The 56,514-nt window shown below is 64.1% G+C and carries 53 protein-coding genes, 5 tRNA genes and 1 riboswitch (1 of these 59 only partly in view); of the genes, 34 read left to right on the top strand and 24 right to left on the bottom strand.

The annotated features are described in order from the left end of the window. The 8 genes from kduI to IB235_RS01410 all read left to right on the top strand — a co-directional run. Positions 1-657, top strand: partial view of a 5-dehydro-4-deoxy-D-glucuronate isomerase gene (gene kduI, locus IB235_RS01445; RefSeq protein ID WP_192335005.1) — the 3' portion only. The gene continues 168 nt to the left of window position 1, outside the view; 657 of the gene's 825 nt are visible here — the last part of the coding sequence; its start codon lies beyond the left edge, outside the window; it ends in the stop codon at positions 655-657. After that, on the top strand, positions 654-1,394 hold the full coding sequence (gene kduD / locus IB235_RS01440) for a 2-dehydro-3-deoxy-D-gluconate 5-dehydrogenase KduD (RefSeq protein ID WP_192335003.1): 741 nt from the start codon (positions 654-656) through the stop codon (positions 1,392-1,394). Before kduI ends, kduD begins: the two co-directional genes overlap by 4 nt. A 112-nt stretch (positions 1,395-1,506) precedes the next feature. After that, complete coding sequence (gene kdgD / locus IB235_RS01435) at positions 1,507-2,424, top strand: 5-dehydro-4-deoxyglucarate dehydratase (protein WP_192335001.1); 918 nt, start codon at positions 1,507-1,509, stop codon at positions 2,422-2,424. Beyond that, the gene (locus IB235_RS01430) at positions 2,424-3,560 is read left to right on the top strand and encodes a mandelate racemase/muconate lactonizing enzyme family protein (RefSeq protein ID WP_192334999.1); all 1,137 of its coding nucleotides are present in this window, start codon (positions 2,424-2,426) and stop codon (positions 3,558-3,560) included. The genes kdgD and IB235_RS01430 overlap by 1 nt, the downstream gene beginning before the upstream one ends. Beyond that, positions 3,557-4,417, top strand: coding sequence for an amidohydrolase family protein (locus IB235_RS01425; RefSeq protein ID WP_225612014.1), 861 nt, complete (start codon positions 3,557-3,559; stop codon positions 4,415-4,417). The genes IB235_RS01430 and IB235_RS01425 overlap by 4 nt, the downstream gene beginning before the upstream one ends. A gap of 70 nt (positions 4,418-4,487) precedes the next feature. After that, positions 4,488-5,474, top strand: coding sequence for a TRAP transporter substrate-binding protein (locus tag IB235_RS01420; protein ID WP_192334997.1), 987 nt, complete (start codon positions 4,488-4,490; stop codon positions 5,472-5,474). A gap of 67 nt (positions 5,475-5,541) precedes the next feature. Beyond that, a complete protein-coding gene (locus IB235_RS01415) occupies positions 5,542-6,075 on the top strand; it encodes a TRAP transporter small permease (protein ID WP_211594930.1) in 534 nt (177 codons plus the stop codon). Position 6,076: 1 nt separating this feature from the next. Beyond that, entirely contained in the window at positions 6,077-7,357 is a 1,281-nt protein-coding gene (locus tag IB235_RS01410) for a TRAP transporter large permease (protein WP_155037835.1), read from the top strand. A gap of 42 nt (positions 7,358-7,399) precedes the next feature. Here the strand turns inward: IB235_RS01410 and IB235_RS01405 are convergent, their stop codons facing one another. Next, positions 7,400-8,308: an AraC family transcriptional regulator gene (locus IB235_RS01405; RefSeq protein WP_192334995.1), complete on the bottom strand. Its 909-nt coding sequence runs from the start codon at positions 8,306-8,308 to the stop codon at positions 7,400-7,402. Between the two features lie 215 nt (positions 8,309-8,523). On the opposite strand from IB235_RS01405, the gene IB235_RS01400 reads away from it, so the two are divergent. The 21 genes from IB235_RS01400 to IB235_RS01300 all read left to right on the top strand — a co-directional run bounded on the left by IB235_RS01400 (position 8,524) and on the right by IB235_RS01300 (position 30,455). Continuing rightward, positions 8,524-9,405 (top strand): carbohydrate ABC transporter permease, encoded by an 882-nt coding sequence (locus IB235_RS01400; RefSeq protein WP_192334993.1) that lies wholly within the window; start codon positions 8,524-8,526, stop codon positions 9,403-9,405. A 3-nt stretch (positions 9,406-9,408) separates the two neighbouring features. Further along, positions 9,409-10,308, top strand: coding sequence for a carbohydrate ABC transporter permease (locus tag IB235_RS01395; protein WP_225612013.1), 900 nt, complete (start codon positions 9,409-9,411; stop codon positions 10,306-10,308). After that, on the top strand, positions 10,308-11,417 hold the full coding sequence (locus tag IB235_RS01390) for an ABC transporter ATP-binding protein (RefSeq protein WP_192334991.1): 1,110 nt from the start codon (positions 10,308-10,310) through the stop codon (positions 11,415-11,417). Before IB235_RS01395 ends, IB235_RS01390 begins: the two co-directional genes overlap by 1 nt. 28 nt (positions 11,418-11,445) lie before the next feature. Further along, positions 11,446-12,711 (top strand): ABC transporter substrate-binding protein, encoded by a 1,266-nt coding sequence (locus IB235_RS01385; protein ID WP_192334988.1) that lies wholly within the window; start codon positions 11,446-11,448, stop codon positions 12,709-12,711. Positions 12,712-12,765: 54 nt separating this feature from the next. Continuing rightward, positions 12,766-14,298 carry a glycoside hydrolase family 28 protein gene (locus IB235_RS01380; protein ID WP_225612012.1) on the top strand — a complete coding sequence of 511 codons (1,533 nt, stop codon included), beginning with the start codon at positions 12,766-12,768 and terminating at the stop codon, positions 14,296-14,298. Positions 14,299-14,306: 8 nt separating this feature from the next. Continuing rightward, on the top strand, positions 14,307-15,413 hold the full coding sequence (locus IB235_RS01375) for a glycoside hydrolase family 105 protein (protein WP_192334982.1): 1,107 nt from the start codon (positions 14,307-14,309) through the stop codon (positions 15,411-15,413). A 151-nt stretch (positions 15,414-15,564) separates the two neighbouring features. Further along, positions 15,565-16,713, top strand: coding sequence for a mandelate racemase family protein (locus tag IB235_RS01370; RefSeq protein WP_192334980.1), 1,149 nt, complete (start codon positions 15,565-15,567; stop codon positions 16,711-16,713). A gap of 10 nt (positions 16,714-16,723) precedes the next feature. Then, a complete protein-coding gene (locus IB235_RS01365; RefSeq protein WP_192334977.1) occupies positions 16,724-17,350 on the top strand; it encodes an SGNH/GDSL hydrolase family protein in 627 nt (208 codons plus the stop codon). Between the two features lie 80 nt (positions 17,351-17,430). Next, positions 17,431-19,026, top strand: a complete 1,596-nt coding sequence (locus IB235_RS01360; RefSeq protein WP_192334974.1) for an ABC transporter substrate-binding protein — start codon at positions 17,431-17,433, stop codon at positions 19,024-19,026. Between the two features lie 9 nt (positions 19,027-19,035). Then, entirely contained in the window at positions 19,036-20,124 is a 1,089-nt protein-coding gene (locus tag IB235_RS01355; RefSeq protein ID WP_192334971.1) for a dienelactone hydrolase family protein, read from the top strand. A gap of 31 nt (positions 20,125-20,155) precedes the next feature. Then, positions 20,156-20,896 (top strand): FadR/GntR family transcriptional regulator, encoded by a 741-nt coding sequence (locus IB235_RS01350; RefSeq protein ID WP_192334968.1) that lies wholly within the window; start codon positions 20,156-20,158, stop codon positions 20,894-20,896. Between the two features lie 60 nt (positions 20,897-20,956). After that, positions 20,957-21,271 carry a cupin domain-containing protein gene (locus IB235_RS01345; protein ID WP_192334966.1) on the top strand — a complete coding sequence of 105 codons (315 nt, stop codon included), beginning with the start codon at positions 20,957-20,959 and terminating at the stop codon, positions 21,269-21,271. 90 nt (positions 21,272-21,361) lie between these two features. Next, on the top strand, positions 21,362-22,384 hold the full coding sequence (locus tag IB235_RS01340; protein WP_155037822.1) for an ABC transporter permease: 1,023 nt from the start codon (positions 21,362-21,364) through the stop codon (positions 22,382-22,384). Further along, positions 22,381-23,280, top strand: a complete 900-nt coding sequence (locus IB235_RS01335; RefSeq protein ID WP_211594924.1) for an ABC transporter permease — start codon at positions 22,381-22,383, stop codon at positions 23,278-23,280. Before IB235_RS01340 ends, IB235_RS01335 begins: the two co-directional genes overlap by 4 nt. Before the next feature lie 4 nt (positions 23,281-23,284). Then, positions 23,285-24,124, top strand: coding sequence for an ABC transporter ATP-binding protein (locus IB235_RS01330; protein WP_192334963.1), 840 nt, complete (start codon positions 23,285-23,287; stop codon positions 24,122-24,124). Continuing rightward, positions 24,121-24,882, top strand: a complete 762-nt coding sequence (locus IB235_RS01325; protein WP_155037820.1) for an ABC transporter ATP-binding protein — start codon at positions 24,121-24,123, stop codon at positions 24,880-24,882. Before IB235_RS01330 ends, IB235_RS01325 begins: the two co-directional genes overlap by 4 nt. A 304-nt stretch (positions 24,883-25,186) precedes the next feature. Further along, the gene (locus IB235_RS01320; protein ID WP_155037819.1) at positions 25,187-26,791 is read left to right on the top strand and encodes an ABC transporter substrate-binding protein; all 1,605 of its coding nucleotides are present in this window, start codon (positions 25,187-25,189) and stop codon (positions 26,789-26,791) included. Positions 26,792-26,865: 74 nt separating this feature from the next. Continuing rightward, positions 26,866-27,873, top strand: a complete 1,008-nt coding sequence (locus IB235_RS01315; protein ID WP_192334960.1) for an ABC transporter permease subunit — start codon at positions 26,866-26,868, stop codon at positions 27,871-27,873. Next, positions 27,870-28,772: an ABC transporter permease subunit gene (locus tag IB235_RS01310; protein ID WP_192334957.1), complete on the top strand. Its 903-nt coding sequence runs from the start codon at positions 27,870-27,872 to the stop codon at positions 28,770-28,772. Before IB235_RS01315 ends, IB235_RS01310 begins: the two co-directional genes overlap by 4 nt. A 4-nt stretch (positions 28,773-28,776) precedes the next feature. Beyond that, positions 28,777-29,616, top strand: coding sequence for an ABC transporter ATP-binding protein (locus IB235_RS01305; protein WP_155037816.1), 840 nt, complete (start codon positions 28,777-28,779; stop codon positions 29,614-29,616). Next, positions 29,613-30,455: an ATP-binding cassette domain-containing protein gene (locus IB235_RS01300; RefSeq protein WP_155037815.1), complete on the top strand. Its 843-nt coding sequence runs from the start codon at positions 29,613-29,615 to the stop codon at positions 30,453-30,455. The genes IB235_RS01305 and IB235_RS01300 overlap by 4 nt, the downstream gene beginning before the upstream one ends. 31 nt (positions 30,456-30,486) lie before the next feature. On the opposite strand, the gene IB235_RS01295 is transcribed toward IB235_RS01300, so the two are convergent. Beyond that, positions 30,487-31,524, bottom strand: a complete 1,038-nt coding sequence (locus IB235_RS01295) for a lysine-2,3-aminomutase-like protein (protein WP_192335895.1) — start codon at positions 31,522-31,524, stop codon at positions 30,487-30,489. Between the two features lie 127 nt (positions 31,525-31,651). On the opposite strand from IB235_RS01295, the gene IB235_RS01290 reads away from it, so the two are divergent. Beyond that, a complete protein-coding gene (locus tag IB235_RS01290; RefSeq protein WP_192334954.1) occupies positions 31,652-32,419 on the top strand; it encodes an SDR family oxidoreductase in 768 nt (255 codons plus the stop codon). 60 nt (positions 32,420-32,479) lie between these two features. Here IB235_RS01290 and IB235_RS01285 read toward each other — a convergent pair. From IB235_RS01285 to IB235_RS01225, 13 genes are all read right to left on the bottom strand, one after another. Further along, a tRNA-Phe gene (locus IB235_RS01285) sits at positions 32,480-32,555 on the bottom strand. A 92-nt stretch (positions 32,556-32,647) separates the two neighbouring features. Next, entirely contained in the window at positions 32,648-32,797 is a 150-nt protein-coding gene (locus IB235_RS01280; protein ID WP_155037794.1) for a DNA gyrase inhibitor YacG, read from the bottom strand. Beyond that, positions 32,797-33,855 carry a ribonuclease E/G gene (locus tag IB235_RS01275; protein WP_192334951.1) on the bottom strand — a complete coding sequence of 353 codons (1,059 nt, stop codon included), beginning with the start codon at positions 33,853-33,855 and terminating at the stop codon, positions 32,797-32,799. The genes IB235_RS01280 and IB235_RS01275 overlap by 1 nt, the downstream gene beginning before the upstream one ends. Then, positions 33,852-34,484, bottom strand: a complete 633-nt coding sequence (locus IB235_RS01270; RefSeq protein WP_192334948.1) for a nucleoside triphosphate pyrophosphatase — start codon at positions 34,482-34,484, stop codon at positions 33,852-33,854. Before IB235_RS01270 ends, IB235_RS01275 begins: the two co-directional genes overlap by 4 nt. Before the next feature lie 57 nt (positions 34,485-34,541). Next, complete coding sequence (infA, locus tag IB235_RS01265) at positions 34,542-34,760, bottom strand: translation initiation factor IF-1 (RefSeq protein ID WP_010397442.1); 219 nt, start codon at positions 34,758-34,760, stop codon at positions 34,542-34,544. 141 nt (positions 34,761-34,901) lie between these two features. Further along, the gene (locus tag IB235_RS01260) at positions 34,902-35,999 is read right to left on the bottom strand and encodes a FliM/FliN family flagellar motor switch protein (RefSeq protein WP_225612011.1); all 1,098 of its coding nucleotides are present in this window, start codon (positions 35,997-35,999) and stop codon (positions 34,902-34,904) included. Between the two features lie 85 nt (positions 36,000-36,084). Further along, on the bottom strand, positions 36,085-38,745 hold the full coding sequence (locus IB235_RS01255) for an ATP-binding protein (RefSeq protein ID WP_192334942.1): 2,661 nt from the start codon (positions 38,743-38,745) through the stop codon (positions 36,085-36,087). Beyond that, positions 38,735-38,986: a hypothetical protein gene (locus IB235_RS01250; RefSeq protein WP_155037789.1), complete on the bottom strand. Its 252-nt coding sequence runs from the start codon at positions 38,984-38,986 to the stop codon at positions 38,735-38,737. Before IB235_RS01250 ends, IB235_RS01255 begins: the two co-directional genes overlap by 11 nt. Next, positions 38,983-40,290 carry a helix-turn-helix transcriptional regulator gene (locus tag IB235_RS01245; RefSeq protein WP_192334939.1) on the bottom strand — a complete coding sequence of 436 codons (1,308 nt, stop codon included), beginning with the start codon at positions 40,288-40,290 and terminating at the stop codon, positions 38,983-38,985. The genes IB235_RS01250 and IB235_RS01245 overlap by 4 nt, the downstream gene beginning before the upstream one ends. A gap of 3 nt (positions 40,291-40,293) precedes the next feature. Then, entirely contained in the window at positions 40,294-40,956 is a 663-nt protein-coding gene (locus IB235_RS01240) for a response regulator transcription factor (RefSeq protein WP_192334936.1), read from the bottom strand. After that, complete coding sequence (locus IB235_RS01235; RefSeq protein ID WP_192334934.1) at positions 40,953-42,326, bottom strand: LapD/MoxY N-terminal periplasmic domain-containing protein; 1,374 nt, start codon at positions 42,324-42,326, stop codon at positions 40,953-40,955. The genes IB235_RS01240 and IB235_RS01235 overlap by 4 nt, the downstream gene beginning before the upstream one ends. An 89-nt stretch (positions 42,327-42,415) precedes the next feature. Beyond that, positions 42,416-45,541: an efflux RND transporter permease subunit gene (locus IB235_RS01230; RefSeq protein ID WP_192334931.1), complete on the bottom strand. Its 3,126-nt coding sequence runs from the start codon at positions 45,539-45,541 to the stop codon at positions 42,416-42,418. A gap of 32 nt (positions 45,542-45,573) precedes the next feature. Beyond that, entirely contained in the window at positions 45,574-46,812 is a 1,239-nt protein-coding gene (locus IB235_RS01225) for an efflux RND transporter periplasmic adaptor subunit (protein ID WP_192334928.1), read from the bottom strand. 57 nt (positions 46,813-46,869) lie between these two features. On the opposite strand from IB235_RS01225, the gene IB235_RS01220 reads away from it, so the two are divergent. Both IB235_RS01220 and IB235_RS01215 read left to right on the top strand, forming a co-directional pair. Next, the gene (locus IB235_RS01220) at positions 46,870-47,106 is read left to right on the top strand and encodes a hypothetical protein (protein ID WP_192334925.1); all 237 of its coding nucleotides are present in this window, start codon (positions 46,870-46,872) and stop codon (positions 47,104-47,106) included. Further along, positions 47,097-47,170 (top strand) — tRNA-Gly (locus IB235_RS01215). Before IB235_RS01220 ends, IB235_RS01215 begins: the two co-directional genes overlap by 10 nt. 79 nt (positions 47,171-47,249) lie before the next feature. Here the strand turns inward: IB235_RS01215 and IB235_RS01210 are convergent. Continuing rightward, positions 47,250-47,672: a DUF1489 family protein gene (locus IB235_RS01210; protein ID WP_192334923.1), complete on the bottom strand. Its 423-nt coding sequence runs from the start codon at positions 47,670-47,672 to the stop codon at positions 47,250-47,252. 103 nt (positions 47,673-47,775) lie between these two features. Here IB235_RS01210 and IB235_RS01205 point away from each other — a divergent pair, with 103 nt between their 5' ends. Beyond that, positions 47,776-48,990 (top strand): multidrug effflux MFS transporter, encoded by a 1,215-nt coding sequence (locus tag IB235_RS01205; protein ID WP_192334919.1) that lies wholly within the window; start codon positions 47,776-47,778, stop codon positions 48,988-48,990. 55 nt (positions 48,991-49,045) lie between these two features. Here IB235_RS01205 and IB235_RS01200 read toward each other — a convergent pair. The 6 genes from IB235_RS01200 to IB235_RS01175 all read right to left on the bottom strand — a co-directional run bounded on the left by IB235_RS01200 (position 49,046) and on the right by IB235_RS01175 (position 52,760). Next, positions 49,046-49,120: transfer RNA gene (locus tag IB235_RS01200), tRNA-Glu, on the bottom strand. Between the two features lie 60 nt (positions 49,121-49,180). Beyond that, positions 49,181-49,255 (bottom strand) — tRNA-Glu (locus IB235_RS01195). 213 nt (positions 49,256-49,468) lie between these two features. Beyond that, positions 49,469-49,543 (bottom strand) — tRNA-Glu (locus tag IB235_RS01190). A gap of 122 nt (positions 49,544-49,665) precedes the next feature. After that, entirely contained in the window at positions 49,666-51,411 is a 1,746-nt protein-coding gene (gene recJ, locus IB235_RS01185) for a single-stranded-DNA-specific exonuclease RecJ (RefSeq protein WP_192334916.1), read from the bottom strand. A gap of 50 nt (positions 51,412-51,461) precedes the next feature. After that, the gene (gene glpX / locus IB235_RS01180) at positions 51,462-52,427 is read right to left on the bottom strand and encodes a class II fructose-bisphosphatase (RefSeq protein ID WP_155037779.1); all 966 of its coding nucleotides are present in this window, start codon (positions 52,425-52,427) and stop codon (positions 51,462-51,464) included. Between the two features lie 81 nt (positions 52,428-52,508). Then, positions 52,509-52,760, bottom strand: coding sequence for a BolA family transcriptional regulator (locus IB235_RS01175; RefSeq protein WP_155037778.1), 252 nt, complete (start codon positions 52,758-52,760; stop codon positions 52,509-52,511). Between the two features lie 69 nt (positions 52,761-52,829). On the opposite strand from IB235_RS01175, the gene IB235_RS01170 reads away from it, so the two are divergent. Next, positions 52,830-53,456, top strand: coding sequence for a J domain-containing protein (locus IB235_RS01170; RefSeq protein WP_155037777.1), 627 nt, complete (start codon positions 52,830-52,832; stop codon positions 53,454-53,456). A gap of 173 nt (positions 53,457-53,629) precedes the next feature. On the opposite strand, the gene metK is transcribed toward IB235_RS01170, so the two are convergent. Further along, complete coding sequence (metK, locus tag IB235_RS01165; RefSeq protein WP_155037776.1) at positions 53,630-54,796, bottom strand: methionine adenosyltransferase; 1,167 nt, start codon at positions 54,794-54,796, stop codon at positions 53,630-53,632. 5 nt (positions 54,797-54,801) lie between these two features. Then, positions 54,802-54,850, bottom strand: a riboswitch (SAM-SAH riboswitch). 15 nt (positions 54,851-54,865) lie between these two features. Further along, positions 54,866-56,356 (bottom strand): apolipoprotein N-acyltransferase, encoded by a 1,491-nt coding sequence (gene lnt / locus IB235_RS01160; RefSeq protein WP_225612010.1) that lies wholly within the window; start codon positions 56,354-56,356, stop codon positions 54,866-54,868. Between the last annotated feature and the right edge of the window lie 158 nt (positions 56,357-56,514).

Genomic DNA, 56,514 nt, shown 5'->3' with positions numbered 1-56,514 from the left:
GGCGGCAGCCTTGTGCTGGATGTCGTCGCCGAGACCAAAACCCCAAGTTTCCTTGATCGCCGCGAGATGGGCATCGTCAATGTCGGCGATACCGGGACGGTTCAGGCGGGTGGCGAAAGCTGGACGCTTGAGCGTGGCGACGTGCTGTATCTGGGCATGGGTGCAGGCGCTGTGACCTTTGGTGGTCAGGGGCGCTTCTACATCACCTCTTGCCCGGCGCATCACACCTACCCGAACAAGCTGGTCCGCCTGTCGGACAGCAAGGAAGTCAAACTGGGCGCGGCCGAGACCTCGAACAAGCGCACCATCAACCAGTTCATCCACCCGCTGGTCATGGAAAGCTGCCAGCTGATCCTTGGCTATACCACGCTTGAGGACGGCTCGGTTTGGAACACCATCCCCAGCCACATCCATGACCGCCGCATGGAGGCCTATCTGTATTTCGGCATGGAGCCGCAATCACGCGTCCTGCACCTGATGGGCGAGCCGCAGGAGACCCGCCACCTGTTCATCGGCAACGAAGAGGGCGCGATCTCTCCGCCGTGGTCGATCCATTCGGGCGCGGGCATCGGCTCCTATACGTTCATCTGGGCGATGGCGGGCGATAACGTCGATTATACCGATATGGACTTCATTCAGCCGGGGGATTTGCGTTGAGCCCGTTTTCGCTGGAAGGTCGCAAGGCGCTGGTCACCGGTGCCAATACCGGGCTGGGGCAGGCGATCGCCTTGGGCCTGGCGCAAGCCGGGGCCGAGGTGGTCTGCGCCGCGCGCCGTGATGTCGATGAAACCCTGTCGCTGATCTCGGCGGCAGGCGGCAAGGGCCACGGCCTGATGCTGGATTTCGCCGATCCGATGGCGGCCAAGGACACGTTTGCCGGGCAGGGCTATGACATCCTGATCAACAACGCAGGTATCATCCGCCGCGCCGACGCCGTCGAGTTCAGCGAGGCCGATTGGGACGACGTGATCGACGTCAACCTGAAGGCGGTGTTCTTTACCTGTCAGGCATTTGCCAAGGAGTTGGTCGGGCAGGGCAAGCCCGGCAGCATCGTCAACATCGCCTCGCTGCTGAGCTTTCAGGGTGGCATTCGCGTGCCGTCCTATACCGCCAGCAAGCATGGCGTGGCGGGGCTGACCAAGCTGATGGCGAATGAATGGGCGGCCAAGGGCGTCAACGTCAACGCCATCGCGCCGGGCTATATCGAGACCAACAACACCGAGGCCTTGCGCAACGATCCTGACCGCAATCGCGCGATTCTGGACCGTATCCCGGCTGGGCGCTGGGGTAATCCCGAGGATATCGCCGGCACGGCGGTGTTCCTGTGCTCCAAGGCGGCGGCCTATGTGCATGGCGCGGTGCTGAACGTCGATGGCGGTTGGCTGGCCCGCTAAGGGCCAGTAGGCGCGCTGCGCAACTTATCACACAAGTTATATGATAAGTTGTTGACAGCGCGCCGCCGCATGGCGTATCCGAAGTCGAACCCATAACCCTGAGGACATCACCATGACGCCCGAACAGCTTAAGGTCGCTCTTGGCTCCGGCCTGCTTTCCTTCCCGGTCACCCATTTCGACGCCGAAGGCAATTTCGCGGGCGACAGCTATCGCGCCCATGTCGAATGGCTGGCGGGTTACGACGCCCCCGTGCTGTTCGCAGTCGGCGGCACCGGCGAGTTCTTCTCGCTTGCTCCGCGCGAGATCCCCGAGATCGTCGCCGCTGCCAAGGAAGTTGCTGGCAAGACTGCCATCGTTTCGGGCTGCGGCTACGGCACTGAAATGGCTGTCGAAATCGCGCAATCGGTCGAGAAAGTCGGCGCTGACGGCATCCTGCTGCTGCCGCATTACCTGATCGACGCGCCGCAAGAGGGCCTGTACGCCCACGTCAAGAAAATCTGCGACTCGGTCGATTTCGGCGTCATGGTCTATAACCGCGACAACGCCGTTCTGACCGCCGACACGCTGGCCCGCCTGTGCGACGCCTGCCCGAATCTGGTCGGCTTCAAGGACGGCACCGGCGATATCGGTCTGGTCCGCCAGATCACCGCGAAAATGGGCGACCGTCTGACCTATCTGGGCGGCATGCCGACGGCGGAACTGTTCGCGGAAGCCTATCTGGGCGCTGGCTTCACCACCTACTCCTCGGCGGTGTTCAACTTTGTTCCCGGTCTGGCGAATGAGTTCTACAGCGCGCTGCGCGCCGGTGATCGTGCGACTTGCGAGCGTATCCTGAACGACTTCTTCTATCCGTTCATGGCGATCCGCAACCGCGCCAAGGGCTATGCCGTTTCGGCCATCAAGGCGGGCGTCCGTCTGCAGGGCTTCAACGCGGGTCCGGTGCGTTCGCCGCTGAAAGACCTCGATGCGGCGGAAATGGACATGATGGCCGCTCTGATCGAGCCCTATCAGCGCAAGAAAGCCGCCTGATGAAAATTGCCGCCATTCGCACGCACCTTCTGGAACATCGTCTGGAAGTGCCCTTCGAGAGTGCTTCGATGCGGTTCGACCGCCGGGCGCATGTTCTGGTCGAGGTTGAGTGTGATGACGGCACGGTGGGCTGGGGCGAATGCCTTGGCCCCGCGCGGCCCAATGCCGCGGTGGTCGCCTCCTACGCGCCCTGGCTGATCGGTCAGGACCCGCGGGCCACCGAGCGGCATTGGGCGACGCTTTACAACGCGCTGCGCGATCAAGGGCAGCGCGGACTGACCATCACGGCGCTGTCGGGGATCGACATGGCGCTGTGGGACATCAAGGGCAAAAGCCTTGGCGTCTCGGTCTCGACCCTGCTGGGCGGGCGCTGGCGCGAATCCGTGCGCGCCTATGCCACCGGCAGCTTCAAGCGTGACGGCGTGGACCGGGTTTCGGACAATGCGTCCGAGATGGCGCAGCGCCGGGCCGAAGGCTTCCACGCCTGCAAGATCAAGATCGGCTTCGATCCCGCCGAGGATATGCGGGTCATCCGCGCCGTGCGTGAGGCGATCGGCCCCGACATGCGGCTGATGATCGACGCGAACCACGGCTATACGGTCGCCGAGGCGATCAAGGTCGGTCGCGCCGCCGCCGAATATGACATCGACTGGTTCGAGGAACCGGTCGTTCCCGAACAGCTTTCCTCCTATGCCGAGGTCCGCGCCGGTCAACCGATCCCGGTCGCCGGGGGCGAGACGTGGCACACGCGCTGGGGCATGAACGCAGCCCTTCAGGCGCGCGCCGTCGACATCCTCCAGCCCGACATGGCCGGTTGCGGCGGGTTGTCCGAGGCAACAAAGATCGCGGCCATCGCCAGCCTGCATGGCGTGCGCATCGTGCCGCATGTCTGGGGCACGGGCGTCCATATCGCCGCCGCCCTGCAATTCATGGCCGCGCAGACCCCCGACCCTGTGCGCGTGAACCCGGTCGAGCCGATCATGGAGTTCGACCGCACCCATAACCCCTTCCGTCAGGCGGTGCTGAACACCCCGATCGAGGCCGTGAATGGGGTGGTCGCCATCCCGAACGGGCCGGGGCTGGGGATCGAGGTCAACCGCGACGCTTTGACCGAATTCAGGATGCAAGACGCATGATCCTTCGTAAACTGACTGGTGATGCTCCGGCCGTTCCCTTTCCCAAGGGAGCGGTCGATTCACAAATGCACATGTATCTGCCGGGTTATCCGGCGCTGCCCGGTGGTCCGGGCTTGCCGCGTGATCCGCTGCCCGATGCGGATGCCTATCGACAGTTGATGGGCTGGATGGGGATCGACCGCGTCATCATCACCCAAGGCAATGCCCATCAGCGCGACAATGGCAATCTGGTCGCCTGTCTGGCCGAGATGGGCGACTGCGCCCGCGGCGTCGCGGTGATCGATGAGGCGACTTCGGACGCCGAAATCACGCGGCTGTCGGATGCGGGCGTGGTCGGTGCGCGGATCATGAATCTGCCCGGCGGTGCGTTGAATCTGGACCATCTTGAGGCCGTGGATGCCCGCGCCCATGCGGCGGGCTGGATGGTTGCGGTGCAGTTCGACGGTTCGGACATCCTGACGCATCTGCCGCGGCTGATGGCCTTGAAATCACGCTGGGTCTTCGACCATCACGGCAAGTTCTTTCGCGGTGCCGTCCCCGACAGCCCGGAAATCGACGCCGTGCTGCAGTTGATCGACCGCGGCAATTGCTGGTTCAAATTCGCTGGCGTCTATGAAAGCAGCAAGGAGGCCTGGCCCTATCGCGATATCGAGGGGCTCTCGCGCCGCATTGCTGCCCATGCGCCCGAGCGCATCGTCTGGGGCACGAACTGGCCACATAACGGTATCACCCGCACCGAAGACTACCCGAATGAGGTCGAATTGGCCCAACTGGTGCTGGACTGGCTGCCCGAGGGCGCGCGCGATGCTGTCCTTGTGGGCAACCCGCAAGAACTCTATGGCCTAAAGCCTGTCTGATGGGTTATTGAACCTTGTCATAGGCCTTGGCCCAATAAAGACTGACAACTACCGAATCTGGGAGGATTCCATGAAACTTACGCACATGCTGCTGGTCTGCGGCACGATTCTGGCTGGCACCACCGGCGCGGCTCTGGCCGCGGATTGCGAAATCACCCTGCGCTCGTCCGACACCCATCCCGACGGCTATCCGACGGTCGAGGGCGTCAAGGCGATGGCCGCCGAGGTCAAGGAAAAGACCGGTGGTCGCGTCTGCATCGAAGTCTTCCCCTCGTCCCAGCTGGGTGAGGAAAAGGACACGATCGAGCAGACCCAGTTCGGCGTGATCGACATGGTTCGTGCCAGCTTCGGTTCGTTCAACGACATCGTGCCGGTGACGCAGACGGTTTCGCTGCCTTACCTGTACCGCTCGGAAGATCACCTGCATCAGGTGCTGGACGGTCCGATCGGCGAGGAGATCGCCAAGGATTTCGAGGCGCATGATCTGGTCGCGCTGGCCTATTACGATGGCGGCGCGCGCAGCTTCTACAACTCGCAAAAGCCGATCAAGACGGTTGAAGACCTGAAGGGGATGAAGTTCCGCGTCATGCAGAACGACGTCTTTGTCGACATGATGTCGGCGCTGGGCGCGAATGCGACGCCGATGCCTTACGGCGAGGTTTACTCCTCGATCCAGACCGGGGTTATCGACGGGGCCGAGAACAACTTCCCCAGCTATGACAGCTCGGGCCATTCCGAGGTCGCGAAGTTCTTCACCCTTGACCAGCACCTGATGGTGCCGGAACTGGTCGCGATGTCCAAGGCCAGCTGGGAAAAGCTGAGCCCCGAGGATCAGGCCGTGCTGCGCGAGGCGGCCAAGAACTCGGCCACCGTGCAGCGCAAGCTGTGGGCCGATCAGGAAAAGGCCAGCGAGGACAAGGTCGTGGCCAGCGGTGCCGAAGTGACGCGCGACGTCGACAAGACCGCCTTCATCGAGGCCATGGCCCCGGTCTATGAGAAATACGTGACCACGGATCAGGCCAAGGATCTGGTCAAGCGCATTCAGGAAACCAAGTGACTTGGGGCAGCCCGCGGCGAACATGCCGCGGGCGCCTTTCGATCCACTCCGTCACATGGGGGAAATAATGGGACAGGGAATTGCCGCGTTGTCCCGGCTGAATGCCGTTCTGGCCCGCGCCAGCCTATGGCTCGCGGGCTTTGGGCTAAGCGCGATGACGGTCATCGTCTTTGCGCAGGTCTTCATGCGCTATGTCATGAATGACAGCCTGCTTTGGGTCGAACCGACCGCCATCCTGCTGATGAGCTGGTTCATCTTCCTTGGCTCGGCCGTTGGCGTGCATGAGAATTTTCACATGGGCTTCGACGTGCTGATGCACTTCCTGCCAGAGAAATTCGGCACCTGGCTGCGGCTGATGTCGGATCTGGCGGTGCTGATCTTTGGGTTGGGCATGGCGATCTATGGCTGGCAGCTGATGGCCAAGACCTGGGGCGCGACGCTGCCGGTGATCCGTCTGCCCGGCGGCATGAGCTATATGCCGCTGTTTGTCGGCGGACTGCTGATCACGCTTTTCGTGCTGGAACACATCCTGAACCGGCTGACCGGCAAGACGCTCGAGACCGAGCCGGATGCCGAAGATGTTTTGATGACCGAGGCGTGAGATGGAGTATCTGATCCTTTTCGGTGTTTTCACCGTTCTCATGCTGATCGGCACACCGATCGCCTTCTGTCTGGGCATCTCCAGCCTTGCGACGGTCGGCTATCTGGGCCTGCCGGCGCTGGTGGTCTTCCAGCGGGTTTCGGCGGGGATTTCGGTCTTTACGCTGATGGCCATTCCCTTCTTCATCTTCGCGGGTGACCTGATGGTCAGGGGCGGCATCGCCGCCAAGATCGTGGCCTTTGCCGGATCGCTGATCGGGCATGTCCGTGGCGGTTTGGGGCAGGTGAATATCGCGGCCTCGACGCTGTTTGGCGGCATTTCCGGTTCGGCTGTGGCCGAGGCGGCGGCTGTCGGCGGCATCATGATCCCGCAGATGAAGGCGCGCGGTTACGGCGCGGATTACGCGGTCAACGTGACCTCGATGGCGGCGCTGATCGCGCTGCTGCTGCCGCCCAGCCACAACATGATCATCTATTCGATCTCGGGTGGCGGTAAGATCTCGATCGCGGACCTGTTCACCGCAGGGATCATCCCCGGTCTGCTGCTGGCCGTGGCCTTGTCGATCACCGCCTATCTGGTGGCCCGCAAGCGCGGCTATCCGACCGAGGCTTTCCCCGGCTTTGCCCGCGTCTTCCGCTTCCTGCTGGAATCGCTGCCGGGCATGCTGCTGATCGCGATCATCTTTGGCGGCGTGCGTTCGGGTGTGTTCACGGCCACGGAAAGCTCGTGCATCGCGGTGATCTATGCGCTGCTGGTCACGGCCTTTGTCTATCGTAGCCTGAGCTGGACGGATTTCGTCCATGCGACACAGCAGGCGGTGCGCACCACGGCGATGGTCCTGCTGATCATCGGCATGGCGGGGGCTTTCGGCTGGCTGATGGCCTATCTGCACGTGGCGCAGATCTCGCTGCAATGGATGCAGTCGGTGTCGAACAACCCGTTCGTGATCCTGCTGATGATCAACATCGTGCTGCTGGTTCTGGGCACGTTCATGGACATGTCGCCCTTGATCATCATCACTACGCCGATCTTCCTGCCGGTGGTTTCGGCCTTTGGCGTCGATCCGGTGCATTTCGGGGTGATCATGATCCTGAACCTTGGCATCGGTCTGAACACGCCGCCACTGGGCCCGGTGCAATTCGTCGCTGCCGCCGTCGCCCGCATCAGCATCTGGGAGGCGATGCGCAGCGTCTGGCCCTTCTATGCCGCGGGTCTGGTGGTGCTGATGATGGTCACCTACATCCCGGCGCTGTCGCTGTGGCTGCCATCGGTGTTCAAGTAATCCGGAATGGCCCGCCACTGGCGGGCCTTTTCATTGCACGGTTCATTCCTGCGCCAGTTTCTCTGCCTGCTCGGGCTCATCCAGCCGCATGAAGCCGCCATGGCGGCTTTTCTCGATCCGACGCATATGTTCGCGGGGCGACAGGCCGAGGGTGCGCTTGAACATGCGCGAGAAGTAATAGGGATCCGCATAGCCCAACTCGGCTGCCGTGGCCGAGACGTTCAGCCCCGATTCCAGATGGTGCATGGCCAGTTCCATCCGCCGGTATTCCTGATATTTGCGCGGCGTGCGCCCGACCCGGCGCTGAAACTCGCGCAGGAAATAGTCGCGGTTATAAGGGGCCGAATCGACGGCCCGCGTCGCCACATCCGGATCGATCGGATTGGCCGAGATCATGGTGGCAGCCTTCATCACCGCCAGATCCAGCGCATGCGCGCCCTCGGGCAGATAGGTGGCGCTGTCGCGCCAGCCGATGAAGGCATCCTCGATAAAGGCGATCAGCAGCACCATGAACAGGTGATGCTGGCCCAAGGTCACCGATTCCGGCGGCGCGCTTTGGCGGTAATGGCGCACCATCGGCTCCAGCAGCGGCCAGCGGGTCAGGCGCAGATGCGGACGCAGGTCCATCTGGCCGATCAGATCATGCAGCCCATAGATGTTCAGGGTGAAATGCTGGGCCACGCCGCGATAGGTTTCCGGCCCCTCGTTATGGCCGCGGAAACGCTGGCCGCGGCGGATCAGCATGGCCTCACCCGGTGCGATGACGCGCGGTTCGTCGTCGATCAGGTAATGCCCGCGTCCTTCAAGGCAGAAGACCAGATCGTCCACCGGGTTCACCTTGTCGATGGCCCAGGTCGTCGAATGCTCCATGCGGATGGCGGCACGGGTCAGGGTCAGGGTCAGCGCAGAAGGGGGAATGGCGGCCAAAATGCCACCTTCGATTTCGTCCATCTTTTTTCCCTCCTTTGTCAATTCAACCTGCACCTTGATTCCGGTTATTTCATTCTCAGACAAGCAGTCGCTTACCGAATTCTGACAGGGAGGAGATCGGAAGCCGGCATCGGGACGTCATGCGTTCCGCCACGCGCCGGCCCGGTCTGGAGGTTTCACTTGCACGAATCCGCATCTTGCTCAGGCGCGCCGCCGCGTCCCGAAAGGGGCTGCGCATGAAACGCCAACGCTTTCTGGGACTGGCCTATCTGGCGCCCTATATCCTTGGGCTTCTGGTCTTCACGATGATCCCGTTCATCGCGTCCTTCTATCTCAGTTTTACCAAATACGACCTGATGAGCGAGCCGCGCTGGACGGGTCTGGCGAATTACCAAAAGCTGTTCACCCGCGACCGCACCTTCGAGAAATCACTGTGGGTGACGCTGACCTATGTGTTCCTGACGGTGCCGCTGAAGCTGGCCTTCGCGCTCTTCATCGCGGCGATCCTGAACTACAAGCTGCGCTTCATCAATTTCTTCCGCACCGCGTTCTACGTCCCCTCGATCCTTGGCGGCTCGATCGCGATTGCGGTCTTGTGGCGCTACATGTTCGCATCCGAAGGGCTGGTGAACATGGCGCTGGATCTGGTCGGGATCGGCCCGGTCGATTGGTTCGGAGACCCGACAAACGCGCTGTTCACCATCACGCTGCTGCGCTGCTGGCAGTTCGGCTCGGCCATGGTGATCTTCCTCGCGGCGCTGCAATCCATCGACAAGTCGCTGTATGAGGCGGCGGCCATCGACGGGGCCAGCAAGACGCGGGTGTTCTTCTCGATCACGCTGCCACTGCTGACGCCGGTGATCTTCTTCAACCTGATCATGCAGATGGTGCAGGCGTTCCAGGAGTTCAACGGCCCCTACATCATCACGCAGGGTGGCCCGCTGAAATCGACCTATCTGCTGCCGCTCTACATCTACGACGAGGCCTTCAAGAAGTTCAACATGGGCTATGCCTCGGCCATCGCTTGGGTGCTGTTTGGCATCATCATGGTCCTGACCGTGGTTGCCTTCTGGTCGTCGAAGAAATGGGTCTATTACGCCGGCGATAAAAGGAGCTGATCCATGGACACCAATGCCATGCTGGACATGGACGCCTTCAACGATGCGCAGGCCGCAAAACGCGCCCGGCTTCGCCTGATCTCAAGCGTGATCCGCTATGTGCTGCTTTTCGCGGTCGGGCTACTGATGCTTTACCCGCTGATCTGGCTGATCGGTGCAAGCTTCAAGACCAATTCCGAGATCTTCTCGGGCGCGGGCTTCATTCCGCAGAACCCGACGCTGGACGGCTATATCAAGGGCTGGCAAACCTCGACGCCCTATACGTTCGGGCGCTTCTTCTGGAACTCGTTCCTGATCATCCTGCCCAAGACCATCGGCACGGCGATCAGCTGCACGCTGGCGGCCTATGCCTTTGCCCGCTTCGATTTCCCGCTGAAGAAGCTGCTGTTCACCACCGTCATCGCGACGCTGCTGCTGCCGAATGTGGTCACGCGCATCCCGCAATACATCCTGTTCCGCGATCTGGGCTGGCTGGACAGTTTCCTGCCTCTTTGGGTGCCGTCGGCACTGGCGGGGGATGCGTTCTTTGTCTTCATGCTGGTGCAGTTCCTGCGCTCTCTACCCTCGGACATGGAGGAAGCGGCACGGGTGGACGGCGCCAACAGCCTGCAAACGCTGGTCTATATCGTCGTCCCGATGCTGGCCCCGGCGCTGATCTCGGTCTGCCTGTTCCAGTTCATGTGGACCATGAACGATTTCCTTGGGCCGCTGATCTACCTGTCCTCGGTGGACAAGTACCCGGTCAGCCTGGCGCTGAAACTTTCAATCGACACAACCGAAGCCTTCGAATGGAACCGCATCCTTGCGATGTCGGTCCTGACCATCGCGCCCGCGCTGATCATCTTCTTTGCCGCGCAGCGCTACTTCATCGAAGGCATTTCCTCTGGGGGGGTAAAAGGCTGATGGCACGTGTTCAGCTGCGCAATCTGGAAAAGGTCTATGGCGGCTCGGTCAAGGCCGTCCACGGCATCAACCTTGATATCGAAGATGGCGAGTTCATGGTTTTTGTCGGCCCCTCGGGCTGTGCGAAATCCACGACCTTGCGGATGGTCGCCGGCCTTGAGGACATTACCGGCGGTGAGATCATCATCGGCGGCCAGCGGGTGAACGACCTGCCGCCCGGCAAGCGTTCGATTGCCATGGTGTTCCAGAACTACGCGCTTTACCCGCATATGAAGGTGCGCGGGAACCTGGCCTTTGGCCTGAAGATCGCGGGGAAATCGAAGCCCGAGATCGAGGTGGCGATCAACGATGTCGCCCGCATCCTTGAAATCGAGCCGCTGCTGGACCGGCTGCCGAAGCAGCTGTCGGGCGGTCAGGCGCAGCGTGTCGCCTTGGGGCGTGCGCTGATCAAGAAGCCGGGCGTGTTTCTGTTCGATGAGCCGCTTTCGAACCTGGATGCGAAACTGCGCGCATCCATGCGGGTCCGGATCACCGATCTGCATCGGCGGTTGAAGGCCGAGGGGCTGTCCTCGACCGTCATTTACGTGACCCACGACCAGACCGAGGCGATGACCATGGGCGACCGGATCTGCGTCATGCAGGCGGGCCGGATCATGCAGGTCGCGACCCCCAAGGAGCTGTATAACCACCCGGCGAACCTGTTCGTCGCGGGCTTCATCGGCAGCCCCGAGATGAACCTGATCGAAGGTCATCTGCAATCGGGGCAATTCGTGATCGGCAACCAGCGGCTTTCGCTGGGGGATGAGGTGTTGTCGCGGCTGGCCTCGCAGCCCAAGGACGCCGTGCTGGGCGTGCGCCCGCAGCATCTGGCGCTGGACCCCTCGGGCTTGCAGGCGCGGCTGACCAATGCGGAATTCATGGGCCACGAGGTCTATCTGCATGCCGATCTGGAGGGGCAGAAGATCATCGCCGTGGTCGGCACCGCCGAATACGAGCAGCTGGGCCGCGCCGAAACCATCGGTCTGAAGCCCGCGGCCGAGCATCTTCACGTTTTTGATAAGGCCGATGGCAGCAATGTCTCGCTGCAGGGTCACAGGTTGGCCGCCTGAATTCCAAGGCCGCAGAGGAGGGAAAACAATGAAACTGAAACGCTTTGCCGGGGTGCTGACCGGCACCGCGCTGGCCACGATGACGATCGCGCAGACCGCCTCGGCGGCGGAACTGCGCATGTCCTGGTGGGGGGGCGACAGCCGCCATGTCGCCACGCAAAAGGCGCTGGAAGCCTGCGGCGCGAAACATGGCCACACCATCAAGGGTGAATTCACCGGCTTTGACGGCTATCTGGAAAAGCTGACCACCCAGATGGCCGGCGGGACCGAGGCCGATATCGTGCAGGTGAACTGGCCGTGGTTGCCGCTGTTCTCGCGCGATGGCACCGGCTTTGCCGATCTGCGCAAGCTGCCTGCAGTGGACCTGAGCCAGTGGAGCGAGACCGACCTGAATTCGGGTTCGACCAATGGCGTGCTGCAGGGCATTTCGGTTTCGACCACGGGCCGCACCTTCTTCTTCAACCAGACCACCTTCGAAAAGGCCGGGGTCCCGGTTCCGACCAACTGGGCCGAGCTTGAAGCCGCGACCAAGACGCTCAAGGAAAAGCTGGGCGACGACTATTACACCTTCAACGCGGTGAAAGAGACGGCGCAGCTGCTGGTCACGCTGGCCGTGACCCAGAAGACCGGCAAGGATCTGGTCGATCCGGCCACCAACCGCGTCGCCTGGACCCCCGAGGAACTGGCAGGCGGTATCAACTTCCTTGGCCATCTGGTCGAGATCGGCGCGATCCGTTCGCAAAAGGCCGAGGCCTCGGACGGCAACGTCAACCTGTTCGAGAAACCGGCATGGGCCGAGGGCAAGATCGCCGGTTCCTATGAGTGGGATTCGACCTATTCGAAATATGCCGACCCGCTGAAGGATGGGCAGGTGCTGAAACCGGTGCCGATGCTGCATATCGAAGGCTCGGTGACGGATGGCGTCTATCGCAAGCCTTCGATGCTGCTGTCGGTGTCCAAGAACTCGAAGAACCCCGAGGCGGCGGCGCAGATCCTGAACTGCCTGCTGAACGAGCCCGAGGGGATCGACGCGCTGGGCACGTCGCGCGGGTTGCCCTCGTCCAAGGTCGCGGCCGAGCGTCTGGCCGGGCAGGGCGAACCCGAGGTCCGCGCCGCCAATGAAATCGTCGTGGCGGCGGCGGGTCCGATGATCTCGCCCTTCAACGAACATCCCGAGATCCGCAGCAACTTCATCGATTCGCTTGAGGAGTTTGCCTACGGCCAGATCTCGGCCGAGGACGCGGCCCAGCAGATCATCGACGGCACGAACGACGTTCTGGCCGAGTTCGACTGACGCATCCGCCCGCCGCGATCAATTGCGCGGCGGGCAAACCCAAAAGGCATGATCATGACACCCATCCCCCTCGCCGTGACGGCGCGGGCCGCTGCCTTGCGGCTTCCTGTCAGCCACGCGCTTTATCATCTGCCCCGGCCCTTGGGCTGGCGGCTGGCAGCAGTCGGCCTGCCTGACCGGCATGGCGAGGTCGGGGCCGTCACCCTGCTGCTGGACGACCTTGTGCCCGACACTGCCTATCGCCTGCGGGTCGAGGGGATGGACGAAATCGAATTCCGCAGCGCGGCTTGCGCCGGTGCGCTGACGCCCGCCGGCATGATCGAAGGTGCGGCCCGCGACGATCTGGCCGCCGCCCGACACAATGCCGACGCCATTGCCGATGCCATCGCCGCGCTGCCGGTGGGCGGCACATTGATCCTGCCTGCGGGCGATTGGGTCTGTGCCCCGGTGGCGCTCAAATCCGACATGGTGCTGCATCTGGCGCGGGGGGCGGTGTTGATCGCGCCCTCGGATCGTGACGGCTGGCCGATCCTGCCCGCGCGGGACGCGCATGGTCGGATGCTGGGCAGTTGGGAAGGCCTGCCAGCGGACTGCTTTGCCGCCGGGCTTCACGCCATCGCCGCCGAACGGCTGGTGATCGAGGGGCGGGGCGCCCTCGATGGCTCGGGCGATCTGGGCGACTGGTGGACCTGGCCCAAGGAAACCCGCGATGGTGCGCGCCGTCCGCGCGGGCTGCATCTGATCGGCTGCAGCGACGTGACGCTGATGGGTTTCACCATCCGCAACGCGCCCAGTTGGACCATCCATCCGCAAGGCTGCGACCGGCTGCTGGCCGTGGGCCTGCAGATCGAGGCGCCGCATGACAGCCCGAATACCGACGGCCTGAACCCCGAAATGTGCCGCGATGTCGAGCTTGAGGGCATCCGCTTCTCGGTCGGCGATGATTGCATCGCGGTCAAGGCCGGCAAGCGCGGCCCGAATGGCGAGGCGGATCATCTGGACGAGACCCGCAACATCCGCGTCCGCCATTGCCTGATGGAACGCGGTCATGGCGGGCTGGTCATCGGCTCGGAAATGTCGGGCGGCGTCCATGATGTCGCCATCGAGGATTGCGAGATGATCGGCACCGATCGCGGCTTGCGGATCAAGACGCGACGCGGGCGGGGCGGGGCAGTGTCCGGCATCGCCATGCGCCGCGTCGCCATGCGGGGCGTGCAGACCGCGATCTCGGTCAATGCGCATTACCATTGCGACCCGGATGGCCACGCGCCTTGGGTGCAGGATCGCGCCCCCGCGCCGGTCAATGACCTCACCCCCCGGATCAGCGGCATCACCATCGAGGATGTGACGCTGGACGGCTTGGCCCATGCGGCGGGTGCCTTTCTTGGCCTGCCGGAAGCGCCGATCGATCAGGTGACGATCCGTCGGCTGCGCATCGGCTCGCTTGACCCTGCGGCGGTGCCGACGCCGCCCGATATGGCCGATCGGGTCCGCCCGATGCGCCACGAAGCCCTGCTGGCCGAGCAGGCGAATGTTGATTGCGACGACGCCTCGCTGCTGTCGCTTGCTCCGATTACCCAGAAATGAGGTGCGCCATGCCGCTCAGCGACTATTTCGACGCGTTTTGCCATGATTATCAGGCCTATAAAGGCGGTCCCTGGTGCTACGAGGATGGCTGCATTTATCGCGGACTGGATCTGCTGCACGAGGTGATGGGCGATCCGCGCTGGCGCGCGCATCTGCGTCGTCTTGTCGATGCGCAGGTCGGGCCCGAGGGCGAGCTTGCGGGCTACGACCCGGACGATTTCAACATCGACAACATTCTGGCGGGGCGGGTGCTGTTCCCGCTGTGGCGCGAAACCGGCGACGACCGCTACATGGCGGCGGCACGCCGGCTTGTCGGACAGCTTGACCGGCATCCCCGCATCAGCACCGGCAATTACTGGCACAAGCTGCGCTATCCGCATCAGGTCTGGTTGGACGGGCTGTATATGGGGCTGCCGTTCCTGATCGAATATGGCATCGCCGCTGGCGAGCCGCAGCGGATCGAGGACGCGCTGACGCAATTTCTGGCCGCGCTGGACCTGACCCAGACGCCATCGGGCCTGCATGTTCACGGCTATGACGAAAGCCGCGACCAGCGTTGGTCGGACCCAGATACGGGGCAATCACCCGCCGTCTGGGCGCGGGCGATGGGCTGGCTGGCGATGGCGCTGGTCGATGCGCTAGCCTTACTGCCGGGCGATCTGCGGGCGACCGAGTTGCACCAACGGACCCGACAGATCCTGCTGAAGCTGGCCGATCTGCAAGCGCCGAGCGGGCTTTGGCCGCAGGTTCTGGAAGCGCCTGATCTGCAGGGAAATTATGAGGAAAGCTCGGCCTCGGCGATGTTTGCCTATGCCTTCTTGCGGGCGGCGCGGCTGGGGCTGGTCTCGGGGGGCGATGCTGCGCGCCTGCGAGACGCCGGGCTGAAGGCGCTGGATGCGCTGGAACAGACGCGGCTGATCCAGCGCGGGGGGCGCAGCCGATTCTCGGGTATCTGCCATGTCGCGGGGCTGGGTGGGTTCAGCGGCGTCTATCGCGACGGCACGCCCGGTTATTACCTGACCGAACCCGTGGTCGATGACGATGCCAAGGGAGTCGGTCCGTTGATGATGGCCTGCGCCGAACGCGAGCAGGTGGCCTCGCTGGCCGCCGAGTAAGCTAACGCAATCAGGCGGGGCAGGGCGCGACTTCGGTCGCGCCCTTTTCGTTTTCACTGACATGTTCGACAACATGTAAGACAAGTATTGACACGTGCCCGGCAGATTCGTTACGCATATTCAGGAAATCTGAAGCCTGCGAGGAATTGCCATGATCATCACGCATGTGGAGGCGCGCGTCTTCCTGACCACCACGCGCCGTCACTCGGACAGCGCGGGCCATGCCCATCCCGGTCCCGCCCATCAGGTCCAGCAGGCGATGTTGACCATCCGCACCGAGGACGGCCATGAGGGCCACTCCTTCACCGCGCCGGAAATCGTGCGCGAGCATGTGCTTGAGAAATTCGTGCGCAAGGTGCTTGTCGGACAGGATGCCCGCGACCGCGAGCGGCTGTGGCAGGGACTGGCGCATTGGCAGCGCGGCTCGGCGGCGCAGCTGACCGATCGCACGCTGGCCGTGGTCGATTGCGCGCTGTGGGATCTGGCGGGCCGGGCGCTGAACCAGCCGGTCTACAAACTGATCGGCGGCTATCGCGACAAGGTTCACGCCTATGGCTCGATCATGTGCGGCGACGAACTGGAAGGCGGGCTGGCTACGCCCGAGGATTACGGCCGCTTTGCCGAGAAGCTGGTCGCCCGTGGCTACAAGGGCATCAAGCTGCACACCTGGATGCCGCCGGTCAGCTGGGCGCCGGATGTCCGCATGGACCTGAAGGCCTGCGCCGCGGTTCGTGAGGCGGTCGGCCCCGATATCAGTCTGATGATCGACGCCTTCCACTGGTATTCGCGTTCCGACGCGCTGGCGCTTGGCAAAGGCTTGGAAAAGCTGGGCTTCGACTGGATCGAAGAGCCGATGGATGAGCAATCCATGTCGTCCTACAAATGGCTGGCCGAGAATCTGGACATTCCGGTCGTCGGCCCGGAAAGCGCCGCGGGCAAGCACTGGCACCGCGCGGAATGGGTCAAGTTCGGCGCCTGCGACATCCTGCGCACCGGAGTGAACGATGTCGGCGGCATTACCCCTGCGCTGAAGACCATGCATATGGCCGAAGCCTTCGGTATGGAATGCGAGGTTCACGGCAACACCGCGATGAACCTGCATGTCGTCGCCGCTGCCAAGAACTGCCGTTGGTACGAACGTGGACTGCTGCACCCGTTCCTCGAATATGACGATGGCCACGACTATCTGAAATCGCTGTCCGACCCGATGGATGCCGATGGTTACGTGCATGTGCCGGATCGTCCGGGTCTGGGCGAAGATATCGACTTCGACTTCATCGAGAACAACCGCGTGAAGTGAGGGCAGGGCGATGAAGCAGATCCTTGCCTTTGGCGACAGCCTGACCTGGGGCGCTGACCCGGTGACGGGCTTGCGCCACCCGCATCCCGCGCAATGGCCGGTGGTGCTGGAGGCCGGGCTGACCGGCGCGCGGGTGATCGGCGATGGCTTGGGTGGGCGCACCACCTGCCGCGATGATCATTCCGGGCCTGCCAGCCGTAATGGGGCTTGGGCGCTGCAACTGGCTTTGGCCGTGCATATGCCGCTGGATCTGGTGATCCTGATGCTGGGGACGAATGATCTGAAGCCGGTCCATGGCGGTCAGGCGATCTCGGCCCAAGGGGGCATGCGCCGTCTGGCCGAGATCGTCCAGACCTTCCCCTACAAGCCGCGTTCGGCCGTGCCGAAACTGCTGATCGTCGCGCCGCCGCCCTGCGGCCCCACCGCCAATGGTGGGCCTGCGGGCGGGCGGATCATCGCGGAATCCGAACTGTTCGCGCCCCTCTATGCCAGCCTTGCAGTTGAGCTGGGTTGCGCGTTTTTCGACGCAGGGACCGTGGCGCGACCGTCAGTTGAGGATGGTGTCCATCTGGATGCCGACAATACGATTGCGATCGGCAAGGCGCTGGTCAGGCCGGTGGCGGAATTGCTGGCCTAGAACAAGATCCGGTCATCCTGCGCTGGCAGGGTAACCCATGGCGAGCCGCACGCCCATGACGCGGCATCTGGGAGGATAAAATGAGGAAATTCCTGGCATCCGTGGCGCTTGGCGCGCTCATGCTTGGCGCGGCTCCGCAAGCCTGGGCCGAAACCCCCGACAACCAGCTGATCGTCGCCACGACGATGAGCAATATCCTGACGCTCGACCCGGCCGCGATCACCGGCCGCGAGACGGTGCAGGTGCTGAACAACATCTACGACACGCTGGTCACGCTGTCGCCCGAGGACAAGTCGGTCCAGCCGCGCATGGCCGAAAGCTGGGACGTGGCCGAGGATCGCATGTCGATCACCTTCCATCTGCGCAAGGATGCGAAATTCGCCTCGGGCAACCCGGTTACCGCCGAGGATGTCGCCTGGAGCTTCAAACGCCTGATGACGCTGAACCTCGCGCAGGCCAGCTTCCTGAAATCGCGCGGTATCACCGCCGAGAACGCCGCCGATCACTTCGTCGTCGTCGACCCCAATACCTTCACCTTCAAGCTGGCCAAGCCCGACGACCCGGCGATGATCCTGATGATCCTTGCGCAGAACGGGCCGGGCTCGATTCTGGACAGCAAGACCGTGCTGGCGAACGAAAAGGATGGCGACCTGGGGCAGGGCTGGCTGACGCTGAACTCGGCCGGTTCGGGGCCGTTCACGCTGACCAAATGGGCCTCGAACGAATATATCATCCTGACCAAGAATGATGGCTATTGGGGCCCGGCACCGGCGATGGACCGCGTTCTGATGCGCCACCTGCCGGAATCGCAATCCCAGCGCCTGATGCTGGAGCAGGGCGATATCGACGTGGCCTATTCGATGCAGGCCCCTGACCTGACCGCGCTGGAAAAGGACGAGCACATCAAGATCGCCTCGACCCCCGGCGCAGGCTTCTACTACCTGTCCGTGTCGATGAAGGATGAGCGTTTCGCCAATCCGAAAGTGCGCGAGGCACTGCGCCTGCTGATCGATTACGAAGGTCTGGATAAGGCCGTGATGCCCTATTACGGCAAGCTGCATCAGCGTCCGCTGACCACCGGCGTGCTGGGCCAGCTGCCGGATCAGGGCTACAAGCTGGATGTCGCCAAGGCCAAGGAATTGCTGGCCGAAGCAGGCTATCCCAACGGCTTCAAGACCACGCTGCGGGTGCTGTCGGAAGACCCGTTCATCAAGGCCGCGACCGCGATCCAGAACACGCTGGCGCAGGCGGGCATTCAGGCCGAGATGATCACCGGCTCGGGCGACCAGATCTATGGCGCGATGCGCGAGCGGAACTTTGAGCTGCTCGTCGGTCGCGGCGGCGGCGGCCAGCAGCCGCACCCGGACAGCAACCTGCGCGCCTTGGCCTATAACCCCGACAACTCGGACGAGGCCAAGCTGACCAACTACCAAGGTTGGCGGACCAGCTATTACGACGCGAAGCTGAACGAAATGATCGAGGCCGCGCTGCTGGAACGCGATGCGGCCAAGCAGAAGGCGGATTACGAGGAAATCCAGAACTACATGGATCAGACCGTGACCTCGATCATTCCCTTCTCGGAAGTCGTGGACAGTGCAGCCTTCCGTGCCGATATCGAAGGGCTGACCGTGAACCCCTGGCTCACGCGCTTCGAGACGGTCACCAAGAAGCGTTAAGGACCGGACATGGCCGGGATTACCGCCGACAATCTGGTTCCCGGCCTGATCGCCAAAGCCTTGGCCCGCGGATTTCCCGCGGGCTGGGCGCATTCCGGCGGCGATTTCGCCGCGTGGCAGGCGCGCGCGCGTCAGATCGCCGAATGCCATATCCTGCCCGATCCGGCGCTGCTGGATGTCCCTTGCGGTTGGCGCGATGACGCGACCGAGGATCGCGGCACTCATGTCGCGCATCAGGGCGCGATCCTGCTGCAAGGCGGTGGCGAATGGCCCGCGCTGATGCTGCGCCCGAAGGGTTCCGGCCCACATCCGGCGGCGCTGCTGCTGCATGATCACGGCTCGGAATTTCGTATCGGCAAAGAAAAATGCATCCGCCCGCTGGATGATGCTGCGCTGGCGCAGGCTTGGGTCGAGCGCTTCTTTGATGGCGTCTGGATCGGGGACCGATTGGCCGCGCAGGGTTTCGTGACGCTTTGCGTGGATGCGCTGAACTGGGGCGCGCGGCAGGGCAACGGCTATGACGCCCAACAGGCGCTGGCCTGCAACCTGATGCAGCTGGGCACCAGCCCAGCGGGGGTGATGGCGGCCGAGGATATGGCGGCAGCGGGCTTTCTGGCCGGATTGCCGCAGGTCGACGCCGCGCGGGTCTGTGCCGTCGGATTCTCGCTGGGCGGGTTTCGGGCATGGCAGGTGGCGGCGCTGTCGCCGCATATCCGTGCGGCGGTCTCGGCCGGGTGGATGGCCAGCCTGCCGGGCCTTGCGGTGGCGGGGAACAACCATCTGCGCGGGCAATCGGCCTATTGGATGACCCATCCGGGCCTGCATGCGCATCTGGACCTGCCCGATCTGGCCGGGCTTGCGGCACCCAAGCCGCTTTATGTCGAGGTTGGCGTTCAAGACCGGCTGTTCCCGCCGCCTGCGGTCGATGCGGCCTATGATCAGCTTCGCGCGATCTGGGGTGCGGCGGACGCATCTCAGGAATTGGCGCTGGAACGGCCCGATGGGGATCATGCCTTTGGTCTTGCGCGGCAGGACGCCGCGTTCGACTGGCTGCTTGGCAGGTTGGATATGGGTTCAACAGGCGTCGAAATATGCTAGACAAGTTGGATAGCGACAAGTGAGGGTACGCATGAAACAGAATGTCGGTGCGGCCATCCCCCCGGTCCGCGAATCCATGGTCGACCGCATCAGCGACGCGCTGCGCCGCGAGTTGCAGGCCGGTCGTTTCCAACCCGGCGATCGTCTGCCCAGCGAAAATGAGCTGACGCGCCTGCACTCCGTCAGCCGCGCCGTCGTGCGCGAGGCCATCGCCGCATTGCGTGCCGACGGGCTGGTCGAGGCGCGCAAGGGGGCAGGGGTCTTTGCCCTTGATCCGGCGCAGCGTGAATCCCGGCCCTTTGACGACCTGACCACGGCGCGGATCTCCTCGGTCATCGAATTGCTGGAATTGCGTACGGCCTGCGAGATCGAATCCGCAGCATTGGCTGCGGCACGGCGGTCGCCCTCGCAGCTTGAGGCGATTCTGGACGCGCATCACGCCGTCGAGCGCTGCCTGCGCAATGGCCAGCCGACTCGCGACGCCGATTTCGAATTCCATCTGGCGATTGCCAAGGCGACCCAGAACCGCCGCTTTCCTGATTTCCTGCAATTGATCCGCTCGGGCATCATTCCGCGCGGCGAGCTGCAGGGCGGCCAGCCCGGCGAACGTCCGCGCGACTACAACCTTCATCTTCAAGAAGAACATAGCCGCATCGTCGATGCGATCCTTGAAGGTGACGGCGCCGCTGCCTCCCAGCGGATGCGCGAACACCTGCGTGGCAGCCTTGAGCGTTACCAGGAATTGCTGCGTGCCGGTGGATCGGCGAACTAATATAACTTGTCTTACAGGCAAGCTGATATTATAAGACATCTACACAAGAGGAGATTCCCGATGTCCCGACCCGAATATCCCGTCGCCCATCCCGATACAGGGGTCGCGCGTCAGGTTCTGGCCGAGAATTCGGATCTGATGGTCGTTTCGTTCCGCTTCGACACGGGCGCCTGCGGTGCGCTGCACAGCCACCCGCACACCCAATCCACCTATGTCGCCAAGGGCCGTTTCCGGTTCTTTCGTGGCGATGAGACGCTGGAGTTGAATGTCGGCGATAGCATCGTCATCCCTTCGGGCGTCACGCATGGTTGCGAATGCCTGGAAGCGGGTGAGCTGATCGATAACTTCACGCCACGGCGCGACGACTTCTTGTGAACGGAACGGCGGCCCTGCGCCGCCGCTTGTCTGACAGGATTTGACAGACGGCAGGGACGCGGAGGCCGGTCCTGCCGAAAGGGAGGACTCATGCAGAACGCTCGGCTGCGCCTTCGTGGCGCCTCGTCGCAGGCGACCACCATCCTCATCACGCTGCTGGGCCTGTTGGTCCTGACTTTCGTGATCGGCAGGATGATGCCCGCCGATCCCGTTCGCGCCATGGTCGGCGAGGACGCGACCCGCGAAACCTACGAGATGGTCTATCACCAGCTCGGTCTTGACCGCCCGATCTGGGAACAGTTCCTGCGCTATCTGGGCGATGTGCTGACCGGCAATTTCGGCACCTCGATCCGCACCGGACAGCCGGTGATGCAGGACATCCTGCGCGCCATGCCCGCCACCATCGAGCTTGCCACCTTCGCCATCCTGATCGGCGCGGGTCTTGGCATTCCGCTGGGTGTCACGGCGGCGGTGAACAAGGACAAATGGCAGGACCACCTGATCCGCGTCTTCAGCCTGTTTGGCCATTCGATGCCGATCTTCTGGACCGGGATGATCGCGCTGATCGTCTTCTATGCCCATCTGGGCTGGGTCGGTGGCTCGGGCCGAATGGAGCAGTTCTATATCGGCATGGTCGATGAACGCACCGGTTTCCTGCTGATCGACAGCCTTCTGGCCGGTGAGACCGACGTGTTCTGGTCGGCCATCAACCACTTGATCCTGCCCGCCTCGCTGCTGGGCTATTCCTCCTCGGCCTATATCACCCGGATGACGCGCAGCTTCATGCTGGACCAGCTGGGGCAGGAATACATGACCACCGCACGGGTGAAGGGCCTGTCGCGCCGCCAGACCATCTGGCTGCACGCCTTTGGTAACATCCGGGTGCAGTTGGTGACCATCGTGGCGCTGGCCTATGGCTCATTGCTGGAAGGCGCGGTGCTGATCGAGACCGTCTTCGCCTGGCCGGGCTTTGGCCAGTATCTGACCAGCAACCTGATCATCGGCGACATGAATGCGGTGATGACCTGCGTGCTGATCGTCGGCGTCATCTTCATCGTGCTGAACCTGATCTCTGACCTGCTGTATCGTACCTTTGATCCGAGGACGAAATGACCGTGAAAGACACAGACATGCCGCGTCAGGCCATGAAAATGCCGTCCTCGCTGATCGTTCTGCGCAATATCCTGGGCTTCCTGATGCGCTCGCCCACCTCGGCCTTCGGGCTGATCGTGCTGGGCCTGCTGATCGTGATCGCCGCCTTTGCGCCATGGATCGCGACGCATGACCCCTATGCGCAGGATCTGGCGAATACGCTGCAGGCGCCCGGCAACGGGCATCTGTTCGGCACGGACGAACTGGGCCGCGACATCTTCAGCCGTCTGGTCTGGGGTTCGCGCATCTCGCTGACGATCATCTTCCTTGTGTCCATCGTCGTCGGGCCGATCGGGATGATCGTGGGCACCACCGCCGGTTACATGGGCGGGCGGCTGGACACGGTGATGATGCGGATCACCGACATCTTCCTGTCCTTCCCCTCGCTGATCCTGTCGCTGGCATTTGTCGCGGCGCTTGGACCCAGCCTGAATAACGCGATCATCGCCATCGCCCTGACCGCATGGCCGCCGATTGCGCGACTGGCCCGGGCCGAGGCAATGACCTTCCGCAAGGCTGATTACATTGCCGCCGCCCGGCTGCAGGGCGCGTCCGACATGCGCATCATCTTCAAGTCGATCATGCCGATGTGCCTGCCCTCGGTGCTGATCCGGCTGACGCTGAACATGGCGACGGTGATCCTGACCGCAGCGGGGCTTGGCTTCCTTGGCCTTGGCGCGCAACCGCCGATGCCGGAATGGGGCGCGATGATCGCCACCGGCCGGCGCTACATGATCGACAGCTGGTGGCTGGTGACTTTCCCCGGCCTTGCCATCCTGACCGTCAGTCTTGCCTTCAACCTTCTGGGCGACGGCTTGCGCGATGCGCTGGACCCCAAACAGATGAACCGGAGGTAAGCCCATGGAAAAGCCAGTTCTTGACGTCCGGAACCTTGCCATCCGCTATGGCGGCGCATCCCGCGACGCAGTCCGGGGGGTCAGCTTCACCCTTGGCCGCGAAAGGCTGGGCATTGTCGGCGAAAGCGGCTCGGGCAAATCCACCGTTGGCCGCGCCCTGCTGAAGCTGCTGCCATCGGCGCAGATCACCGCCGACCGCATGCAGTTCGAGGAAATCGACCTGCTGAAAGCGTCCGAGCGCGACATGCTCAAGATCCGCGGACGGCGCATGTCGATGATCCTGCAAGACCCGAAATATTCGCTGAACCCGATCCAGCGTGTCGGGCGGCAGGTGGCCGAGACCTATATGCGTCATTTCCCGGCGACAAAGGCCGAGGCGAAGCAAAAGACGCTGGCCATGCTGGAGGCCGTCAAGATCCGCGACCCCGCGCGGGTCCACGACCTTTACCCGCATGAAATTTCCGGCGGCATGGGGCAGCGCATCATGATCGCGATGATGCTGCTGGCCGAGCCGGAACTGGTCATTGCCGATGAGCCGACCTCGGCCTTGGATGTGACCGTGCGCTTGCAGGTGCTGGAGATCCTGAACGGTCTCGTGCGGGATCGCGGCATCGGGCTGATCATGATCAGTCACGACCTGAACCTTGTGCGCAACTTCTGCGACCGCGTGCTGATCATGTTCGACGGGCAGGTGGTCGAGACGCTGAACGCCAATGAACTCGACCGCGCCCAGCATCCCTATACGCGCGGGCTTCTGGCGGCCCAGCCCCGGATCGGGGACCGCCGCAAGATGCTCTCGGTGCTGGATCGTCGCCCGGAATGGAGTCAGGAGATCGCCCAATGACCAGCAATGTCGATATCCGTGATCTGTCGATCAGCTTTGGCGAGGGGCCGGCAGCGGTCAAGGTGCTGCCGGGTGTCACGTTCTCGGTCGAGGCGGGCGAATGTTTCGGTCTGGTCGGCGAAAGCGGCTCGGGCAAATCGACGGTGCTGCGCTGCATCTCGATGCTGACCGATTTCTGGCAAGGCTCGATCACCGTTGGTGGCCGCGACATCCGTCAGATCCCCCGGCTGGAGCGCTGCCGCCTGCTGCAAATGGTGTTCCAGGACCCTTACGGCAGCCTGCATCCGCGCCAATCGGTCCGCACGACTTTGTCCGAGCCGCTGAAGATCCACGGGCTGGACGACCATGAAGGCCGGATGCGCCGGGTCATCCGCGACGTCGGGCTGACGGCGGATTTCATCGACCGCTTTCCGCACCAGATGTCCGGTGGCCAGCGTCAGCGCATCGCCATTGCCCGCGCGCTGATCCTTGAGCCGTCTTTGCTGCTGCTGGATGAGCCGACCTCGGCGCTGGACGTGTCGGTTCAGGCCGAGATCCTGAACCTGCTGGTGCGTCTGCGCGAGGAACGCGGGCTGACCTATATCATGGTCACCCATGATCTGGCCGTGGTCGATCACATGTGCGACCGCTTTGCCGTCATGCTGCATGGCGAAGTGACCGAGGTGCTGCCGCGCACGGCCATTGATGGCAACCATGCCACCCATCCCTATGCGCGCGAGCTGATCGGCGCATCGCTGGAATACGAAGGCGCGCTCTAGGGCGCCCAAGGCCCCGCCAACCGGCTGGCTCCTCCCGCGGCCGGTTGGCGGATTGCCATCGCAATTAGGACGAAAATGGGGCGACCGCGCAGGCGGTCGCCCCATTTGTTTTCGCAATAGCTGGTATTCGCTGGCGGAAATGGTTCCCGAATTTTTTCGGCAGATCGCCAAATCAATCGTCTTTTTTAATGATTTCGTAGCGTCGGTTCCATAAATTTGCCAAAGTTTGGAAACGTGGCCCTTGACCTGACAGCCTGTTTCGTTTGCATCGGACACGAAGAAAAATCTCTTGCTGGGAGGCAATATGTCCATCTTCTCCACCCGGTTCCTGGCCGCCTCGGCGCTTGCGCTGATGGCTGCGGCTCCGCTGCACGCCAAGACCTTCGTCTACTGCTCGGAAGGCTCACCCGAAGGGTTCGATCCTGCGCCCTACACCGCGGGCACGACCTTCGACGCCTCGGGCCACCCGATCTATAACCGTCTTGTGCAGTTCAAGGCGGGGACCACCGAGATCGAGCCGGGACTGGCGGAAACTTGGGATGTGTCGGAAGACGGGCTGACCTATACCTTCCACCTGCGCAAGGGCGTCAAGTTCCACTCGAACGACAAGTTCACCCCCTCGCGCGACTTCAACGCCGATGACGTGATCTTCTCGTTCAACCGTCAGGCCGATGCCAAGGATCCGTGGCACACCTATATCTCGGGCATCACCTACGAGTATTACAGCTCGATGGAGATGGACAAGCTGATCAAGTCGATCGAGAAGGTCGATGACAACACCGTCAAGTTCACGCTGAACCACCCGGAAGCGCCGTTCCTTGCCAACATCGCCATGCCCTTCGTGTCGATCCTGTCCAAGGAATATGCCGACACGCTGGAAAAAGCCGGCACCAAGGAGGACCTGAACAACGCGCCGATCGGCACGGGTCCGTTCAAGTTCGTGGCTTACCAGAAAGACGCGGTCATCCGTTACCAGAAGAACGCCGATTACTGGGGCGAAGCGCCCAAGATCGACGACCTGGTCTTCGCGATCACCCCGGACGCCTCGGTGCGCCTGCAAAAGCTGAAAGCCGGCGAATGCCACCTGATGCCGTTCCCGGCCCCGGCCGATCTGGCCGACATCAAGGCCGATCCGAACCTGAAGGTTGACGAACAGGCTGGCCTGAACGTCGGCTACCTCGCCTACAACACCACCGTCGCGCCCTTCGACAAGCCCGAGGTCCGCCGCGCCCTGAACATGGCGATGGACAAGAAAGCGCTGCTGGAAGCCGTCTACCAAGGCAGCGGCGAAGTCGCCAAGAACCCGATCCCGCCGACCATGTGGTCCTATAACAACGCCATCGAGGACGACAAATACGATCCCGAGGCGGCGAAAAAGATGCTGGAAGACGCCGGCGTCAAGGACCTGTCGATGGAAATCTGGGCGATGCCGGTGCAGCGTCCCTACATGCCGAACGCCCGTCGCGCCGCCGAAGTCATCCAAAGCGACTTCGCCAAGGCCGGCGTCAAGGTTGAAATCGTCAGCTACGAATGGGGTGAATACCTCAAGAAGTCGATGGAAGAGGGCCGCAAGGGCGCCGTCATCCTCGGCTGGACCGGCGATAACGGCGATCCGGACAACTTCCTCTCGGTGCTGCTGAGCTGCGCCGCAGCCCAGCCGGGCGGTGCGAACCGTGCCTTCTGGTGCAACGAGGAATTCTCGGCGCTGCTCGCCAAGGCCAAGGCAAGCTCGAACCACGAAGAGCGCGTGAAGCTTTATGAAGAAGCTCAGGTGATCTTCAAGGATCAGGCCCCCTGGGCCACGCTGGCTCACTCGACGCAATATGTGCCGATGGCCAAGAACGTGACCGGTTTCGTGCAATCGCCGCTGGGTGACTACACCTTCGAGACGGTTGACCTGGCCGAATAAGGCCAAATCGGTTTTCAAGTGAATGCGGCCGTGCAGAGGACACCCCCTCTGCACGGCCCTTAGGTTAGGGTTCGATGCTTAGATTCATCCTCTCGAAGCTTCTCTATCTGATTCCGACGATGCTCGGGATCACGCTGGTGGCTTTCGGATTCATCCGGATGCTGCCCGGCGATCCGGTTCTGCTGATGGCCGGCGAGCGCGGGGTTTCCCCCGAGCGCTATGCCGAGATCTCGGCCCAGCTCGGCTATGACAAGCCGCTCTGGCAACAATATTTCACCTATCTTGGCGATCTGCTGCAGGGCGACCTGGGCAATTCGATCGTGACCAAGAAGCCCGTTCTGGCCGAGTTCCTGGCGCTGTTCCCGGCGACGGTCGAGCTTGCCGTCGTGGCCATCATCCTCGCCACCCTCATCGGTGTGCCCGTGGGCGTCGTTGCCGCGATCAAGCGCGGCAGCTGGTTCGACCAGATCTCGATGACCGGGGCGCTGATCGGCTTCTCGATGCCGATCTTCTGGTGGGGCCTGCTGCTGATCATCTTCTTCTCGGGCATCCTGCAATGGACGCCGGTGTCGGGCCGCATCTCGCTGATGTATTTCTTCCCGCAGGTGACCGGCTTCATGCTGATCGACAGCCTGATCTCGGGGCAGAAGGGCGCCTTCTCCTCGGCGCTGAGCCACCTGATCCTGCCGTCCATCGTGCTGGCGACGATTCCGCTGGCCGTCATCGCGCGCCAGACCCGTTCGGCCATGCTGGAAGTCATGGGCGAGGATTACGTCCGCACCGCCAAGGCCAAGGGCCTTTCGGCGCGTCGCGTGATCGGCGTCCATGCGCTGCGCAATGCGATGATCCCCGTGATCACCACCATCGGCCTGCAGATCGGCGTGCTGATGGCCGGTGCCATCCTGACCGAGACGATCTTCTCCTGGCCGGGCATCGGCAAGTGGATGATCGACTCGATCTCGCGCCGTGACTATCCGGTCGTCCAATCGGGCCTGCTGCTGATCGCGGGCATCGTGATGATCGTGAACCTGCTTGTGGACCTGACCTATGGTCTCATCAACCCGAGGATCCGCCACAAATGACCGAGACCACCGTCAAGATTTCGGACTCTGCCATCCGCCGCCGGATGGTCAAGGAGTTCTGGTTCTACTTCAGCCAGAACCGTGGTGCGGTCGTGGGCCTAGCGGTCTTCGTGCTGCTGGTTCTGACCGCGCTTTTCGCGGCGTGGATCGCGCCGCATGACCCGACGCATCAATACCGCGATGCGCTGCTGGTTCCGCCGTTCTGGCAAGAGGGCGGTCGCGCCGAATTCCTGCTGGGCACCGATGCGGTTGGCCGGGACATGCTGTCGCGCCTGATCTATGGCGCGCAATATTCGCTGTTCATCGGCATCGTCGTTGTCGCCATCGCCCTGACCGGCGGCATCATCCTCGGTCTGCTTGCAGGCTATTTCGGCGGCTGGGTCGATAGCGTCATCATGCGCGTCATGGACGTGATCCTGGCCTTCCCGTCGCTGCTGCTGGCACTGGTGCTGGTCGCGATCCTCGGGCCGGGCCTGACCAATGCGATGATCGCCATCGCCATCGTCTATCAGCCGCATTTCGCGCGCCTGACCCGCGCTGCGGTGATGGGCGAAAAGGCCCGCGAATATGTCACCGCCGCCCGCGTGGCCGGTGCCAGCAACATGCGCCTGATGTTCAAGACGATCCTGCCGAACTGCCTTGCGCCGCTGATCGTTCAGGCGACGCTGAGCTTCTCCTCGGCCGTTCTGGACTCGGCTGCGCTTGGCTTCCTTGGCATGGGCGCACAGCCTCCGGCCTCGGAATGGGGCACGATGCTGGCCGAGGCGCGGGAATTCATCCTGCGCGCCTGGTGGGTCGTGACCTTCCCGGGTCTGGCGATCCTGATCTCGGTGCTGGCAATCAACCTGATGGGCGACGGTCTGCGCGACGCGCTTGACCCGAAACTGAAGCGGAGCTGAGGGCATGGCAATTCTTACCATTCGCAACCTGACCGTCCGCTTCGCGACCTCGACCGGCAGCTTTACGGCTGTCGACGGGATCGATGTCCGCGTCGACAAGGGCGAGGTTCTGGCCATTGTCGGGGAATCCGGCTCGGGCAAGTCGGTATCGATGCTGGCGGCGATGGGGCTTTTGCCCGACACCGCCACCGTCACCGCCGATGAGATGACCTTTGACGGCAAGGACCTGCTGCGCATGTCCCCGAAAGAGCGTCGCAAGATCATCGGTCGCGAGATCACCATGATCTTCCAGGAACCGATCGCCTCGCTGAACCCGTCCTTCACGACTGGCTACCAGATCGAGGAAGTCCTGCGCTACAATGCCGGGCTGTCGAAAAAGGCCGCCCGTGCCCGCGCGCTGGAGCTGTTCCGCCAAGTCGGCATTCCGGACCCCGAGGAAAAGCTGAAGGCCTATCCGCACCAGATGTCGGGCGGGCAATGCCAGCGCGTGATGATCGCCATGGCCATTGCCACCGGTCCGCGCCTGCTGATCGCGGATGAACCGACCACCGCGCTGGACGTGACCATCCAGAAGCAGATTCTGGATCTGCTGATGGAACTGCAGGAGAAATCCGGCATGGCGCTGATCCTGATCACGCACGATATGGGCGTGGTCGCGGAAACTGCCGACCGGGTACAGGTGCAGTACAAGGGCAAGAAGATGGAAGAGGCGGACGTGCTGTCGCTGTTCGAGGCGCCCAAGCACCCCTATACCCGTGCGCTGCTTTCGGCCTTGCCGGAAAACGCGACGGGCGACCGCCTGCCCACCGTGGCAAGCTTCCTTGAAGGCGAGGTGAACCGATGAGCGTGGTCGTCGAAGGCAAGAACATCATCCGCGATTATCACATTCCCGGCTCGCTTCTGCGTCCCGCGAAAACGGTGCGCGCGGTCAAGGGGATCAGCTTCTCGGTTGAGCGTGGCAAGACGCTGGCGATCGTCGGTGAATCCGGTTCGGGGAAATCGACCTTGGCGCGGATCATCGCGCTGATCGACCAATCCTCGGGCGGCGAGCTGAAGATCGAGGGGAAACCCATCGACATCGCCAAGCAGAAGCCCTCGCGCGATATGCGCTCCAAGGTGCAGATGGTGTTCCAGAACCCCTATGGTTCGCTGAACCCACGCCAGAAGATCGGCGATGTGCTGATGGAGCCGCTTCTTCTGAACACCGACATTCCCGCCGCCGAGCGTCGTCGCCGGGCCGAGGAAATGCTGGTCAAGGTCGGGCTGCCTGCCGAGCATTTCAACCGCTACCCGCATATGTTCTCGGGCGGGCAACGCCAGCGGATCGCGATTGCGCGGGCGCTGATGCTGAACCCGACGCTGCTGGTGTTGGACGAGCCTGTTTCGGCGCTGGACCTGTCGGTGCAGGCGCAGGTGCTGAACCTGCTGCGCGACCTGCAGGAAGAGTTCAACCTGGCCTATGTGTTCATCAGCCATGACCTGTCGGTGGTGCGCTACATCGCCGATGATGTGCTGGTGATGAACAAGGGCGAGGCGGTCGAGCAGGGGACCCGCGAAGAGCTTTTCGCGGCCCCCAAGCACCCCTATACGCGCGAGCTTTTCGCCGCGACCCCGATCACGGATGTCGAGGCGATCCGCGAACGGGTCGCCCGCCGCAAGGCGATGCGCGCCGCAGCCGTATAAACGAAAAGGCCCGGTTCACACCGGGCCTTTTTCATTTCAGGTCGTGGTAGTCGTGGTGCTGGCCGCGCCAGTCCCGGATACGATAGCTGCCCGGCCCGGTTTCCTCGACATGGCCGCTGGCCAAGGGGGCCTTGCCGTAGCCGCCCGGCAGGTCCAGCACATAGGTCGGCAGCGCGGTCCCTGACAGCCGCCCGCGCAAGGCGGCCATGATCGCCTGACCCTCGGCAATCGTGGTGCGGAAATGGCTGGTCCCGCGCGCCAGATCGCAATGATGCAGGTAATAGGGCTTCACCCGGTTGCGCAGCAGCGCCCGGAACAGTTCGGCCAAGGTATCGGCATCGGCATTCACGCCCTTCAGCAGCACCGTCTGCGACAGCAGCGGGATGCCCGCCCCCGACAGGCGCTTCAGCGCCGCACAGGCGTCTGGCGTCAGTTCCTGCGCGTGGTTCGTATGCAGGACCACCCAGACGGCCAGACGGTCGCTTTGCAGCGCCTCCAGCATGGCCTCGTCGATGCGATGGGGGGCGACGACCGGGATGCGGGTGTGGAAGCGGACAAGGTCCAGATGCGGGATGCCTTCCAACCGGCGCATCAGGGCGGTGATGCGGCGCGGGGACAGCACCATCGGGTCGCCACCAGTCAGGATGACCTCATGGATGGCGGGGGTGCGGGCGATATAGTCCAGCGCGGCGGTTAGATCGGCGTCGGGCAGGGTGCCTTCTTCGCCCACCACCTCGCGGCGGAAGCAGAAGCGGCAATAGACCTCGCAGGTGCGGGTGATGTGCAGGATCACCCGGTCGGGATAGCGATGGGTCAGGCCCGGTGTGGGGCTGTAGGCTTGGTCGCTGATCGGGTCCAGCAGCTCCTCGGGGCGGATGTTCAGTTCGCGCACGTCGGGAACGAATTGCGCTGCGACGGGGTCTGCGGCGTCACGGATCGCGCCCTGCATGGCGGGTGTGATGCGGATGCGGAATTCCGCTGCGACCGCCTCAAGCTCGGCTGCATTGCCAGCCGCAGCCAGCCCGGCTCCGACAAGGGCAGGCACGGTCGTCAGCGGGCGAGAGGGCATGGTCACGTCAGTCCTGCGCAGGGTTTGGAAAGCGCAGGCTTATGCGCGCATCGGGTGAAAATTGCAATGGCCTCGCGTTCGGCAATGTATACATTGTCGACGAAGCAGCAAATCGGAGGAAATCCCCTTGAGCGTTCAACTGTTCGATCTGACGGGCCGGACGGCCCTTGTCACCGGTTCATCACGTGGCTTGGGCCGCGCCATGGCCGAGGGGCTGGCCAAGGCCGGGGCCCGCGTCATCCTGAACGGCGTCAACGCCGCCCGCCTGGACGAGGCCGTGACCGAATTGCGGGGCAAAGGGCTGGATGTCACGGCACAGGCCTTTGACGTGGCCGATGAGGCCGCGATCAAGGCGGCCTTTGAAGAGTTGGACCGGACCGGGCAACAGGTGGATATTCTGGTCAACAACGCTGGCATCCAGTTCCGCCGCCCGATGTTGGAGCTGGAGACCGCCGACTGGCAGCGGGTGATCGACGCCAACCTGACCTCGGCCTTTGTTATCGGGCGCGAGGCGGCCAAGCGGATGGCGGCGCGCGGTCATGGCAAGGTGATCAATATCGGCTCGCTGACCTCGGAACTGGCCCGTGCGACCATCGCGCCCTATACGGTCGCCAAGGGCGGCATCAAGATGCTGACCAAGGCCATGGCGGCGGAATGGGGTGCGCTTGGCATTCAGGCCAATGCGATCGGTCCGGGCTATATGGTCACCGACATGAACGAGGCGTTGCTGTCCAATCCGGAATTCGACGCATGGGTCAAGGGCCGCGTGCCGATGCGCCGCTGGGGGCAGCCCGAGGAACTGGCCGGAATCGCGATCTTTCTTGCATCCGCGGCGTCGAGCTATGTTTCGGGTCAGATCATCTATGCCGATGGCGGCATGATTTCAGTGCTGTGAAAACCGGAAAGGCCGCGGCATTTGCTGCGGCCATCTGCACCATTCCTGAAGAGGGGGAAGTGGTGCCCGAAGGCGGATTCGAACCACCGACACGCGGATTTTCAATCCGCTGCTCTACCAACTGAGCTATTCGGGCATCTTTGCGTTTCGCTCTCTAGCGTCTCGCTTTCGATAGGCGGGTTATTAGGGAACCTGCGCGGTGGTGTCCAGACCGAAAAAGCAGAAATTTCATTCTTCTTCGTCTTTATTTGTCACCGGCTCGGCGGGGATGCGGTAGTCGCCCCGCAGCCAATGCGCGAGGTCAACATCCGCACAACGGCGCGAGCAGAAAGGGCGGTATTTTTCGACCGCCGGCTTGCCGCAGATCGGGCAGGCCATCAGCCTGCCCCCCCTGTCGCCAGACGGCTCAAGGCGATGCGGTCGCGCTTGCGGCTAATCTCGTAAAGACCCATCGCGGTCCAGCCGATCAGAACCGTCTCGGCCGATTCAGCTTTGAAAGCGGCTTTCAGGATCTGCTCCAACGTCCCGCGGTCGCGCTTGGGCATCGGCGCGAAATCGACGACGATCTGGCCACCAAGACCGCGCAGGCGCAGTTGTCGGGCAAGATCGCGGGCCAGTGCGATATTGGCCTTGAGGCCCGCCGCCGGCGAATGGTCCGAACCGGTATTCACATCGACCGCGACCAGCGCGCGCAGAGCCTCGATTTCGGCCCATGCACCGCCGCCCAGATCGATTCGCGGCGACAGCAGCGATTCGACGGCATCGGTGGCACCGGTCAGGACAAAGGCATCCTCACCGTCTTCGACCGAATCGGGCTCAGGCTCGGCCCAGTCATGCCAGGCTGCCTCGGCGGGCTCGGGCGCGTCCAGCAGCAGCTCGGGCGGGCCGTCGCGATCGGCCATCAGGCTGCGGGCCAGTTCGACCAGCTGATTCAGCTCCTCCGCGATCTCATCCAGTTCGGCATGTTCGGATGCGCTGCGGAAGACCAGCCCGAGGCTGTCGGGCATGTCCTCGACCGCGGCTTCGCCAAGCTGGGCCAGACCCGCGCGGATGTCCTCGTCGCGAATGCGGCGCGAGACGTTCACGCCGGGCGCGCCGGGGGTCACGATGACATGGCGGCCGCGGAAATTCAGCCGCGAGCTGACCGGGATGGCCTTGCCATCCTCGGCGCTGCCATTGACCTGCACCAGCAGCGTTTGCCCTTCGCGCAAACCGCTGCGATCGCGCAGATAGCCGCGTTCGCCTTCGGGCAGGCGCAGGAAGACCCCGCCCTGACCCTTGACCAGCCGATCCACCTTGGCCCGGCAGATCGCGCCGGGGGGCAGGGGCGTCAGATGGCCCGCGTCGATGATAAGGTCCTCAAGCTGGCCGTCCTGCATCAGCGCGGCGGCGTCGCGGCCAAAGACCTGTCCCAGAACGATCTGGCGTCCCTTCATTCCGATGTCCCCCGGATTCCTGCATGGGCGAGCAGGGTTGCAGTTTCGGCAAGTGGCAGGCCGACAACGGCGCTGTACGAGCCCTGAAGCCAGGCGACAAAGGCGCCCGCCCGGCCCTGAATGCCATAAGCGCCCGCCTTGCCCTGCCACTCGCCCGAGGCGATGTAGTCCTCGATCTCGATGGGCGAGAGGGGGCGCAGGCGGATCGTGGTCTCGACCAGCCGTTCATGCAGGCGGCCGCGATGGGCCAAGGCCACGGCGGTCAGCACGCGATGGCGGCGGCCCGAAAGCAGGCGCAGAAAGGCGCGTGCCTCATCCGCGTCCACAGGTTTGCCAAGGATGCGGCGCCCCGCAGCGACCGAGGTATCGGCGCAAAGAATCGCGCCCTCGGCCTGCCCGGCCAAAGCCGCGGCCTTTTCCCGCGCCATGCGGCGGGTGTAGTCGCGGACCTCTTCGTTGCGCAGTGGCGTCTCGTCGATATCGGCGGGCAGGATCTGATCCGGCCGGATGCCGATCTGGGCCAGCAGTTCAAGTCGGCGCGGACTGGCCGAACCAAGGATGAACGCGGGCCGCAAATGAAAATCCCCGCTGGGCGACGTGTCCGGGCGGGGTGAAATGATGTCTGTCATGTCGGTATGCCTGAGCTGGCCCGCATCTGCGGCAGGGCCGCAGACGAGGCAGAGGGCTTACTTGAAGCGGTAATTGATCCGCCCCTTGGTCAGGTCGTAGGTGTTCATTTCCACCTGAACCTTGTCGCCGGCCAGAACGCGAATGCGGTTTTTACGCATCTTTCCTGCCATATGCGCGATGATCTCATGGCCGTTTTCAAGCTCGACCCGGAATGTCGCGTTAGGCAGGAGTTCCTTCACGACGCCGGGAAATTCGAGCATTTCTTCCTTGGCCATGTTCTCTCCTTTAGGGAATACCCGCGGGGTGCGGCGGGCGCATGCTACATGCGTCCGCAGGGCCAGAATTTCAAGGAGAATCTGATCATCGCCCCGCAGGAGTGGCGAAGTTCGGGCCGAATTCGGCCCCAAGCGTGGCTTTCAGCCCTCAGCCGCGCGCAATGGCAGCGCAGGAGGGAGGTCATTGCGGTCAGGATTGCGGAACGGATCGGGCATGTCCAGATCGATTGGCGGTGCGCCTAGTTCGATCCCCGAGAAACCTGCCGCGCTGAGCGGTTCGCGGGCAGTGTCACCCTCTGGCGTGTCGATTCCGGCCGGGCGCAGCTTGATCGCGTGGAAACCTTCATTTTCGCCGAGACGCCCGCGCGCCAGAAGTTGCCCTGCCATCGTCTCGACGCGCACGTCATCAAGCGCATTTCCCGGCAGTGGAATCAGACCACCGGCTTGCAGGCCGCGCAGCGCGCGCAGCGTCATCGTCCGGCGGCACAGCACCCCGCTGAGCGTGACCGGGGCTTCGCGAACCGCTTCGGCAAGGGTGGGCTCAATCGTTTCGGGCGGTGGTGCGGGCGAGGATGCCACGGGCAACAGCGCCGAGGGTGGCATCTCGGTTCGGACATGCATCTCGGGGAGGCCGATCAGGATCGCGCCGTCGCGTTTGCCGCCCGTGCCAATACGAAAATCCAGTGACAGGCGGGCCATCGCGCCATCCTCAAGCATCAGGGAAAGCGGGCGCGGATCGTCCAGATAGGCGACATAGCGGAAGCTGCCGAACCGTGGCAGACCGGAATGGGCGGCCAATTCGCGGCCCAACTCATCCAGCAAAGCGTTGACGAATTCGGCAGAAATCGCGGCATCCGTCCGTGTGGGCCGCCGTGGCTGTGCCGGACGCGGCGTGACCCGCCCCAGCGCCTGCATTTCCACCATCGAGGCCAGCAGGTTCTGGCACAGGGCGACGAAGCCGATCTTGCCCCGGTTATCCTCGGCAATGGCCAGCAACGCACGCTCGGGCAGGTATTCGGGCATCTCGGCCACGGTCATCGACGAAAAGCGCACCCGTTCGACATAGACCGGCAGGCTTTGCGTGCGTTCCGCTGCACGGCCAAGCGCGGTCGCGACGGCGCGTTCATGATCCTTTTCCGACAGGCGCTGGATTGCGGTAACTTCGGGGGCGCGGGTTTCGTCGCGCCGGGCGATCAGGCCGCGCAGCACCGTGCCGCCCGGAATGGGCGTCTCTGCCATCGTTTCCCTGTCCATGCCTTGCATCACCACTTCCGAATCATTCGCCCTCAGCGCCAAATCTGCCAGCGATTGGTTTCGGAACGGTTTATTCCGCCGCATTTTCCGTGCGAGGCGGTCGCGGCCGGTGCGGCAGGGTCAGGCGGAAGCAGGCCCCGCCCTGACCGGGAAGATAGGCGATGCTGCCGCCCAGAAACTCCATGATCTCGCGGCTGATGGCCAGTCCCAGACCCGCGCCGCCCGCGCGCGAGGCATCGTTCAGACGCGAGAACTTCTCGAATATCAGGGCCTGCTTTGCCACGGGAATCCCCGATCCATTGTCGGAAATGTCGATCTCGGTCCGGCCATCGGGCTTGCGCCGAGCCTCGATCCGGATCTGCGGCGCATGGGCGTCGCAATATTTACGGGCATTGGCGATGACGTTGATCAGGACCTGCAGCAAGCGATCAGCATCGGTCAGCAGCATCAGATGCTCGGCCGGCGGATCGCGCAGCAGCGTGAAATCCCGCCGCGCCGCCGTCGCCTGCGCCGCGGTCAGGGCCCGGTCGATCACGTCGTGCAGATTGACCACGGACAGGATCAACCGGGCCTGCCCGCCCTCAAGCACCGAAAGGTCCAGCAGATCGTCGATCAGCCGGGTCAGGCGACCGGTCTCATCATGGATGATGCCAGCGAAACGCAACCGGTCCGGGTCGGGCAGGTCGGGTTCGCTAAGGATTTCCGAAAACGCCCGGATCGAGGTCATCGGCGTGCGCAATTCATGGCTGATCTGGCCAAGAAAGGCGTCTTTCTGTTCCGAAAGAACGGTAAGTTTATCGTTCGTTTCCTGAAGCTTGCGTGCGGTTCTTTCGATTTCTTCGGCGGCGTTCTCCAGCCGGGTGCGGTCGGCGCGGGCACGGCTGGCTTCACCCGCGACCTCCATCAGGTCGGAAACGGTGATGCTGCCGCGCCCCGCGACCTGTCCCATCAGGGCAACGGCGGTGGCGGCACCGACGGTACCAGCCAGTTCCCGTTCGAAATCGGTGAGAAAGCGCGGCGTCAGATCGGGCAGGTAACCGGACTTGCCCTGCTCGACCGAGGCATCGCGAAAGATCTCCAGCGCGCGGTCGCTGCCCCAAAGGCGGCTTGCCAGCGTCAGCAGCGCCTCGGCCGGGGCGGAACCTGCGCGTTCGGGTCCGGCGCTGTCGGGGGCAATGGCATGGACAAAGGACAGCGCCTGCATGCGTTCGACCGGGTTCGGGAAATCGACCAGAGAGACCAGAATCAGCAGTGCCAGATTGGCCCCTAAAGCCACCAGCACCGATCCGGCAAAGGGGTCGATCCCGGCGGGCAGGACGGGCTGCGGCACCAGACCCAGCGAGGGCAGGTAGATCAGCCCGATCCAGATCAGCGACCCAGCCGAAATCCCGGCAATCGCTCCGCGCCGCGTCGCCCCCCGCCAGATCAGCCCTGCCACCAGTGAGGGCAGCACCTGCGCCATCCCCGAGAATGCGACAATTCCCATCACCGCCAACGCCGAGGTGCCCCCCGACATCTGGTGATAGGCCCAGCCCGCCGACATGATCAGCACGATGGCAAGACGCCTTGCGTTCAGCATCAGCGCCTTCAGGTCCTCGCGCGCGGCGCCGGGCAGGCGGTTGGCCCGAAAGCCGCCATGGCGCAGCCACAGCCAGAAGGGCACCAGCCAATGGTTGGCCATCATCGTCGACAGGGCAATGGCACTGACCACGGCCATCGACATGGCCGAGGAGAAGCCTCCGATAAAAACGAATCCAGCCAGCAGGTTCTGCCCCTGCGACAAGGGCAGGGCCAGCACGTGCAGATCCGGGTTCGAGCCTGCTGGCAGAATGTCGTCACCCACCACCGTGATCGGCAGCACAAGGAAGGACATCACGAACAGGTACAGCGGAAAGGCCCAACCCGCCTGCCGCAACCGGTCGTCGTCGCTGGCCTCGACCACCATGACATGGAACATGCGCGGCAGCACGATGATGGCCGAGGCCGACAGCCCGATCAGCACCAACCAGCGCTCGGGATTGATGACCCAGCCCTCGCCCTCGGGGCGGGTGGCCATGCGGTCGATCCGGGCCAGCACATCGGCGGGACCGTCCGCCACGCCCCACAGCACAAAGACCCCGACCGCGATAAAGGCCAACAGCTTGACCACCGCCTCCAGCGCGATGGCGATGACGACGCCGTGGTGGCGCTCATCCGCGGCCAGATTGCGCGTGCCGAACAGGATGGCAAAGGCCGCCAGCCCTATGGCGGTCCATAGCGGGATATGCCCCGGCAGCGGCGCATCGGTACGGGCGAATGCCGATAGCGCCATCGACACCGATTGCAGCTGCAGCGCGATATAGGGCGTTGCGGCGGTGATCCCGATCCCGGTGACCAGCGCCGCCAGCCCCGCCGATTTCCCGAACCGGCTGGAGATCAAATCCGCGACCGAGGTGATGCGGTGCATCCTCGCCACCCGGACCAGATGCCGCAGCCCCCACCACGCCCCGGCAAAGACGATGCCCGGCCCCAGATAGATCGTCAGGTATTCCAGCCCCGAGCGGCTGGCATAGCCAACCGCGCCGTAAAAGGTCCAGGCCGAGCAATAGACCGACAATGACAGCGTGTAGATCGCGGGCCGGTTCATCCAGCGCCAGCGCCCGGCCGCAGCGGCGCGGTCGGCGGCATGGGCCAGCAGAAACATGGCCGCGACGTAAAGAATCGCCGCGAGGCCCAGCATTTCAGGAATCATCGTCATCCTCCGACGCGCTGCCGATGGCGCGATGCAGGATTGCGGTGATCAGGATGGTGACGAACCAGCCGGTGCCCAGCCACAACGTGCCGGTGGCAAAGCTGAAGTAATGGGGCAGCCAGATCGGGGGCAGCAGGACGATCAGGGCAAAGACGACAGGCAGGATGCGCGTCGCGTCGATCATCCGGCGACGGCGATAGGCGTCGCGGCCCAAAAACAGGCGACGTGTCCGCAGCCTCATGCGGGACCGAGGATCGAGGGTTCGTGCCGCGCGGGACATAGCGTGCGCGGGCAGATGCGGCAGGCCGGGCCGACGGCAAGGGCCTCGCGCCGGTCCTCGGGCGGGGCGGGCAGCAGCAACATTTGGGCCCGGCTCAGCGGTGGGCCGTCGAAACCCATAGGCAGCAGCCTCTCGCAGACGGCCCATGCCAGATAGCGCGCGCCGCTGGCCATCTCGACCAGCCGGGCGACGGGCAGTTGCGGCTGGGCCAAAGCCTCGAACAGCGGCCACAGCGCGCAGCCTTCACCGGGCGGAGGCAGGCGGAAACCGGGCGGGGCCACGCGAAACAGCGGCGCCCCCGAGCCATCGCAGACGATCAGCCCCGCATGCGCCCAGATCCCCGAACGCAGCACGCCCAAGCGGCGCAGCACCAGATCCAGCGGCCGCCCCAGCCTTGAAGCCAGCAGCGCCGGATCGGGCAGGGTCAGCAGGGCCGTGGCCTCGGCCAGTTCGGCATCGGAAAGCAACTCGCGGTCGCGGGCCTGCGCGGCCGCCATGTCGCGCGCCAGCTTGCGCGCCGCGTCCGAGGCCAGTTCCGCGGAATCTGCCGGATCGGGCTGACCGGCGGCGATCCATGCCTCGACCTCTTCCTGAGGCGACATCGGGACGGCGTCATCCTCGAATGTATCCAGATAGGCGACCAGCGCCTGCGCCGTGCGCGACAGGCGGGCGCTGTCGCCGTCAAGGTTCGAATGAAAGCGGTCGCGCCATTCGGGTTCGATATCCGGGGTCTCGGCCAGAATCGAGGCGGTCGAGCGGACCGAGGTCACCGCGGACTGGACCTCATGCAGGGTGGCCAGCAGGTAGGGGTCGCGCGTCATCCTGTCGGACAGCGCAACCAGCCGTCGTTCCAGCGCGTCGGCGCGGTGAATTGCCACGGAAAGCGCGCTGGCCCAGCCCGGATAGCGCGCCGCGAATTCGGCAATCTGGTCCATTTCCAGCGGGTGCTTGTGATCGCTCAGCCGTCCGGCGGCCTCGCGCAGGCCGGAAATCAGCGCCTCCTCATGGTCCGAGGCAAGCTCGGTCACGTCGATATGCAGCGCCTGAGCAAGACGACCCAGCAGCGCCTCGCTGACCGGGCGGCGGTTATGTTCGATCAGATTCAGATAGGCGGCCGAGATTTCAGCCCGGCGCGCCACCTCGGTCTGGCGCCAGCCCTGGGACAGGCGGCGTTCGCGGATGCGGGTGCCGATCAGCGCGCGCTTGGCCGGCGCGCGGCCCGTCGCAATCCGGTCCGATGACTGGCCGAGGGGCGGGCGACCCATCGGTCAGATCCCATCCTCGGCGGCTTCGAAATGGCGGATGGCCTTGACCACCAGATCGGCAAAGCTGGTCGCGCCCAGCTTATCCTTCAGCGTCTGACTAACGTTGGAAACCGTCTTGTAGCTGATGCCGACATGATCGGCGATCTCGCGATAGGCAAGGCCCCCGGCAATGGCGCGCAGGATGTCCGTTTCGCGCGGGGTCAGGCGCGCGCGGACGGGAACCGCGCCGGGGCGGTCCAGCAGCGCGATCTTGCGGGCCAGATCGGCAGGGACGTAATCGCCGCCGCGCGCCACCTCGGACAGCGCATCGCAGATTTCCTCGGACGGGGAATCCTTCATGACGATGCCGTTGCAGCCGCCCTGCAAGGCGCGCCGGGCAATGATCGGGCTGCGATGCATGGTGAACACAAGGATCGGCTGGGTCGCGCCCGCCGCCCGAAGCCGCTCGATCAGACGCAGCCCGGCCAGTTTCGCGTCGCCCATGGTCAGGTCCACCACCAGCACCTGCGGGGCCTCGCGCCGCCATGCCCGGAACCCACGCGAGGGCGAGGGCGCGGCGATCACCTGACAATCGATGCGGCCATGGGTGATCCGTTCCCACCCCTCGGCGACGACAGGGTGGTCGTCGATGACAAGGACTCGCAGCGGGGCGGCAGGGGCGGTCATGGGAAGGTCATCCTGAATTCGGTTACGGTCATGCCCCCGTCGCGGCGTGGCGGCAGCCAGTCCGCACCGATGGCGGCAGCGCGGTCGCGCATGCCCTGATGGCCAAGGCCGCGCCTGCCTTCGCGCAGCGGCGCAGGGCCATCATCGCAGACGCGAGCCCTGATCTGGCGGCCCTCGGTCTGGATCTCGACCGCGATATGCGTTGGGCGGGCGTGGCGCAGTGCGTTCAGCACGCTTTCACGGATAAAGCGATACATCGCGATCCGCCCGGATTCGCCGGGTTCGGGCAGAGCCTCGGGGATATGCAGATCGAAGGCGACCTGTGGCGCGGCCTCTCCGAAATCGATCAGCAATTCGCGGATCATCTCCTCCAGCCCTTCGGCATCGTCGGGCGAGGGGCGTAGGTCGTCGATGGCGGCGCGGGCGCTGTCGCGGATCGCGTCGGAATGGGCGGCGATTGCGGCAAGGTTCTCGGCCAGTTCCGGGGACACGTCCTGACGCCGGGCCTGTTCGACGGCGGCACGCAGCGCAAACAGGCGCGGGCCGATTTCGTCATGCAGATCGGTGGCGATACGGGCGCGCTCGGCCTCGGCCAGGCTCAGCATGCGGCCTTGCAGCAAGCGGTTCTCGGCCCGCTCGCGCGCCAGATGCGATGCCAGCGTGTCGATACCTTCGCCAAGTGCATCGAGCTCCGCCAGACCACTGCGCGGGGTTTGGGCGTCCAGCTCGCCAATGCGCATGCGCTCAAGGCCTGCGCCAAGCTGGTTCAGGCGGCGCACCACCAACAGCGTCAAAGCCATGGTCGAGCCGACGGCGAGCAGCCCGGTGACCAGCAGCAGCGGTACCAGCACGGTCAGGTCGCGCCAGATCTCGGCGATCGCGTCCGAGGGTTCGGTCCTGATTTCCAGCAGGCCCAGCACATTGGGATATTGCGTGATCGGGAAAACATCCTGCATCGGCGGTGGCCGGAACAGGCGGGCGAACCATTCCGGCGCGTCGTTCTCGACCGGGACCGGCAGCATGGCGGGCAGTTGCACCTGCTGGCCTGCCGCGTCGCGCAGCTCGGCGGTGACGTGGCGTTGGGCGCGGATATCGGCGGCGATGCGGGTGGCCTCGGCCATGACATCGCGGCGCTGGAAGGCGGTGGGCAGGGTCAGCGTCGCCGCTGCCTTGGCCAGCATGAAGGCCGATTCCGTTTCGCGTCGGACGGAATCACGGGCATGCCAGATCACGACCGAGACCGAGATCGCGAACATGGCGATCCAGACCAGCAGCGATCCGGCCAGCGCAATGCCGCGCAGGGGCAATTCACGCTGCCGCAAGGCGGCTGGCCGCTTGCCAACCGCGCCGAACTGGCCCGATGCGTCCATTCCCCTCCTCAGCCGCTCAAGCGCGGTCCCCCGAGGCCAAGACTAGGCCCGCACCGCCTGCGGAGCAAGCTTCCGCTTGCCCTGTGCAATCAGGAGTTGGCGTGCTGCCCCTCAAGCACTTCCTTGCGGCCCAGCAGGCGGCGGACCAGCACAAAGAACAGCGGCACGAACAGGATGCCCAGCACCGTGGCGGAAATTGTCCCGCCCAGCACCGTGGCCCCGATCGTGTTGCGCCCGTTCGCGCCAGCCCCGCTGGACAGGACCAGCGGCAGCACCCCCAGCGAGAAGGCGACCGAGGTCATCATGATCGGGCGGAAACGCTGGCGCGCGGCCTCGATCACCGCCTCGTAAAGCGGTTTGCCGGATTGTTCGGCCTGTTCTCGGGCGAATTCGACAATCAGGATGGCGTTTTTCCCGGTCAGGCCGATGACTGTCAGCAGGCCGACCTGGAAGAAGACGCCATTGTCAAAGCCGCCCAGCCATGCCCCCGCCAGCGCGCCCAAGACCCCGATGGGCATGGCCAGCATGACCGCGAAGGGGATCGACCAGCTTTCGTAAAGCGCGGCAAGGCACAGGAACACCACCGCCAGCGACAGGCTGTAAAGCAGCGTGGTCTGGCTGCCCGATTCCTGCTCCTCAAGCGACAGGCCGGTCCATGCGATGTCGAAGCCGACGGGCAACTTCGCCGCCATCTCGGTCAGCGCGGTCATCGCCTCGCCGCTGGAGACGCCGGGAACCGGACCGCCCTGGATCTGCATCGCGGGCACGCCGTTGTAACGGGTCAGGCCCTGCGGACCATAGGTCCAGCGCCCCTCGGCAAAGTTCGAGAAGGGCACCAGCCCGCCCGAGCTGTTCCTGACCCGCCATTTGTCGATATCGGTGGGCACGGAACGTGACAGGGGTTCACCCTGAACATAGACGCGCTTGATCCGGCCGCGATCAATGAAGTCGTTCACATAGCGCCCCGCCCACGCGACCGAGAGCAGCCCACCGACATCGGTGGCCGAAACCCCCATCGCGCCGGCCTTGCGCCAGTCGATGTCCAGATTGTACTGCGCCGCGTCCTCCAACCCGTTCGGGCGGGCCGAGGCAATGCGCGGGTCCTGACCCGCCATGCCCAGCATCTGGTTTCGCGCCGCCAGCAATTGTTCATGTGACTGACCCCCGCGCGCCTGAATGTAGAAGTCGAAGCCCGAGACGTTGCCCAGCTCGATCACCGAGGGCGGCACGATCGGGAAGACCATCGCATCGCGGATCTGCATGAGCGCCGGGAAGGCGCGCCCGGCGATCGCCTGCACGTTCTGGTCGGGTCGCGTGCGTTCCTTCCAGTCCTTCAGCCGCACGAATGCGATGCCCATGTTCTGCCCGGCCCCGGCAAAGCTGAAGCCCGAGACGCCGAACATAGAATCCACGTTCTCGGCTTCGGCAGTGGTGAAGTAGTTCTGGATCTGGGCAAGCACTGCCTCGGTCCGTTCGGTGGTGGCCCCGGTCGGGCCCTGCACCAGCACGAACATGATGCCCTGATCCTCGTCGGGCAGGAAGCCGGTGGGGGTGCGCAGGAACAGAAAGACCATGGCCGCGCCAATCGCCAGATAGATCAGCATCATCCGCAGCGGGCGGTGGATGATCCAGCTGACCGAATGGCCATAGCCCGAGGTGGTGGCGTCAAAACCCCTGTTGAACAGGCCAAAGATGCCGCGCGTCTTGTGGCCGTGTTCGTTTTTCAGCAGCGTCGCGCAAAGCGCGGGCGTCAGTGTCAGCGCCACGACCACCGACAGGCCCATGGCCGAGGCGATGGTGATGGCGAACTGCTTGTAGATGATCCCGGTCGAGCCGCCGAAAAACGCCATCGGCACGAAGACCGCCGACAGGACCAGCGCGATGCCGACCAGCGCGCCGGTGATCTGGCCCATGGATTTACGGGTCGCCTCACGCGGAGAAAGGTCCTCTTCCTCCATGATCCGTTCGACGTTTTCGACGACGACGATGGCGTCGTCGACCAGCAGGCCGATGGCCAGAACCATCGCCAGCATGGTCAGCGTGTTGATGGTGAACCCCAGCGCCGCAAGGATGCCGAACGTGCCCATGATGACGACCGGAACCGCCAAAGTCGGGATCAGCGTGGCGCGCCAGTTCTGCAGGAACAGCAGCATGACGAAGAAGACCAGCACGATGGCCTCGACCAGCGTTTTGACCACCTCCTCGATCGAGATCAGCACGAAGGGCGTGGTGTCATAGGGGATGACGTAGCTGACGCCTTCGGGGAAGAACTTGGCGAATTCCGCCATGCGCTCCTTGATCCGATCCGCCGTGTCCAGCGCGTTTGCGCCCGAGGCAAGGCTGATCGCGATACCGGCGGCGGGCTTGCCGTTGTATTTCGCGCTGGTCGAATAATCCTCGGCGCCAATTTCGATCCGCGCCACGTCCTTGAGCAGGATCAGCCCGCCATCGGCCTCGGCGCGCAGCACGATCTGCTCGAAATCCTCGGGCGAGGACAGCAGCGACTGCGCCGTAATCGTGGCGTTCAGCATCTGGCCCGGCGGTGCGGGCTGCGTGCCAAATGACCCGGCCGAGATCTGGGCGTTCTCGGCGGCCACCGCCGTGACGACATCGCTGGGGGTCAGTTCGAACGCGGCCAGCTTGGACGGGTCCAGCCAGATCCGCATCGAATATTGCGCGCCAAAGACCTGCACCGAACCCACGCCCTCGACCCGGCTGAGATCGTTGACGAGGTTCGAGATCATGTAGTCGGACAGGTCGACCTGCTCCAGCGCGCCATCATCCGAGATCAGGCCGATGACCATGAGGAAGCTGGACGAGGTCTTTTCGACCGAGACGCCCTGACGCTGCACGGCCTCGGGCAGAAGCGAGGTGGCCTGCGCCAGTTTGTTCTGGACCTGAACCTGCGCGATATCGGCATCGGTCCCGGTTTCAAAGGTCAGGGTCGTGGTCGATGAGCCGGACGAGGACGAACTGGACGAGAAATAGCGCAGCCCGTCCAGACCGGTCATCTGCTGTTCGATGACCTGCGTCACGGTATTGGCCACCGTCTCGGCCGAGGCGCCGGGATAGGTCGCCCGGATCTCGACCGTGGGCGGTGCGATCTGGGGATATTGTGCCACCGGCAGGTTAAAGACCGACAGCACCCCAAGACCCATGATCAGGATCGAGATGACCCAGGCAAAAACCGGTCGGTCGATGAAAAAGCGCGCCATGTCAGGCTCCTGTTTCCTGTTCCTCGACGGGATCAGCCGTCAGAGGCCGCCTTGTTGCCGGGTTCTTCCGCGCCGTCCTGCTTTTCTGCCGCACCGTCGGCAGGGGCCGCAGTCGCCGCGCCTTCCGCAGGTGCTGCGGGCTTGCGCTCTTCGGGATTGACCGGCATGCCCGGCGCGATGCGTTGCACGCCCTCGACGATCAGGCGGTCGCCATCCTTGAGCCCTTCGCTGACGACCCAGTTATTGCCCATATCCTGAAGGATGGTCAGCTGGCGCTGTTCGACCAGCCCTTCGGCATTCGCCACCAACGCGATGGGCTGGCCGCGACGGTCGCGGCTGACGCCTTCCTGCGGGGCCAGCACCACGTCCTTGGCCTTGGCCTGCTGGATGATCGCCTGCACATACATGCCCGGCAGCAGGATATGGTCGGGATTGGCGAAGGACATGCGCAGGGTCATCACGCCGGTCGTCTCGTTCACATAGGGTTCGGCGGCGGTCAGCGTGCCGGTCTCGGCATAGTCCGAGCCATCGGCAAGGCGCAGCATCACCGTGCGTGAGGGCTGCTGGTCGGCGGGTTGGGTCATCACCTCGCGCCGCCAGCGAATGACCTCGGCGGCGGATTGGGTCACGTCGACATGGACGGGATCAAGGGTGCGGATCACTGCCAGAGGGGTGGCCTGACTGGCGGTAACCAGCGCGCCCTGACTGGTCTGGGCAAGGCCGATCTCGCCGTCCAGCTCGGCCCGGATGGTGGTGCGTTCAAGCTCGATCCGTGCGGTCTGCAATTGTGCCTCGGCCACTTTCACCGCGGCCTCGGCGGCATCGCGGGCGGCGATCGCGGCCTCGGTCGTGCTGACGCTGGCGACGCGACGGTCGCGAAGCTCACCGACGCGGGTCGCCTCGGAGCGGGCGTTCTGCGCCTGCGCAAGGGCTTGGGCGACGGCGGCCTCGGCCTGAGCCACGACAGCCTCATAGGTGGTCTTGTCGATCAGGAACAGCGGATCGCCGACCTTCACCCGGCGGCCTTCCTCGAACAGGCGCTGCGCGACGATGCCGTTGACTTGCGGGCGGACCTCGGCTTCGGCCGAGGCGGTGACGCGACCGGGCAGGGTGGTCGTCAGGGTCACGTCCTGCGCATGCAGGGTCACGACCGTCACCGTCGGCGGTGGGGCATCACCGCCCGGTTGCTGGGCAATCGCCGCCGCCGGGACGAAACCTGCCGCGATCGGCAGAAACAGGGAAATGGCGATCCGGCGCGTGAGCGCTGACATGTTCGTGCTCCGGGTGCTGGTGCTGACCTTTTCAGTAATAACGAATGTTTGAGCGGGATGATCAATCCCGAATCGAGACAGGCCGCGGTTCAACCCAATGTCATGCGCGACAATTTTGCCGATTGCCTGCGCACTGGGCCCAGTCGTAGCGACCAGCCGCAGGCTTGGCATGGGTATTTGAAAAACGAAGAAATTCCGGTGATCGGGCCGAGTGGCGCGGTTCGGTTCGGTTGTGAATTTGGGGTTGCAGCGGGCGCGCAGGTGATGCTATCGGATGCGCAGATGCGGGTGTAGCTCAATGGTAGAGCCGCAGCTTCCCAAGCTGATGACGAGGGTTCGATTCCCTTCACCCGCTCCAATTTCCCTGAATTTTGATCTGATTGCCGGCAGCTTGTCTGGCTGATTTAGCGCGGCATGTCGTGTTGCCGCGCGCAGGGTCAGCGCAGGCCCATTTCGGCCAGGGCGCGGGCAATGTCCGGGGGCAGGCTGGGTTCGGCGTCGCGGCCCGCGGGCAGGTCCGGCGGCGCGTCCGTGGCGTTCAGGTAGCGCCAGCCCTGAAAGGGGCGGCGGGGGGCGGCTGCCGTGCGGACCAGTTCGGGGTCGAGGACCAGTGCGCAGCGGCGGATGCCGTCCTCGCCCTCGACCTCTTCCAGCGCGAGGATGCGCTGGCGGGCCTGCATGACGCCCTTGAACACCCAGTAGATCGAGCCGCCGTCGAGGATCTCGGCCTCGCGCTTGGGCCACATGCGGGTGACGTGGCGGGCGGGACCGCCCTGCCAGCGGTGTTTCTGCCATTCGGCCAGTTCCGCCGGACTGTCGCAGCCGACGCAAAGCTTCATCAGGTGGAGGGTCTTGCTCATGCCTCAGATATATCCCGCGCGCGGGAATGTGCAACGCGTCCGCCTTGCACCCTGTGGATAAGGGGCGTAGGCCGCGTGGGATTTTCATAAAAACGAGGGGACCATGCCTGAGCCGGTCGCTATGCCTGAACGCAGGCAATCCCAATTTGAATTTGTCGCCATGCTGGCGCTGGTACTGGCCGTGATCGCATTCTCGATCGATTCGATGCTGCCGGCACTGCCCGAGATCGCGCAGGAATTGAGCCCGGACAACGTGAACCGGGCGCAACTGGTGCTGACGGCCTTTGTCGGCGGCATGGGCGTGGGCGTATTCCTTGCCGGGCCGCTGTCGGATGCCTTTGGGCGCAAGCCGATCATCACGCTGGGTTTCGGGATCTATGCGCTGGCCGCAATCGCCGCGATCTTTGCCAATTCGCTGGAAATGCTGCTGATCGCGCGATTCGTGCAGGGGCTGGGGGCCGCAGGGCCGCGGATCGTGTCGCAGGCGCTGGTGCGCGACCTGTATCAGGGCCGCGAAATGGCGCGGATCACCAGCTTCATCATGATGATTTTTATCCTTGTTCCGGCGATTGCGCCGTCGCTGGGGGCGGTGGTGATCCATTTCGTCGGCTGGCACGGGATCTTCGGGGCGTTTGTCCTGCTGGCGCTGGCTGGGTCGCTGTGGCTGAACCTGCGTCAGGATGAGACCCTGCCCCCGGCTCGCCGCCGTCCGCTGAATATGACCAATCTGGTCGCCTCGGCGCGCGAGGTGCTGGGCAACCGGCAGGTGCAGCTGGTGGCCATCGTGATGACGCTGGGCTTCGGGCAGATGTTTGCGCTGCTCAGTTCGGCGCAGCAGCTGTTCTCGGAGACCTATCACAAGGGCGCGCAATTCCCGCTGTGGTTCGCGGCCATGGCGCTGCTGTCGGGGATCGGGACGGTGCTGAACGCGCGCTACGTGCTGCGGTTGGGGATGCGGCGGATCGTGACCTATGCCTATGCGATGCAGGTCGTGGTGTCCTCGGTCATGGCGGTGCTGGTCATCGGCGACCTGCTGCCCGAGGCGTTGCGCTTTCCGGCCTTCTTTGTCTGGGCGGTCAGCGTCTTCTTTATGGCCGGGGTGACCTTTGGCAACCTGAACGCCATGGCGCTGCAGCGCATGGGGCATGTCGCGGGAATGGCGGCCTCGGTCATCGCGGCGGTCTCGACCATCGGGGCTGTGCTGATCGCGGCGCCGATCGGGCTGCTTTACGACGGCACGGCACGGCCGATCATCATGGCGACGCTGATATGTTCGGCGGCAGCCTTGTGGATGATGCGCAAGGTCGAGGAAGTCTGAAAACAAAGAGGGGCGCTGCATGCGCCCTTTTTCACATCTGACTTTTGGGAAGAAGTGGCAGCCCGTAGGGGAGTCGAACCCCTCTTTTCAGGTTGAAAACCTGACGTCCTAACCGATAGACGAACGGGCCACTTTCTGTTCTGCCGGGCTATGCCCTGCGGCGGTAGTCCTTCAGCAGAAGGCAAGGAAGTGGCAGCCCGTAGGGGAGTCGAACCCCTCTTTTCAGGTTGAAAACCTGACGTCCTAACCGATAGACGAACGGGCCACTTTCTTGTTCCGCCGGGCTATGCCCTGCGGCGTGGGGCGGTGTTTAGGTTAGCTTCCGGCGACCCGCAAGAGGTCTTTTCACGCTTTCTGTGGGTAAGTCGGATTTTCCGGACATGGCCGGAATCCAACGGGAAAACCGGCGGCGGAAAAGAAAAAACGCCGCGGATCGTGTCGATCCCGGCGTGAAGTCCTGTCAGAGACTGAAAGGAAGTGGCAGCCCGTAGGGGAGTCGAACCCCTCTTTTCAGGTTGAAAACCTGACGTCCTAACCGATAGACGAACGGGCCACTTTCTTATCCCGCCGGACAGTGCCCTGCGGTGTGGGGCGGTATTTAGGGCAGGTTCAGGGGGGCCGCAAGCAGAAAAGCGACTTCCCCGTAAAGTTTTTTCCGCGCCAGTTCAGAAAGTGTCAGATCACCTCGGCGGCGTCATCCAGACGCAGCCGCACCCGCTCGCGCCCGCCCCATTGCGACAGCTCCAGCTTGCCCGCCAGATGATAGCGCCGCCCCTTGGATTCCAGCAGGGCCGGACCCAGCGGGCCGGTCATCGCGCCCCATGCGACAGCCTCAAGCGGTTGGCTACCGGGACTGCGGAAACGCAGCCGCAGATGGGCGTCACCCATGGTCCCGGCACTGTCGATCAGCTGGTCGGCAAAAGCAAAGCGCGGGGCGGGAGCGGCCTGACCGAAGGGACCGGCACGGTCCAGCAACTGCATCAACTCAATCGTGGCACCGGCCGGGTCCATCAAGCCCGAGATCCGCAATTCGCCCGCGCCAGAACGCTCCGCCATCTCGCGCGCCAAAAGCTGCGACAGGCGCTCCATGGCCTCGGGGATCTTGGCTTCCTCGATGGTCAGGCCCGCGGCCATGGCGTGACCGCCGCCCTTCAGCAACAACCCTTCGGCTGCTAGGCGCTGGATGGCGCGGCCCAGATCGACACCGGGGACCGAGCGGGCCGAGCCCTTGCCGATCCCATGTTCGACCCCGATCACGACCGAGGGCAGGTTCATCGCCTCTTTGACGCGGGCGGCGACGATGCCGACGACGCCGGGATGCCAGCCTTCGCCAGCGGCCCATGCGACAAGGGTATCGCTGCCGCGTGCCTCGACCTGTGCCAGCGCGGCTTCGCGTACGGCGGCCTCGATGGCGCGGCGGTCGCGGTTCAGTTCATCCAGTTGCGTGGCCAGCCGCCCCGCCAAAGCGGTGTCGGTACAGGACAGGCAGAGCGCCCCAAGATCGGCCTTGCCGACCCGGCCGCCGGCATTGATGCGCGGCCCCAGCAGGAAGCCCAGATGAAAGGCGTTGGGCGCGGAATCGAGCCGCGCCACATCCGACAGCGCCACCAGGCCCGGACGCTCGCGCCGGGCCATTACGGTCAGGCCCTGCCGGACAAAGGCGCGGTTCACCCCGACCAGCGGCGCGACATCGGCCACCGTCGCCAGCGCCACCAGATCCAGCAGCCGGATCAGGTCGGGCTGGGCATGGCCGCCCTCGCGCAGCAGGCGGTTGCATTGCACCAGCGTCAGGAAGACCACGCCCGCCGCGCACAGATGCCCCAGCGCGCCATCCTCATCGGCGCGGTTGGGGTTCACCACGGCCAGCACGGGGGGCAGGGTTTCGCCGCCCTGGTGGTGGTCCAGCACGATCACGTCACGGGGAGCGGCGGCGGCAAGGGCCTCATGGCTCAGCGTGCCGCAATCGACGCAGATGATCAGGTCATGGTCGCGCGCCAGCCCGGTAATCGCGGGGACGTTCGGGCCGTAGCCCTCATCGATGCGGTCGGGAATGTATAGCGTCGCGTCCAGACCCTGCTGACGCAGCCAGTCGATCAGCAGCGCGGCGGACGATCCCCCGTCCACGTCGTAATCGGCAAAGATGGCGATGCGCTGACGACCCAAAGTGGCCGCGACGATGCGCTCGGCGGCTTTGCCCATGTCGCGCAGCGTCAGCGGATCGGGCAGCAGGTCGCGCAGCTTGGGATCAAGATAGGCCTGCGCCTCATGCGGGGCGACGCCGCGTGAGGCCAGAATGCGCGTCACCGGCAAGGGCAGGCGGCTGTCCTGGGCCAGCGCCTCGGCGGCGCGGTCAAGGGTGGCATCGGGACCACGCCAGAAGCGGCCGGTCAGCGAGGATTCGACGGAAAGAAAGGCGGTCATGGGATCTTGTCCCCCATGACCGCCCGGCGTTCAAGAGTGCAGTCCCGCGATTACTTGATCGGGTTGCGATAGATCATGCGGCGGACCGAACCGGTTTTCGAGCGCATGAGGATGGTTTCGGTCTGCAGGAAGCCCGGCTCGCGCTTGACGCCAGCCACGATCGAGCCGTTGGTGACGCCGGTCGCGGCAAAGATCACGTCGGCGGTGACCAGTTCGTCGCGCGAATAGATGCGGTCCAGATCGGTGATCCCGGCCTTGTAGGCGCGGCCCTTTTCGTCGTCGTTGCGGAACAGCAGTTTGCCCCACATCTGCCCGCCCATGCATTTCAGCGCGGATGCCGCCAAAACGCCCTCAGGGGCGCCGCCCGAGCCCATATACATGTCGATGCCGGTCAGCTCGGCTTCGGCGCAGTGGATGACGCCAGCGACGTCGCCATCGGTGATCAGGCGGATCGCAGCGCCGGTCGAGCGGACTTCGGCGATCAGGTCTTCGTGGCGGGGACGTTCCAGAATGCAAACGGTGATGTCGGTGTCTTGCACGCCACGGGCCTTGGCCAGCGCGCGGACACGCTCGGCGGGCGACATTTCAAGGCTGACCACGTCCTTGGCATAGCCCGGACCGATGGCCAGCTTTTCCATGTAGACGTCGGGGGCGTGCAGAAGCGTGCCGCGCGGTGCCATGGCGATCACGGTCAGCGCGTTCGGCATGTCCTTGGCGGTCAGCGTGGTGCCTTCCAGCGGGTCAAGGGCGATGTCCACTTCCGGGCCTTCGCCGGTGCCGACTTCCTCGCCGATATACAGCATCGGAGCTTCGTCGCGCTCGCCCTCGCCGATGACGACGACGCCCTTGATGTCCAGCATGTTCAGCTGTTCGCGCATGGCGTTCACGGCGGCCTGGTCGGCGGCCTTCTCGTCCCCGCGACCGATCAGACGGGCCGAAGCATGGGCGGCAGCCTCGCTGACGCGGGCCAGACCCAGAGACAGCATACGGTCATTGAAATCCTTGGGCGGGGTCATCGTGAAAATCCTTGTGATTACGTTTGGGAAGGCTTCTACGCGCCGGATTGTAACGGCTGCAAGGCTGGGTGCGCTAACGGCTCAGCTTTCCGCCAGTTCCAGCGCGAGTGCGTGGATTCGCGGCACAATGTCGCCCAATGTGCGATGCACCAGCCGATGCTGAGCGACACGGCCAAGCCCCGCGAATTGCGGGCTGGCGATGACGATGCGGAAATGCGTCTCGCCACCCTCGCGCCAGCCGCCATGGCCGCGATGGCCTTCGCTTTCATCAATAATCTCTAGCCGGGAGGGTTGAAGCTCACGCAGCCGTTCCTGCATCTCATCCGCAATCATCCGTTATGCCCCTTTCATGTCGCGCGAAATAATCTAAACTGCGTGTCCCGATCAGGACAAGGCAGGTATATGAGCAACAGCGACCCGTTCGGCTTCGACATTTCGGCGGCCTCGGACAAGAAAAAACGGTCCAAGGGACGTCGCGGCATGTCGGGCGCATTCGAGACCTCGACCCGCAGATGCGACAAGGACGGCTGCAATGAGCCGGGCCAATATCGCGCGCCCAAGAATCCGCGGAACCTCGACGATTACTTCTGGTTCTGCAAGGACCACGTGCGCGAATACAATGCCAACTGGAACTATTTCCAGGGCCAGTCCGAGGCCGAGTTCCAGGAGTTTCTGGACAATGCGACGGTCTGGGAACGTCCCACCAAGCCTTTCGGTCGGGCGGCGCAGGAACAGAAATGGGCCCGCCACGGCATCGACGATCCGCTGGAGATTCTGGGCGCCAACGGCACCAACCCCGAGCTGCGCACCAAGGCCACCCGCAAGCTGCCGCCGACCGAGCGCCGCGCGCTGGATATCCTTGAGGCAAAGGACAGCTGGACCCGCGCGGAAATCCGCAAGCAATACAAATCCCTGGTCAAGGATCTGCATCCCGACATGAACGGCGGCGACCGTTCGGACGAGGATCGCCTGCAGGAGGTCGTCTGGGCCTGGGACCAGATCAAGGATAGCCGCAGCTTCAAGGACTGAGGTGGTCAGGGGGCTTTGCCCCCGCGCGTTCCGCGCTCCCCCAGGATATTTAAGCAAGAAAGAAGGCCCGGAGCGCGAAGCTCGGGCCTTCTTTTTTGGGACTGGGCTTGGGTGGAAAAGGTCCGGGGGACCTTTTCCGAAGCCGAACGGGCGTAAAGCGCCCGGAGCCGAATTTACAGCTCGCGCTTGAGCGCGTCTGCCAGATCGGTGCGCTCCCACGAGAAACCGCCATCCGCCTCGGGCTGACGGCCGAAATGGCCGTAGGCGGCGGTGCGGCGGTAGATCGGGCGGCACAGGTCCAGATGCTCGCGGATGCCGCGCGGCGTCAGGTCCATGGCGCGCGAGATGGCGCGTTCGATCTCGGCCTCGGGGACCTCGCTGGTGCCGAAAGTGTCGGCATAGATCGACAGCGGTTTCGCCACGCCGATTGCATAGCTCAGCTGGATCACGCACTTACGGGCCAGACCTGCAGCAACCACATTCTTGGCCAGATAGCGCGCGGCATAGGCGGCCGAACGGTCAACCTTGGTCGGGTCCTTGCCCGAGAACGCGCCGCCGCCATGGGGGGCCGCGCCGCCATAGGTGTCGACGATGATCTTGCGCCCGGTCAGGCCGGCATCGCCATCGGGGCCGCCGATGACGAAGGTGCCGGTCGGGTTGACCCACCATTCGGTGTTCTCGGTCAGCCATTCGGCGGGCAGCACTTCGCGGATATAGGGCTCGACGATGGCGCGGATATCGTCCGAGGTCTGCTCGACATCCTTGTGCTGGTGCGACAGCACAAGGCTGGTGACCTCGACCGGGATGCCGTTTTCGTAACGCAGGCTGATCTGGGATTTCGCGTCGGGGCCCAGCATCGGCTCGGCGCCGGATTTGCGGGCCTCGGCCAGACGGCGCAGGATCGCGTGGGAATACTGGATCGGGGCGGGCATCAGCTCGGGGGTTTCATCGACGGCAAAGCCGAACATGATCCCCTGGTCGCCAGCGCCGTCGCGATCGACGCCCTGGCTGATATGGGCGGATTGCTCATGCAGGTAATTGTGGACGTGGCAGGTGTTCCAGTGGAACTTTTCCTGCTCGTAGCCAATGTCGCGGATGGTGTCGCGGGCGATCTGGCCGATGCGGCCCATGTATTCGCCCAGCTTCTTCTGGTCGGTCAGGCCGATCTCGCCGCCGATAACGACAGTTCCGGTGGTGGCGAAGGTTTCGCAGGCCACACGGGCGGCGGGGTCCTCGGCCAGCAGGGCGTCCAGCACCGCGTCCGAAATCTGGTCGCACAATTTGTCGGGGTGCCCCTCGGAGACTGATTCCGAGGTGAACACGTAATTCTGTCTGGCCATTGAAGTGCTCCGTTGGAAATACGCCGTCACGCCAGGAAGCCGTTGTGACGGTCAGAAAGGACCGATAGTTCAGCCCTTGCGGGCAGTCAACCTGCGATGCAGTGCCGCGCAGATCACGCATGCGAGGGCTGCAATTACCGCAGGCCAGTCGCCCCAGTGCGACCATGGCGTCGGCGGCAGGGCGGCGGGCAGGGCCGCGTCGATCCGTCCGCTCAGGTTCAGCCCCAGTGCTGCCCGCAGACCGCCCCGGGCGTCGATCACCGCCGAGATGCCGGTATTGGCCGCACGCATCAGGGGCAGCCCGCTTTCGATCGACCGCAGCCGTGCCTGTGCCAGATGTTGCCACGGGCCGGATAGATTGCCGAACCAACCGTCATTCGTAACCTGCAGCAACCAGCCCGGCCGGTCAGGACCAGAGACCAGATGCCGCGAGAACACGGCCTCGTAGCAGATCAGCGGCTGGACCGGGGGCAGCGCGCCATAGCGCATCACCGCCGGGCCATGTCCGGGCGAGTAGCCGAAACCGTGCTGCGCGGCAAAGGCGCGGATGCCAAAACGCGACAGCTGGTCCCCCCAAGGGGTGTATTCACCAAAGGGCACAAGGTGGAACTTGTCATAGACCGGGCCGATGCCTTGGGCGGAAAACTCGGTCAAGCTGTTGAAGTAACGCTCACCCTCGACGCGTTGGATGCCCAGGATGACCGGGTTGCCGACATAGGTCGAGATGTCCTGCGGCGCAGTTCCCGATTGCTCCAGCAGGAAGTTCACCGCGGTTTCCGGCCAGATCACCGCATCCGGCGCGGGGCGGTCGGTGTCGCGGGCTGCGGACAGCTCCATCAGGCGGCGAAAGAAGATCTCGGACCAATAAGGATCCCATTTCAGCGCCTGTGTGGCATTGGGCTGGATCAGGCGCAGGTGATGGTCGGTATCGGGCGGCAGAGGCTGCGACAGGCGGGCAAGGCCTGCGGTCCAAGCGGTGGCGATGACCAGCAGCGACAGCACGGCACCCGGCAGGGCGGCGCGCAGGGGCGGGCTGGAGCGCCAGAACAGGACGGGCAGGCAGGCTGCCAGCATGGTCAGCGCCGACAGCCCTAGCGCGCCGAAGGTGGCTGCGATCTGACCGGCGGGCGTTTCGATCCAGATATGACCGCTCAGTGCCCAGGGCAGGCCGGTGAAGATCCAGCCACGCAGCCAGTCAGACAGCACCATCAGCGCGGCAAAGGCTGCTGCCTGTCGTGCAAAACCGGGGGCGAGGCGGGCTGAAAGCCAGCCCGGAACCGCCCAGAAGATCGCTCCGCCTGCGGCCATGAAGATCAGGGCAAAGGGAGCCATCCAGCCATAGCGATCCGGCTCGATAAGGAAGGGCTCGACGATCCATGACATGGCGACGGCGAATTGGCCGAGACCGGCAATCAGCGCGTGCCATGCGGCTGCGCGAGGGCTGCGGGCGCGGGCGATGCGATGGCACAGGACAGCCAGTGCCGCGACGGTCAGGAACCACAGGTTCCATGGTGCCTGTCCAAGCGCCGCTATTGCGCCAAGCGCCAGATCGAATGCCAAAGACCGAAGCGGCGGGCGGCCGCTCCGGTCATGGAGTTGGTGTTCTGCCACGGCGGGCATGGGCCGAAATCAGGCCTCGGCGGTGGTGTTGTCCGCGACGGGCTGCGCGGCCTCGGTCGCCGCAGCCTTGGGCTTGCGGGTCCGGGGTTTGCGCGCGG

The sequence above is a fragment of the Paracoccus sp. PAR01 genome (assembly GCF_014851995.1).
Taxonomy (GTDB): domain Bacteria; phylum Pseudomonadota; class Alphaproteobacteria; order Rhodobacterales; family Rhodobacteraceae; genus Paracoccus; species Paracoccus litorisediminis.
The sequence above is the reverse complement of the archived record's forward strand: the minus strand, read 5'-3'. Positions and strand labels throughout refer to the sequence as shown.

Coding starts and splice junctions, on each gene's coding strand:
- kdgD (WP_192335001.1), top strand. CDS start 1,507: ATGACGCCCGAACAGCTTAAGGTCGCTCTTGGCTCCGGCCTGCTTTCC.
- IB235_RS01430 (WP_192334999.1), top strand. CDS start 2,424: ATGAAAATTGCCGCCATTCGCACGCACCTTCTGGAACATCGTCTGGAA.
- IB235_RS01425 (WP_225612014.1), top strand. CDS start 3,557: ATGATCCTTCGTAAACTGACTGGTGATGCTCCGGCCGTTCCCTTTCCC.
- IB235_RS01420 (WP_192334997.1), top strand. CDS start 4,488: ATGAAACTTACGCACATGCTGCTGGTCTGCGGCACGATTCTGGCTGGC.
- IB235_RS01415 (WP_211594930.1), top strand. CDS start 5,542: ATGGGACAGGGAATTGCCGCGTTGTCCCGGCTGAATGCCGTTCTGGCC.
- IB235_RS01410 (WP_155037835.1), top strand. CDS start 6,077: ATGGAGTATCTGATCCTTTTCGGTGTTTTCACCGTTCTCATGCTGATC.
- IB235_RS01405 (WP_192334995.1), bottom strand. CDS start 8,308: ATGGACGAAATCGAAGGTGGCATTTTGGCCGCCATTCCCCCTTCTGCG.
- IB235_RS01400 (WP_192334993.1), top strand. CDS start 8,524: ATGAAACGCCAACGCTTTCTGGGACTGGCCTATCTGGCGCCCTATATC.
- IB235_RS01395 (WP_225612013.1), top strand. CDS start 9,409: ATGGACACCAATGCCATGCTGGACATGGACGCCTTCAACGATGCGCAG.
- IB235_RS01390 (WP_192334991.1), top strand. CDS start 10,308: ATGGCACGTGTTCAGCTGCGCAATCTGGAAAAGGTCTATGGCGGCTCG.
- IB235_RS01385 (WP_192334988.1), top strand. CDS start 11,446: ATGAAACTGAAACGCTTTGCCGGGGTGCTGACCGGCACCGCGCTGGCC.
- IB235_RS01380 (WP_225612012.1), top strand. CDS start 12,766: ATGACACCCATCCCCCTCGCCGTGACGGCGCGGGCCGCTGCCTTGCGG.
- IB235_RS01375 (WP_192334982.1), top strand. CDS start 14,307: ATGCCGCTCAGCGACTATTTCGACGCGTTTTGCCATGATTATCAGGCC.
- IB235_RS01370 (WP_192334980.1), top strand. CDS start 15,565: ATGATCATCACGCATGTGGAGGCGCGCGTCTTCCTGACCACCACGCGC.
- IB235_RS01365 (WP_192334977.1), top strand. CDS start 16,724: ATGAAGCAGATCCTTGCCTTTGGCGACAGCCTGACCTGGGGCGCTGAC.
- IB235_RS01360 (WP_192334974.1), top strand. CDS start 17,431: ATGAGGAAATTCCTGGCATCCGTGGCGCTTGGCGCGCTCATGCTTGGC.
- IB235_RS01355 (WP_192334971.1), top strand. CDS start 19,036: ATGGCCGGGATTACCGCCGACAATCTGGTTCCCGGCCTGATCGCCAAA.
- IB235_RS01350 (WP_192334968.1), top strand. CDS start 20,156: ATGAAACAGAATGTCGGTGCGGCCATCCCCCCGGTCCGCGAATCCATG.
- IB235_RS01345 (WP_192334966.1), top strand. CDS start 20,957: ATGTCCCGACCCGAATATCCCGTCGCCCATCCCGATACAGGGGTCGCG.
- IB235_RS01340 (WP_155037822.1), top strand. CDS start 21,362: ATGCAGAACGCTCGGCTGCGCCTTCGTGGCGCCTCGTCGCAGGCGACC.
- IB235_RS01335 (WP_211594924.1), top strand. CDS start 22,381: ATGACCGTGAAAGACACAGACATGCCGCGTCAGGCCATGAAAATGCCG.
- IB235_RS01330 (WP_192334963.1), top strand. CDS start 23,285: ATGGAAAAGCCAGTTCTTGACGTCCGGAACCTTGCCATCCGCTATGGC.
- IB235_RS01325 (WP_155037820.1), top strand. CDS start 24,121: ATGACCAGCAATGTCGATATCCGTGATCTGTCGATCAGCTTTGGCGAG.
- IB235_RS01320 (WP_155037819.1), top strand. CDS start 25,187: ATGTCCATCTTCTCCACCCGGTTCCTGGCCGCCTCGGCGCTTGCGCTG.
- IB235_RS01315 (WP_192334960.1), top strand. CDS start 26,866: ATGCTTAGATTCATCCTCTCGAAGCTTCTCTATCTGATTCCGACGATG.
- IB235_RS01310 (WP_192334957.1), top strand. CDS start 27,870: ATGACCGAGACCACCGTCAAGATTTCGGACTCTGCCATCCGCCGCCGG.
- IB235_RS01305 (WP_155037816.1), top strand. CDS start 28,777: ATGGCAATTCTTACCATTCGCAACCTGACCGTCCGCTTCGCGACCTCG.
- IB235_RS01300 (WP_155037815.1), top strand. CDS start 29,613: ATGAGCGTGGTCGTCGAAGGCAAGAACATCATCCGCGATTATCACATT.
- IB235_RS01295 (WP_192335895.1), bottom strand. CDS start 31,524: ATGCCCTCTCGCCCGCTGACGACCGTGCCTGCCCTTGTCGGAGCCGGG.
- IB235_RS01280 (WP_155037794.1), bottom strand. CDS start 32,797: ATGGCCTGCCCGATCTGCGGCAAGCCGGCGGTCGAAAAATACCGCCCT.
- IB235_RS01275 (WP_192334951.1), bottom strand. CDS start 33,855: ATGAAGGGACGCCAGATCGTTCTGGGACAGGTCTTTGGCCGCGACGCC.
- IB235_RS01270 (WP_192334948.1), bottom strand. CDS start 34,484: ATGACAGACATCATTTCACCCCGCCCGGACACGTCGCCCAGCGGGGAT.
- infA (WP_010397442.1), bottom strand. CDS start 34,760: ATGGCCAAGGAAGAAATGCTCGAATTTCCCGGCGTCGTGAAGGAACTC.
- IB235_RS01260 (WP_225612011.1), bottom strand. CDS start 35,999: ATGGCAGAGACGCCCATTCCGGGCGGCACGGTGCTGCGCGGCCTGATC.
- IB235_RS01255 (WP_192334942.1), bottom strand. CDS start 38,745: ATGATTCCTGAAATGCTGGGCCTCGCGGCGATTCTTTACGTCGCGGCC.
- IB235_RS01250 (WP_155037789.1), bottom strand. CDS start 38,986: ATGAGGCTGCGGACACGTCGCCTGTTTTTGGGCCGCGACGCCTATCGC.
- IB235_RS01245 (WP_192334939.1), bottom strand. CDS start 40,290: ATGGGTCGCCCGCCCCTCGGCCAGTCATCGGACCGGATTGCGACGGGC.
- IB235_RS01240 (WP_192334936.1), bottom strand. CDS start 40,956: ATGACCGCCCCTGCCGCCCCGCTGCGAGTCCTTGTCATCGACGACCAC.
- IB235_RS01235 (WP_192334934.1), bottom strand. CDS start 42,326: ATGGACGCATCGGGCCAGTTCGGCGCGGTTGGCAAGCGGCCAGCCGCC.
- IB235_RS01230 (WP_192334931.1), bottom strand. CDS start 45,541: ATGGCGCGCTTTTTCATCGACCGACCGGTTTTTGCCTGGGTCATCTCG.
- IB235_RS01225 (WP_192334928.1), bottom strand. CDS start 46,812: ATGTCAGCGCTCACGCGCCGGATCGCCATTTCCCTGTTTCTGCCGATC.
- IB235_RS01220 (WP_192334925.1), top strand. CDS start 46,870: ATGATCAATCCCGAATCGAGACAGGCCGCGGTTCAACCCAATGTCATG.
- IB235_RS01210 (WP_192334923.1), bottom strand. CDS start 47,672: ATGAGCAAGACCCTCCACCTGATGAAGCTTTGCGTCGGCTGCGACAGT.
- IB235_RS01205 (WP_192334919.1), top strand. CDS start 47,776: ATGCCTGAGCCGGTCGCTATGCCTGAACGCAGGCAATCCCAATTTGAA.
- recJ (WP_192334916.1), bottom strand. CDS start 51,411: ATGACCGCCTTTCTTTCCGTCGAATCCTCGCTGACCGGCCGCTTCTGG.
- glpX (WP_155037779.1), bottom strand. CDS start 52,427: ATGACCCCGCCCAAGGATTTCAATGACCGTATGCTGTCTCTGGGTCTG.
- IB235_RS01175 (WP_155037778.1), bottom strand. CDS start 52,760: ATGATTGCGGATGAGATGCAGGAACGGCTGCGTGAGCTTCAACCCTCC.
- IB235_RS01170 (WP_155037777.1), top strand. CDS start 52,830: ATGAGCAACAGCGACCCGTTCGGCTTCGACATTTCGGCGGCCTCGGAC.
- metK (WP_155037776.1), bottom strand. CDS start 54,796: ATGGCCAGACAGAATTACGTGTTCACCTCGGAATCAGTCTCCGAGGGG.